The organism is Streptomyces roseolilacinus, assembly GCF_014649335.1.
Lineage (GTDB): Bacteria > Actinomycetota > Actinomycetes > Streptomycetales > Streptomycetaceae > Streptomyces > Streptomyces roseolilacinus.
On sequence record NZ_BMSV01000007.1, the window covers coordinates 331,436 to 388,346 of the forward strand.

The window sequence follows — 56,911 nt, forward strand, 5'->3', positions numbered from 1 at the left end:
CGTCAGCACGCCGACCCCCAGCGGGATCAGGGCCACCGACACCAGGGTGCACACCAGGAGGACGACCGAGGCGGGCAGCGCGGTCAGCGCCACCGCGAACCCCCGTACCGCGGCGAGCAGAGCCGCCCGCGCCGGGCCGGCCGGGGCGCCGCCCCCGCCGCCGTACGCCGCGCCCGCGTCCCCCGCCGTGGTCGTCCCCGCCGCCGTCCCCGCCACCGTCGCCTCCCGCGTCCGTGTCCCGCGGCGCGCCCCGTGTCGCGCCGCCGCCCCAGTCTCCCCGCCGGGCGGAGGGCGGGTCACTGGGCCGGGCCCCCGGCCCGGGGTGTACCTGGCACCACCCCCGCCCTACGGGCCGAGGACCTTCGCCTCCAGTTCGGGGCCGATCCCCACCGGCTCCCGGTCCGGCCGCCGCGGCGCCTCGCCGCCGAGGCCGCGCAGCCACGCCCACGTGTCGGCGACGGTCTCCTCGACGGGGCGGCACCGCAGGCCGGAGGCGAGCGCCTTGCTCACGTCGGCGCCGTGCATCGCGTCGTGCATCTCGCCCGGCGGGACCCACACGGGCAGCCCGGTCCAGGGCTCGACGCCCGCGGCGAGGATCCGGTCGGGCGGGGTCCAGCGCAGTTCGGCGTCCGAGCCGGTCGCCCGGACGCAGGCGTCCAGCAGTTCGCCCATCGTCGCGTGCCCCGGCCGGCTCACCAGGTCGTACGGGCCGGCCAGCCCGCCCTCGGCGGCGTCCAGCAGCCACCCGGCGAGGTCCCGCACGTCGACGTACTGCAGCGGCAGGTCGCGCGGTCCCGGCGCGAGGACGGGGCCGCCGCGCGCGATCCGGTTCAGCCACCACGGCAGCCGGCCCACGTTCTCCCAGGGGCCCAGGATCAGCCCCGCCCGCACCAGCAGCGTCCGCTCCGGGCCGAACGCCCCGACCGCCGCCAGCTCCGCGCCCCGCTTGGCGCGTGCGTACGGCACGTCGTCCCCGTCGTCCGGCGACGCCTCCACGACCGGTTTGTCCTCGCGCAGTTCGGCCACCAGCGGCCACTCGTACACGGAGCAGCTCGACACGTAGAGGTACCGCCCCGCCCGCCCCGCCAGCAGCCGGGCCGCGTCCCGCACGGCCGAGGGCGCGCCCGACCAGGTGTCGACGACCGCGTCCCACGTGCCCTCGCGCAGCGCGGACAGGCCCGCCCCGTCCGGCACCGACCGGTCGCCGCGCAGCACCGCCGCACCGGCGGGCGGTTCGTGCCGCCCCCGGTGGAACACCGTCACCTCCCAGCCACGGGCGAGACCGGCCTCGGCCACGGCGCGCCCCACGAACTCCGTACCACCCAGGATCAGAAGCCTCATGCGCTCGACTCTGCCCCGGTGCCTCCGCCCCGCCCAGCGCTTCCGCTACCGGAGGAACAGCCGGAAGCGGAAACTCCGCCCGAGTGAGAACATGTTCCAGCCATGACCGCATCCCGCCCGCCGCTCCGCGCCCTGCGGGCCGCGCTGTTCGCCGCGGTCTGCGTGCTGCTGTCCGCGACCGGGCACGCCCTCCAGTCCGCGCACCCCGTCCCGGTGCGCTCCCTGGTGGTGGCGTTCGGTCTGACCTGGGCACTCGCCTGGGTGGCGGCGGGCCGCCCGCGGGGCGCCCCGTCGATCGGAAGCGGGCTGGCCGCCGTGCAGGCGGTCATGCACCTGATGTTCGCGACCGCTCAGGGCTCGCCGGGCCACCCGGTCCACCCGGAACATTTCGGCCATCACGCCGACGCGGTCACCCTGCTGCCCTCGGGTGGCATGCTCATGGCCCACCTCGGTGCCGCGGCCGTCTGCGGCGTGTGGCTCGCGCGCGGCGAGAGGGCCTTCCTCCGCCTCGCCCGCACGGCGTTCGCCCCGCTGCGGCCGCCGCTCACCGCCGTACGCCTCCCGGCCGCGCCGCGCCCGCCGCGCCGCCGCCCGCCCCGGGCCTGCCGCCGGGGCGCCGGGGCCGTCCTCGCGCACACCCTGTCCCGGCGCGGCCCGCCCCGCGCCGCCGCACCCCGCGCCACGGCCCCCGCGCACCACTGACGCCGGGGGCCGCTCCCCCCTGTCGTCGGCGCCGCGGACACGCGTGCGCCCGTACCGAGGACACCCATGCGTACGAAAGCCCACGAAGCGGGACAGGATCCCGCTCCTCCCGCCGCATCCGACCCGGCCGACCCGCCCGCCGCACCCGACCCGTCCGCCGCACCCGACCCGTCCGCCGCGTCCGGCCCGGCCGCCCCACCCGCCGCCCCCGCCCCGGCGCGGCGCGGCACCTGGAGCGCCCTGCGCCCGCTGGTGCTGCGCCTGCACTTCCACGCGGGCCTGCTCGTCGCCCCCTTCCTGCTCGTCGCCGCCGTCAGCGGCCTGCTGTACGCCCTCTCCTTCCAGGCCGAGGAGATCGTGTACCGGCACGAACTGGAGGTCCCCGCCGGCGACCGCGTCCTGCCGCTGTCCGAGCAGGTCGCCGCCGCCCGCCGCGCCCACCCGGACGCCACCGTCACGGCCGTGTGGCCCGCGCCCGAGGAGGGCGCCACCACCCGGGTCCTCATGGCGGGCCCGGACGTCGAGGAGGGCACCTCCCTCGCGGTGTTCGTCGACCCGTACACCGCCGCGGTGCGCGGCGCGCTGCCCAGCTACGGCAGCTCCGGCGCCCTGCCGCTGCGCACCTGGCTGGACGGACTCCACCGCGACCTGCACCTGGGCGAACCCGGCCGCCTCTACAGCGAACTGGCCGCCGCCTGGCTGGCGGTCGTCACGCTCGGCGGGGTCCTGCTCTGGCTGGGCCGCCGCCGCACCTCGCGGCGCTCCCTGCTCCTGCCGGAGCGCGGCCCCCGCTCCCGCCGCCGCACCCTGTCGTGGCACGGCGCGGTCGGCCTGTGGGCGTCGGCGGGACTGCTCGCCCTGTCGGCGACGGGCCTGACCTGGTCGACGTACGCCGGCGAGAACATCGCCTCCGTGCGGGAGCGGCTCGGCGGGGCCACGCCCACCGTCTCCGCCGCCCTCGGCGGGGCCGCGGCGGGCGGCGGCGCGCACGAGGGCCACGGCGCCCACCACCGGCCGGACGCGCCCGCCACCGGGGCCGACGTCGGGATCGACCGGGCGGTGGAGGCGGCCGGACGCGTCGGCGTCGACGGGCGGATCGCCGTCATCCCGCCCGCCGACGGCAACGGGTACGTGGTCAAGGAGACCGACACCCAGTACCCCGTCCACCTGGACCAGGCCGCGGTCGACCCGGCGACCGGCGACGTCATGGACGTCCTGCGCTTCGCGGACCACCCCCTGCTCGCGAAGCTCACCCGCTTCGGGATCGACGCGCACACGGGCGTCCTCCTGGGCCTGGCCAACCAGCTCGCCCTCGCCGCGCTCGCCGCCGCCCTGGTCCTGCTGATCCTGTGGGGCTACCGCATGTGGTGGCTGCGCCGGCCCGGCCGCCCGGTGGCGCTCGGCGCGTGGCGGCGCGTTCCCGCGACGGCGCTGCTGCCGCTGGCCGCGGGCACCGCCCTGGTCGGCTGGTTCGTCCCGCTGCTGGGGCTGAGCCTGCTGGGGTTCCTGGCCGTCGACGCCGCCCTCGCGGTCCTCTCCCGCCGCCGCGCCCGCCGCGCGGCGTAGCGCCCGCGCGGCAGGGCGCCCCCGGCCGGACGGTTCCGGCCGGGGGCGCCCCCTCGCGCACGGGCGGGATCAGACCTGGCCGGCCTTCTCCAGCGCCTCGCAGCAGGTGTCCACCATCAGGCGGGTCACCACGTACGGGTCGACGTTGGCGTTCGGACGGCGGTCCTCGATGTAGCCCTTGCCGTCCTTCTCGACCTGCCACGGGATGCGGACCGACGCGCCGCGGTCGGAGACGCCGTAGCTGTACTGGTCCCACGGGGCCGTCTCGTGCAGGCCGGTCAGGCGCTCGTCGACGCCGGCGCCGTAGTTCTTGACGTGGTCGAGCGGCTTGGAGCCCTCACCGAGCGCCTCGCACGCGGTGATGATCGCGTCGTAGCCCTCGCGCATCGCCTTCGTGGAGAAGTTGGTGTGCGCGCCCGCGCCGTTCCAGTCGCCCTTCACCGGCTTGGGGTGCAGCGTCGCGGAGACCTCGAAGTCCTCGGCCGTGCGGTAGAGCAGCCAGCGGGCGATCCACAGCTGGTCGGCGACAGTGACCGGGTCGAGCGGGCCGACCTGGAACTCCCACTGCCCCGGCATGACCTCGGCGTTGATGCCGGAGATGCCCAGACCCGCGGCGAGGCAGTGGTCGAGGTGCGTCTCGACGATGTCGCGGCCGTGGATCTCGTCCGCGCCGACCCCGCAGTAGTAGCCGCCCTGCGGGGCGGGGAAGCCGCCCTCGGGGAAGCCGAGCGGGCGGTGGCCCTTGAAGAAGGTGTACTCCTGCTCGATGCCGAAGATCGGCTCCTGGGCGGCGTACTTCTCCGCGACCTCGACCAGCTGCGCCCGGGTGTTCGTGGAGTGCGGCGTCATGTCCGTGTTCAGGACCTCGCACAGCACCAGGACGTGCTCGCCGCCGCGGATCGGGTCCGGGCAGGAGCGGACCGGCTTCAGCACGCAGTCCGAGGAGCGGCCCTCGGCCTGGTTGGTGCTGGACCCGTCGAAGCCCCAGACCGGCAGCTCGGCGACGTCCGCGACCGCGGTGGCCAGGATCCTCGTCTTCGAGCGCAGCTTGGCGGTCGGCTCGGTGCCGTCGATCCAGATGTACTCAGCCTTGATGGTCACGGGGCCTCATCCTCTTGCGGGTGCAGCGGTATGCCGCGCAGCCTGGCAACAGGGGGTTTCCCGACCGTTGCCCGGGTGTGAACCCCGTGTTACTCAGCCTTCCCGCAGGGCGCGCGCCCGCCGTGCGACCGCGTGCGCGTCGAGCAGCGCCCCGAAACCGGCCCGCCGGACCCGGGCGACCAGCTCCTCGTACCCCGTCCCGAGCGCCTCCGCGGTACGGGCCACGTCCCAGTCGCAGTCCGCCAGCCGCCGCAGCACCCAGCCGCGCCGGACCTGGTTCTCCGACAGCCGGAACGTCTTCAGGTAGGCCGTCCGCCCCTTCCGGTCGGTGATCACCTCGCCGATGTGCCGGCCGCCCCGGTCGGCCTGGAACGTCGGCAGGAAGCGGTACAGCGCGAACGGCCCCGCCCGGTGCACCCGCTCCCACGCGTACGGCGACTCCAGCAGGTCGCGCGCCATCAGCCCGTCGTGCGCCGCCGTCCACGCGAGCTCCTCGGCGCGCGCGGCGGCCCGCAGGTCCGCGAGGGTCCGCACGCGGCCCGCCGCGTCGTCGATCCGCGCGGCGAACGCGGGCACCGGCCGCCCGTACAGCGCGTACTGGTGCACCAGCTCGCCGTACAGGTCCCGCACCAGCGACGGGTGCAGGGCCCGGTAGTCGTCCGGGTGCGGCACGACGAACGCCGCGGCGAGGGCGTCCGCCGCGTACACCACCACCCCGCACTGCCCCGGGTGGATCTCGAAGACCCGCAGCGCCTCGGCGAGCCCCCGCACCGAGGACCCCGCGTACGCGTCCTCCTCCCGCGGCGACAGCCCCCGGCGCACCGCCTGCCGGGACCACTCCTCCCACACCACCGACGGCCCGCCGAAGTGCAGCGCCAGGTACCCCTCCAGCGCCAGGTGCAGCGGCAGGAACCGCAGCCGCCTCCCGTCGCCGCCCCCGACCCGCCGGGCCGTCCGGTGGTGCGTCCGCAGCGGCACGCACTCCGGCGCGGCGGTGTCCAGCTGCGTCCCGTACGCCGCGCCCCACCGCGGGCCGCCCCCGGCGCCGCCCCCGCCGGACCAGTCGGCGACGAAGCCGTGCGGGATGTACGACGTGTACGTGTGCCCCCCGCCGAGCACGACCCGGCCGTACTCGTCGCCGTACAGCTCCTCGTGCAGCCGCAGCCCCTCGACCGGCCGCTCCCGCAGCAGCGGCACCAGCCGGACGCCGCCCCACACCTGCGAGGGCCCGGCCGTCAGCCCGGCCAGGTCGATCCGGCTCACGCGTCCCCCAGGAAGAGCGCCACCCGACGGTCCAGGTACGCCCGCAGCTCCGCGAGGCCGGTGCGCCCCTCCGCGAACTGGGCGATCTCCACCAGCGACGGCAGGTCCTCCGCGTCCCGCACCCCGGCGGTCGGCACGCACGGCGCCAGCCGCCGCACGTCGAAGCCGTCCGCGTCGTACACCGGGTTCAGGTGCACCACGCTCGTCCGCCGCTCCGGATCCAGCCGGGTCCGCCACACGCGCAGCACCTCTCCGGCGAGCCCGGGCGGCGCGTTGTCCCAGCCGTCCGACACGATCAGCAGCCGCTGCGGACCGGTCTCCAGCGCGTCCAGGATCCGGGCGCCCAGCGGCGTCGGACCCCAGGGCCGCGCCATCAGCGGGTCGGTGGAGCCCGACGTCCACAGCGGCGCGTACCCGCCCGGCCGGGCCAGCGCCTCCAGCAGGAAGTGGCAGCCCAGCGCCACCGCCAGCGGCCGGCGCCGCTTCACGCCCGACCCGTACGACGAGTAGCTGTCGTCCAGCACCGCCGCGACCCGTCCCCACGTCCCCGCGTGCGGACCCGCCGCCCGGCGGGCCGCCGCCCGCAGCGCGCCCGTCAGCTCCGCCCGCCGCGCCGCCCGCTCCTCGAACCCGAGCGACAGCGCGTACAGCGCGAGCCGGGTCAGCGGCATCGCCGCCAGGCCGGCCGCGGGCACCCCCGCCCGGCCCTGCGCGCGCAGCCGCTCCAGGCGGGTCATGCGGGGTGCCATCCGCTCCAGGAACACCGCGCGCGGCACGCCGTGCCGGGCGGCGAACCCCTCGGCGACGGTGAACGGCAGCTCGTACAGCGCGGCCTGCTCGTGGCGGGCGCGGCGGCGCGCGTCGAGGCGCGGGTCGTCGTAGCGGGCGCGGCGGCGCGGAGCGAACAGGAAGTCGCCCAGCTCCGTGCCGCCGGGCAGCAGGTGCGCGTGCCGGACGGCGTGCTTCAGCCCGGCCCGGTACTTCACCGCGTCGTGCGCGAGGTCGGGCCGGGACGCCAGCCAGTCGCGCATCACCGCCCGCGTGCGCCGGTTGTTGACCCGGGCGGCGCGCAGGGCGTCGAACAGCCGGTACACGCGGGGCGGGGGCAGCGTGGCGAGCCGGGCCGCGACGAGCCGCCCCTCCAGCCGCTTCTCCTGCGGGCCCGCCTCGTCCGCGTGGCGCAGCAGCCGCTCGACGACGAGGGCGGCGTTGTGGTCGTTGATGTCGAGGGCGAGCGACGCGGCGTACAGGGGGCGGTAGTTGACCCGTACGTACGCGTGGAGGAAGTCCAGCGACAGCCGCTGCTCGTCGGCCGTCGACCGGAACTCGCGCTGGCCGGACGCGGTGACGGCGGCGTTGACGAAGAGGAGCACGTCCTCGGCGGCGACGAGGTCGGAGAACGTCTCGGCCATGGTCCCCCCGATCGGCCGGCGGTGCGTGTGCGGTGGTGTGCGCCGGCCGGGGAATGAGGGCGTGAACAGCGAAGGCGTTGCTTACAGGGCAGGTCTCGGAAGTCACGCCGGAGTCCCGCGGCCGGCCCGGGAAAGGTAGCACCGGAGGCGCCCGGACCGGCATGGTTTTCGAGCGGCGGGCAGACTTGCGGACATGACGAAGGCGATACGCATCGGACTCCTCGGCACGGGCCCCTGGGCCACCCGCACGCACGCCCCCGCGCTGGCGGCGCACCCGGACGTGGACTTCAGCGGGGTGTGGGGGAGGCGGCCGGACGCGGCCGCCGGGATCGCCGCGGAGTTCGGCACGCGCGCGTACGAGGACGTCGACGCCCTGTTCGCGGCGAGCGACGCCGTGGCCCTCGCGCTGCCGCCCGACGTGCAGGCGCCGCTCGCCGCGCGGGCCGCGGCGGCCGGGTGCCACCTGCTGCTGGACAAGCCGGTCGCGACGAGCGTGGCGGGCGCGCGGGAGGTGGCGCTGGCGGCGGAGAAGGCCGGGGTGGCGTCCGTGGTGTTCTGCACGCTGCGGTTCGCGGCGGCCACCGCGCCGTGGATCGAGGAGCAGGCGGCGGCGGGCGGCTGGTACCTGGCGCGGGCCCACTGGCTGGGCGCGCTGTTCTCGCCGGGTTCGGCCAGCGCGTACGCCGCGTCGCCGTGGCGCCGGGAGAAGGGCGCCCTGTGGGACGTGGGCCCGCACGTCCTGTCGGTGCTGCTGCCGGTGCTGGGCGACGTGACGGAGGTGGTGGCCGCGGCGGGCCCGGACGACACCCGGCAGCTGGCGCTGCGGCACGCGGGCGGCGCGGCCGCCTCGGCGGTCCTCTCGCTCAGCGCGCCGGTCGCGGCGGCGAGCGCGGGCATCACGCTGCACGGCGACCGGGGGCAGGTGGACATGCCGCGCTGGGACGACGCGGTCGGGTCGTTCGCGGCGGCGGTGGACGCGCTGCTGGAGGCGGCGCGGACGGGCGTGCCGCACGGGTGCGACGCCTGGTTCGGGCTGCGGATGACGGAGATCCTGGCCGAGGCGGAGGGGCGGCCGGCGGCCTGAGGCCCGTACGGGTCCGGGGCCCGTACGGGCCCCGGACCGCGGGCGGTGCGGGAGCGGGCGGGGAGGCCCGCACCGGCGCGGACGCCCCGGACGAAAGACCCCCACCCAGCGCCGCCCCGCACCTCGGCACCGGGACAACGCCTCAAAACCGGGTCGGCGCCTCAGGACCGGGACAGCGCCTCCCGGACGGCCTCCTCCGAGCGGCCGACCACCGCCGTGCCGTCGTCGGCGGTGATGAGGGGCCGCTGGATGAGCTTCGGGTGCGCGGCCAGCGCCTCGATCCACCGCCCGCGGGACGCCTCGTCGCGTGGCCAGTCCTTCACCCCCAGCTCCTTCGCCTCGGCCTCCTGGGTGCGGGTGATGTCCCACGGCTCCAGCCCGAGCCGGTCCAGGACGTCGCGGATCTCGTCGGCGGACGGCACGTCCTCCAGGTACCGGCGGACCGTGTACCGGGCGCCCTCCGCGTCGAGCAGGTCCAACGCGCCACGGCACTTGGAACAGGCGGGATTGATCCAGATCTCCATGCCGCCACCGTACCCCCGGAAAGGCCCCCGGACCCCGTCTGGCCAGGGCCGTTTGTCAGTGCCCGCCGGTAGAATCGAAGCAGTCAGTGAGGGTCCGGGGGAGGGCCCTCACACCCCGCACCAGGAGGTCGCCGATGGCCGTCGCCACCGTCACGCCGCTGCCGCTCGAACCCTGGAAGCCCCTGCGGAAGAAGCCGCTCCCGGCCGGACAGCCGCGCGAGTGGTACGTCTCCCACAACCGCCGCCTCAAGGCCATGCGCCTCGCGATAGCCCTGCTCGACTCGGGCGTGTACATCGCCTCCAAGGCCGACGACAAGAGGATCCGCGCCACGGCCCAGGACCTCGGCATCCACCCGCCGTCCGACACGACCTGCCGCATGGTCCGCTCGCTGATCCGCTCCACCCACTGACCGACCGCCGACCGACCGGCCCGCGGCGGGCGGGGCAGGGCCCCGGCCGCCGCGGGCACCCCACGCCCCGCCGCCCCACCGCACGCCGCGCCGGGCCCCCTCGACGGCCCGGTGCCCCGCCCCCGCGAAGCGGCGAGGGCCGCCACCCCAGGGGGTGGCGGCCCTCGAAGGCTGCCCGGCGCGGGAACGGACCCGCGGCCTACAGGTCGAAGTACAGCTCGAACTCGTGCGGGTGCGGACGGAGCTGGATCGGGGCGATCTCGTTCGTGCGCTTGTAGTCGATCCACGTCTCGATCAGGTCGGACGTGAAGACGCCGCCCGCCTGGAGGTACTCGTTGTCCTCCTCCAGCGCGTCGAGGACGGCGGGGAGGGAGGTCGGGACCTGGGCGACGCCCGCGTGCTCCTCGGGGGCCAGCTCGTAGAGGTCCTTGTCGATCGGCTCCGCCGGCTCGATCTTGTTCTTGATGCCGTCCAGGCCCGCGAGGAGGAGGGCCGAGAAGGCCAGGTACGGGTTGGAGGACGGGTCCGGGGCGCGGAACTCGACGCGCTTGGCCTTCGGGTTCGAGCCGGTGATCGGGATGCGCATCGCGGCCGAGCGGTTGCGCTGCGAGTACACCAGGTTCACCGGCGCCTCGAAGCCCGGCACCAGGCGGTGGTACGAGTTGACCGTCGGGTTGGTGAAGGCCAGCAGCGACGGGGCGTGCTTCAGGATGCCGCCGATGTAGTAGCGGGCCATGTCCGACAGCCCGGCGTAGCCCTGCTCGTCGTAGAACAGCGGCTCGCCGCCGGACCACAGGGACTGGTGGACGTGCATGCCCGAGCCGTTGTCACCGAAGATCGGCTTCGGCATGAAGGTCGCGGTCTTGCCGTTGCGCCACGCGACGTTCTTCACGATGTACTTGAAGAGCATCAGGTCGTCGGCGGCGGCCAGCAGCGTGTTGAACTTGTAGTTGATCTCCGCCTGGCCGGCGGTGCCCACCTCGTGGTGCTGGCGCTCGACCTGCAGGCCGGACTTCTCCAGCTCCAGGGAGATCTCCGCGCGCAGGTCGGCGAAGTGGTCGACCGGCGGGGCGGGGAAGTAGCCGCCCTTGTAGCGGACCTTGTAACCGCGGTTGTCCTCGACCGCACCGGTGTTCCAGGCGCCCGCCTCGGAGTCGATGTGGTAGAAGCCCTCGTTCGCGGAGGTGTTGAAGCGGACGGAGTCGAAGACGTAGAACTCCGCCTCCGGGCCGAAGAAGGCCGTGTCGGCGATGCCGGTGGAGGTGAGGTACGCCTCCGCCTTCTTCGCGATGTTGCGCGGGTCGCGGCTGTACTGCTCACCCGTGATCGGGTCGTGGATGAAGAAGTTGATGTTCAGCGTCTTGTCCCGGCGGAACGGGTCGAGACGCGCCGTCGACAGGTCCGCGCGCAGCGCCATGTCGGACTCGTGGATGGCCTGGAAACCGCGGATCGACGAGCCGTCGAAGGCCAGCTCCTCGGACGGGTCGAACGCCGTCGCCGGGATGGTGAAGTGCTGCATCACACCCGGGAGGTCACAGAACCGGACGTCGACCATCTTGACGTCGTTGTCCTTGATGAACTTCTTGGCCTCGTCGGCGTTCTGGAACATCCAACTCCTCCTACTCCCACCCGGGGGAGGGCGGGGTTGCAGCTCGTTCGTGCGGCCAGTGCGGTGACCCACGCTGGACCCGACCATAGGTACCCGGGATTTCTCAAGCATGACCCATTTGTTTCGCACAAGTTAACCGGTGCGGCCCTCCGTGCCCGGTGGACGGCGGTGGCGCGCGGCCCGCGGGCGGCCCGGCCCGCAGTGATCAAAAGGGGTCGCAGTACCGTGTACGGGTGGACAACAGGCGAGTAATCGGATCGTGGCTCTCCGGGCCGCGCGCGGCGGCCGAGGAGATGGGCGCCGACTTCGGCTACCGGGGTGAACGGCTCGGTCTGCCGGAGACGGGACCCGGCTCCGTGGCCCCCCTCGGACGGCGCTTCGGCGCCCTCTTCATCGACTGGTCCCTCTGCATGCTCATCGCATACGGACTGATCACCGGAGGTGACGGGAACGCGGCGGGCAACTGGGCCCTCGGCGTGCTGTTCGTCCTCGGCGTCCTCACCGTCGGCACCATCGGCTGCACCCCCGGCAAGCGGCTCCTCGGCCTGCGCGTCATCGCCGAGGACGGGCAGCGGCTCGGCTTCGGCCGCGCCGTCGTCCGCACCGCGCTGCTCTGCCTCGCCATCCCCGCCCTGATCTGGGACCGCGACGGCCGCGGGCTGCACGACCGGCTCGCCCGCGCCGTGCAGGTGCGGATGATGTAGCCCGGCTGCGGCGGGAGCGGAGAACGGGGGAGGGCGGCCGCGATGCGGCCGCCCTCCCCCGTTCTCGGTTCGTGCGTGTCAGCGGAGCCTTCCGCCGCGCGGCATGCGCGCGCCCTTCGGCATGGGGCCCTTGGGCAGCGGCATGTTGCTCATCAGGTCGCCCATGGCCCGCAGCCGGTCGTTCGCCACCGTCACCTGCGCCGCGGTCAGCACGCGCGGCATCTTCAGCATCGTCGTGCGGACCTTCTTCAGCGGCACCTGGCCCTCGCCGTCGCCGACGATGATGTCGTGCACCGGCACGTCCACCACGATGCGGGCCATCCGCTTCTTCTCGGCCGCCAGCAGGCTCTTGAGCCGGTTGGGGTTGCCCTCGGCGACCAGGACGATGCCGGGACGGCCGACCGCGCGGTGGATCACGTCCTGGCTGCGGTTCATCGCCACCGCCGGCGTGGTCGTCCAGCCGCGGCCCACGTTCTGCAGGACGGCCGCGGCCGCACCCGGCTGGCCCTCCATCTGCCCGAAGGCCGCCCGCTCGGCACGCCGCCCGAAGACGATCGCCATCGCGAGGAAGGCCAGCAGGAAGCCCAGGATGCCCAGGTAGACCGGGTGCCCGATCAGGAAGCCGATCGCGAGGAGGGCGCCGAACACGACGATCCCCACGCCCGCGATGACAAGCCCGACCTTCGGATCGGACCGCCGGGTCATCTTGTACGTCAGGGCGATCTGCTTCAGCCGCCCGGGGTTCGCAGCGGCGTCACCGCTGTCTGAATGTGACTTCCTCGCCATGCTCAGAAGTTTACGTGTCCGACGGCGCCCGGCTCGCCGCGGCCTCCAGTACGTGCTGCGCCTCGACCCGGGCGCGGGCCCTGCGGCGGTCCTCCAGCACGGACGTCCAGGCGTTGCGGCGGGCCGTCCGCTGGCCGCCGCGCAGCAGCAGCGACTCGACGGCGCGCAGGGCGCCGGTGACGGACGGGAGGGCGTGGGCGTGTACCTGCTGACTCGGGGCCTGCATGTCGGTGTCCCCCTGGAGCGGGTGGGCGGATGTGGACGGGGCCGGGCCGGCACACCGGGCCGGCGCCCGCGGGGCGCCGCCGGGGGTCCGGACGGCACACCCACCGGGGCGGGTGCCCGCACGGTGCGTACGACCATCGTCACTCACCGGTGTTACCAGCGCGTGTCCGGCCGGTCAAACGACGGCGACGGCCCGGCGCCGTCCGCACGCCCCCGCGCAGGCGTCCACCTGCGCGGGAACGTACGGCCGGGCGCCGGGCCGTGCCGGACGTCACACCGCCCGCGCGGCCTCCGCGGCCGCGCCGCGGGCCTCCATCGCCTGCTGGAACAGCCGGCCCGCGCGGTACGAGGAGCGGACCAGCGGGCCCGACATGACCCCGGAGAAGCCGATCTCCTCGGCCTCCTCCTTCAGCTCCACGAACTCCTGCGGCTTCACCCAGCGCTCCACCGGGTGGTGGCGCACGGAGGGCCGCAGGTACTGGGTGATGGTGATCAGCTCGCAGCCGGCCTCGTGCAGGTCCCGCAGCGCCTCGCTGACCTCCTCGCGGGTCTCGCCCATGCCGAGGATCAGGTTCGACTTCGTCACCAGGCCGGCCTCGCGGGCCCGCGTGACGACCTCCAGCGACCGCTCGTACCGGAACGCGGGGCGGATCCGCTTGAAGATCCGGGGGACCGTCTCGACGTTGTGCGCCAGCACCTCGGGGCGGGACGAGAAGACCTCGGCCAGCTGCTCCGGGACGGCGTTGAAGTCGGGGATCAGCAGCTCGACCTTGGTGTGGCCGCCCTCGCGGTCCGCGGTCATCGCGTGGATCTGGCGGACCGTCTCCGCGTACAGCCAGGCGCCGCCGTCCTCCAGGTCGTCGCGCGCGACGCCGGTGATCGTGGCGTAGTTCAGGTCCATCGTCACGACGGACTCGCCGACGCGGCGCGGCTCGTCGAGGTCGAGGTCCTGCGGCTTGCCCGTGTCGATCTGGCAGAAGTCGCAGCGCCGCGTGCACTGGTCGCCGCCGATGAGGAAGGTCGCCTCGCGGTCCTCCCAGCACTCGAAGATGTTCGGACAGCCCGCCTCCTGGCAGACCGTGTGCAGCCCCTCGCTCTTGACGAGCTTCTGGAGCTGGTTGTACTCGGGGCCCATCTTCGCCCGAGTCTTGATCCACTCGGGCTTGCGCTCGATGGGGGTCTGGCTGTTCCGGACCTCCAGGCGCAGCATCTTGCGTCCGTCGGGTGCGACTGCGGACACGGCTGGCTCCTACGGCTTCGATTCTTCGGCGAACACCAGGGTACGCCCGTCAAAAGTGCGGCCTCGCCTCTGGCCAACCTCCGGCCAGAGGGACGCATTCCCCCCCAGGTCCGGGGCGGTCAGGCGGTCGCCGCCCCCTCCGGCGCCCCCACGGGCTCCGGCGTCCGGTCGATCACGCGCGGCCGCGGCTCGGCGTCCTCCAGCACGGCCCGCAGGTGGCGCTCCGCCACCGGCAGGACCTCGGCGATCGTCACCTCGCGGCCCAGCTCGTTCGCCAGCGACGTCACCCCCGCGTCGCGGATGCCGCACGGGACGATGCGGTCGAACCAGGTGTTGTCCGGGTTCACGTTCAGCGCGAAGCCGTGCATGGTGACGCCCTTGGCGACGCGGATGCCGATCGCCGCGAGCTTGCGGTCCTCGCGGCGCTGGCCCGCGTTGGACGGGGCGTACTCGGGGCCGCTCAGGCGCGGGTCGAACTCCTCGTCGGCCAGCCGCGGGTCGAGGTCCAGCGACAGCCCGCCGAACGCGGGCCGCTCCTCGACCGGGTCGCCCAGCACCCACACGCCGCTGCGGCCCTCGACGCGGGTCGTCTCCAGCCCGAACTCCGCCGCCGTGCGGATCAGCGCCTCCTCCAGGCGCCGCACGTGCGCGACGACGTCCACCGGGCGGGGCAGCTTCAGGATCGGGTAGCCCACCAGCTGGCCGGGGCCGTGCCAGGTGATCTTCCCGCCGCGGTCCACGTCCACGACCGGGGTGCCGTCCAGCGGGCGCTCGCCGTCCGCGGTGCGCCGCCCCGCCGTGTACACGGGGGGGTGCTCCAGCAGCAGGCAGGTGTCGGGCACCTCGTCCGCGAAGCGGGCGGCGTGGACCTCGCGCTGCCTCTCCCATGCCTCCAGGTAGTCCACGGCGTCCTCACCGAACCCCAGATGGACGAATCGCAGCTCGCTCACGGCACCGTCTCCCTAGAAATGCGCGTCCCGCGCCCCTGCCACTGTACGGCGGCCGCGGCGCAGCGGACCGGGCGGGCCCGGACGGGGCCCCGGGGGGGCGCGGGACGGGAGGAGCGCCCGGGGCGGGACGGGCGCCGGAGGCGGTCCGCGGGCGTCACTGCCGGATCCGAACCTCACACGATCGGATGAATGCAGGGCGAAGGCGGCGGTATCGGCGCCCGCGACGGTTAAATTCGCGCCGTTCCAAGGGGGCTGACCCCGGCCCGGAAGGCAGGAGACCGCACAGCTGATGACGGATCGACCCCCGCAGCGCAACCCCAACCGCCAGCTCGCCGCACTGATCGCGGAAGCAGGGTTCTCCAACGCAGGTCTTGCCAGACGGGTGGATCAGCTCGGCCTCGAGCACGGACTCGACCTCCGCTACGACAAGACCTCCGTCACCCGCTGGCTGCGCGGGCAGCAGCCACGCGGCACCACCCCCGCGCTGATCGCCGAGGTGTTCACCCGGCGCCTCGGCCGGCGCCTGTCCGCCCAGGACCTCGGCCTCGACGCCTGCGCGCCGGTGTACGCGGGCCTGGAGTTCGCCGCCACCCCCGAGGAGGCCGTCGACATCGTCAGCGGGCTGTGGCGCAAGGACTCCGGCAGCCACGCCGAGCTGCGGAAGATCGCCTTCACCCCGGCGGGGCTGGTCGTCCCCAGCCGCGACTGGCTGATCGGCCGCACCGACGAGCACGTCGGCCACGACGAGCCCCCGCACGCCGCCCCCGGCCCGGCCGCCGCCCCGCCGCCGGGCGGGCGCGTACCGGCGCAGGGGCGTCCGCACGGTCACGGCGCCCCCGGCACGGCGCCGCTCGGCCTGGCCGGGGCCCGCCCCGGCCAGGGCGGCCCCGGCCCCGGCACCGCCCGTACGGCCGGCCCGCTCCGCGGGGCCCCGCCGCGCCCGGCCGGCGCGCCCGGACCGGCGGGCGCCCCCGCCCGGCCGGTGCCCCCGCCCGGCCGGTGCCCGCCGCCAGGACCGGCCCGGCGGGACCCGCCGGCGCGTCCGCCCCGGCCGACGCCGCCCTCCCCCCGCTGCGCCGGCGCGGCACCGAGGCCGGGGCGGGGCAGCGGGTGACCGCCGGGGACGTCGCGGCGCTCCGCTCGGTCGGCGAGCTGTTCCGCACGGTGGACCACGCGTACGGCGGAGGCCACGCCCGGCAGGCCCTCGTCCGGTACCTGGAGCACGAGGCCGAGCCCATGCTGCGCGGCAGCTACGGCGAGTCCACCGGGCGGCGGCTGTTCGCCGCGGCCGCCGACCTGACCCGGCTGGCCGGCTGGACGTCGTACGACATCGCCGCGCACGGGCTGGCCCAGCGGTACTTCGTGCAGGCCCTGCGGCTGTCCCAGGCGGCGGGGGACCGGGTGTACGGCTCGTACGTCCTGGTCACGATGAGCCGCCAGGCCGTCTACCTGGGCCACGGGCGGGAGGCCGTGCAGCTGGCGCGCGTCGCCCAGCAGGGCGTCGGCTCGTCGGCGCCGCCCGTCGTCCAGTCGATGCTGCACGCGGTGGAGGCGCGGGGGCACGCCGTGCTGGGGGAGGTGCGGGCCTGCACCGCGTCGCTGGTGCGCGCCGAACGGGTGCTGGAGGGCGCCCGCCCCGGGGAGGAGGTGCCGCCCTGGGCGCGCGCCTTCGACGAGGCGCAGCTGGCGGACGAGTTCGCGCACTGCCACCGGGACCTCCAGCAGTACCGGGCCGCCGCGCAGTACGCGGAGCGCGCGCTCCAGCTCTACGCGCCGGGGTACGCGCGCAGCCGTACGTTCTGCCGCGTCGTCCTGGCCTCGGCACGCCTCGCCCTCGGCGAACTGGAGCAGGCGTGCGCCCTGGGCGCGGAGGCGGCGCGGCAGGCCGCCGAGATGCGCTCGGCCCGCGCGGTGGAGTACGTCCGCGACTTCGAACGCCGTCTGGACCCCCACCGCGACGCCCTGCCGGTGCGCGCCTACCGGGAGCGGACGGCGGCACTGGACTGAACGCGCCGGCGGCGTGACCCCGGCCGCCGGCCCCCGGCCCCCGCGAGCGCGGGGGCCGGGGGCCGGGTCGGGGCGCCCGGGACGCGGTCGCGTTCCCGGGCGGCCCGGCGCGCCCGCGCCGCCCGGGAGGCCCCGCGGACGGCCCCGTGCGGGCAGGCCCCGGTCTACGCCGCCTCCTCCTCGCGGAGGGACGGGTCGGCCGGCGGGAGGCCCAGGTCCCGGAGGATCGCCTGGGCCGCGCGGCGGCCCGAGTGGAGCGCGCCCTGCGGGGAGCTCACGTCCCGGTGGTCGCCGCACACGTACAGCCCCGCCAGCAGCCGCACCGGGCGCCGCAGGTCGTGCGGGGCCGGCATGGCCGGCACCGCCTCCGGGTCGTGCCGCACCCCCAGGAGCTCCCAGTCCGCCGTCCCCGTGCCGTACAGCGCCGCCAGGTGCCGCCGCACCCGGGCGTCCAGGTCGTCCGGGGGCGTGCCGAGCACCGTGGAAGTGATCAGCACCCGGCCGTGCGGCGCCCTCGTCGGGTCCACCTCGCTCATCACCGCCGTGTGCGACACCGGGCCCGCCCGGTCCGCGTCCAGCACCAGCGCCGGAGCCGTCAGCGGCGCGGCGGGCGCGGTGTGGTGCAGGACCGTCACCGCGTGGAACCCCGGCACCCGCAGCCCCGGCAGCAGCTCCGCGGCGGCCCGCGCCCCCGTCGCCACCACCAGCGACCGGCAGGTGAACTCCCCGTGCTCCGCGGTGACCACCCGGCTGATCGACGCGTCCTTGACCCGCACCCCGGTGCGGACCGACCCGGCCGGCAGCGCCGCCGCCATCCGCTCCGGCAGCCGGGACGCCCCGCCCGCCGGGACGCACAGCCGCCCCCGCGCGAACCCGCGCAGCGCCAGGTCGGCGCACCGGCTGGAGGTGGTCAGGTCCGGGTCGCCGAGCAGGGCGCTCAGCAGTGGCCGCAGGAACGTCTCCACCGTCCGCGGCGGCAGGCCGCGGGCCGCCAGGGCCTCCGCGGCGGGGCGCTCCCGGCGGGCCAGCAACCGCTCCGTGGGGGTGCCGGCGAGCCGGGCCAGCGACGCGCCGAGGCGGGCCTGGTCCAGCGGGCGCGGACCGCTCGCCAGCGCCCTCGCCCGGGTGAGCGCGGACCGCGGGCCGCCCCGGACCTCGCCGGTGCGGTGCAGCCGGCCCGCGCTGTGCACCAGCACCCCCGGCTGGAACCGCCGCAGGGCCCCGGCGTCCACCCCGGCGACGCGGTGCAGCTCCGGGTACGACGTGTTGAGCAGCTGCCCGGCCCGGTCGAGGCGGAACCCGTCGACGTGGTCGGTGGCCATCCGCCCGCCGACCCGTGGAGCGGCCTCCAGGACCCGTACGACCAGTCCGGCGCTGGTCAGCTGGTGAGCCGCGGCCAGCCCCGCGAGCCCGGCTCCGACGACGACGACGTCCGCGTGATCTGCGGTACTGAGCACGTGATCCTCCCCGGATGACGGTTCGGTGCGTGGGTGGCTCATGCCCTGGACGGGCCCCCGGAATGCCGGAGTACGGGTCCGGGCGCCCCGAGCGGCACCAGAGCGTAGGCCGACCGGCCGGTACGGGGGAGTCGCGCGTGCGGGGGGTCACCGAAGCACGGAGGTCGCACACGCGTGCTGCCGCGGCCTCCCGCGCCGCACGTGCCCGGGCGCCGCGCGGCGCGCGCCGCACGGCCCTCCCGTACGAGCGCACGGCCTCCTCCCGTACGACCGCACGGCCTTCCGTACACCCGCCTCCCGAGGCGGACCGCCTTCCCCCGCGACCGGGCCCGTGCGACCGGACCCCGCGTGGCCGGGCCCGTACCGTCCGGCCCCGGGCGGCCGGGCGCCCCGCCCGCCGGCCGGTGCGGGTCAGGCCGCCGCGCGGATCGCCGAGTCCACCGTCGGGAAGGCGAAGCGGAAGCCCGAGTCCAGGAGACGGCGCGGCAGCACCCGCTGGCTGCCCAGGACGTCGTGGGCGAAGTCGCCCAGGGCCAGGCGGAGGGCCGGCGCCGGGACGTGGAGGACCGCCGGGCGGCGCAGGACGCGGCTCATCGCGGCCGTCACCTCCCGGTTGGTGACCGGCTCCGGGGCCGTCAGGTTCACCGGCCCCGACAGCTCCGGGGTGTCGACGAGGTGCCGCAGCGCCGCCACCTCGTCGTGCAGGGCGATGAAGCTCCAGTACTGCCGCCCGTCCCCCAGCCGCCCGCCCAGCCCCGCGCGGAACAGCGGGAACAACCGCCCCCACGCCCCGCCCCGCGCGGCCACCACCAGGCCCGTGCGGGCGTACGCGACGCGGATGCCGGCCTCCTCGGCCGCCGCGGCCGCCTCCTCCCACTCCACGCACACCGACGGCAGGAACCCCTCGCCCGCCGGGGCCGACTCGTCCACCGCGCGCGTGCCGGTGTCGCCGTAGTACCCGAGGGCCGTCCCGCACACCAGCACCCGCGGGGGCACGTCCAGCGACGCCACCGCCTCCGCGATCGCGGCCGTGCCCAGCACGCGGCTGTCGCGGATCTCCCTCTTGTACGCCTCCGACCAGCGCCGGTCGCCCACCCCGGCGCCCGCCAGGTGCACCACCGCGTCGCAGCCGGCGAGCCCCGCCACGTCCACGCGCTGCCGCTTCGGGTCCCACTCCACCTCGTCCGCGCCGCGCGCCGGCCGCCGCACCAGCCGGACGACCTCGTGCCCGTCCGCCCGCAGCGAGCGCACCAGGGCGGAGCCGATCAACCCGCCGGCACCGGTCACGGCGACCCGCCGGCGCGGGGACGGGGAGGAGGAGGCGGAGGGCGACGAGGAACCCGGGGAAGGAGACATGACCCCATCCTGCCCCCGTGGCACAGTGACGGCCATGACCTCCTCCCCCATACGCCCCGCGCGACCCGACGACGCCGAGGCCCTCAGCCTGATCGACTACACCACCTGGTCGACGCTGCACGCCGTGGTGCCGCGCCCGCAGCCGCCGTTCGACCCGTTCTTCGACGCCGACCACCGCCCGGAGAACTACCTCGTCGCGGACCTCGGCGACGGCCCCGTGGGCTACGTCCGCCTCGGTCTCCCCACCCGCCTCGCCTGCAACGGCCACGTGCGCCAGATCCAGGGCCTCGCCGTCGCCGAGTCCGCCCGGGGCCGGGGCGTCGCCCGCGCCCTGCTGCGCGCCGCCTGCGCGGAGGCCCGCCGCCAGGGCGCCACCCGCGTCACCCTGCGCGTCCTCGGCCACAACGCGCCCGCCCGCGCCCTGTACGCGTCGGAGGGCTTCGCCGTCGAGGGCGTCCTGCCGGGGGAGTTCCTGCTGGACGGGGCGTACGTCGACGACGTGTTCATGGGCCGGCCCCTCACCGGCTGACGGCCCCGGCCGCTCCCTGACCGCTCCCCGGCCACTCCCCGCCGCGTCCTAGCCGCCGAAGCGGTCCCACAGCCGGGGCAGCCGCTCCGCCAGCGCCGCGTCGTCGTCCACGTCCAGCGGTGTGCCCTCCGGTCCGGACGGCTGCGGGGCGAGCCCCAGGTCCGGCGCGTCCACGCCGGTGAGCTGCTCGTACGCCTCGTCCGCCGCGTACCCCAGCTCCTCGCCGTCCCCGTCGACCGCCGGATCGAAGTCCTCCAGCAGCTCCGCGAGCGTCTCCGCGTCGTGCACCGCGCCCTCGAACACCTCCCGGCCCCGGCCGATCAGCCAGCACCGGAAGCCGTCGAACGCGTCCTCCCCGGCCCCGCCCAGCAGCACCGCGGCCGCCGCCCACAGATCCCAGGTGTACGCGCGGTTGTACCGCGCCTCGAAGTGGCGGGCGAAGTCGAGGACGGAGTCGGGGTCCAGCCGCACCAGCCGTTCCACGAGCAGCTCGGCGTGGTCCTCGGGGTCGCCCTCGGCGGCCTCGCGGGTCGAGTCGACGATCTCCCAGAACTCCGTCTCGTCCATCACGGGACCAGCATCCGGTGTGACGGGAGGTACCGCACGGGGAACGGCGCGGGCGGAGCACCCGGACGAAACCCGCCGGAAAACCCGACAGGAGGTGTCGCCTTTGGGTGGGACGGTCACCTCATGACGAACCACAGCACCGAACACCGCGACCGGCCCCTCGCCGGCACCGTCGCCCTCGTCGCCGGCGCCACCCGGGGCGCGGGCCGCGCCATCGCCGTCGAGCTCGGCGCCGCCGGCGCCACCGTCTACGCCACCGGGCGCACCACCCGCGAGCACGTCAGCGAGGTCGGCCGGTCCACGGAGACGATCGAGGAGACCGCCGAGCTGGTCACCGCGGCCGGCGGCCGGGGCGTCGCCGTCCCCACCGACCACCTGGTACCGGACCAGGTGCGCGCCCTCGTCGCCCGGATCGACGCCGAGCAGGGCCGTCTCGACGTCCTCGTCAACAGCTGCTGGGGCGGCGACCACCTGCTCCTGTCCACCTGGAACGCCAAGATGTGGGACATCGACCTCGACCAGGGTCTGCGCATGCTGGACCTCGGGGTCCGCAGCCACGCCATCACCAGCAGCGTCGCCCTGCCGCTGCTGGTGCGCCGCCCCGGCGGCCTGGTCGTCGAGATGACGGACGGCAACGCCGAGTACAACCGGCGCTTCCGCGAGCAGTTCTACTTCGACCTCGCCAAGACCGCCCCGATCCGCATGGCGTTCGCCCTCTCCCACGACCTGAAGGACGTGGGCGGCACCGCCGTCGCGCTCACCCCCGGGTTCCTGCGCTCCGAGGCGATGCTCGACCACTTCGGCGTACGGGAGGAGAACTGGCGCGACGCCTGCGCCCGCGAACCGCACTTCGCCGTCGCCGAGTCGCCCGTGTACGTCGGCCGGGCCGTCGCCGCCCTCGCCGCCGACCCGGACCGCGGCCGCTGGAACGGCCGGTCCCTGGACAGCGGAACGCTCGCCAAGGAGTACGGCTTCACCGACGCCGACGGGTCGCGGCCGGACGCCTGGGGGTACTTCCGCGACGTCGTCGACGGCGGCAAGGACGCGTCCGCGGACGACTACCGCTGATCCCGCCCGTACAGCTGCGCCATCCGCGCCGCCGCCCCCGCGAACCGCTCCCGGAGCGAGGGCGGCTCCAGCACCTCGGCCTCCGGGCCCAGCGCCAGCAGCTGCCCGAACACCACCTCCTCGGACTCCGCCGGCAGGGTGACCGTCACCCGGCCGGCGGGGTCGGGGGGCCCGGCCGCCTCCAGCGCCTCCCGCGCCGCCGAGCGGTCCGTCACGTACGGCAGGGCGCGCGCCCCCGCCTCCGAGAGCCGCACCACGACCGCCGTGCGCAGCAGGGACCGCGCGAACTGGGCGGCCCGCTCCTCCCAGAACCCCGGCAGGTCGAACGACTCGTCCCGGTCGAACCCCTCCTCGCGCAGGGCGACCCGGGTGAACCGGTCCACGCGGTAGACCCGCACCGCGTCGCCGCACCGCGCGCACAGGTACCAGACCCCCGCCTTCAGCACGAGCCCGTACGGCGCGAGCTCCCGCTCCACCTCGCGCTCGCCCCGCAGGTACCGGGCGTCGACGAGTCGGTCGCCCCACACCGCCTCCGCGAGCACCGGCAGCAGCCCCGGCGTCTCCGGCTCCTGGTACCAGCCCGGCGCGTCCAGGTGGAACCGCTGCGCCGCCGTCCGGGGGGCGTCCCGCAGCGACGGCAGCAACGCCGCCGACACCTTCAGGCGGGCCGCCGACGCCGCGTCCTCCAGCCCCATCTCGCGCAGCGCGCCCGGCACCCCCGACAGGAACAGCGCCTCCGCCTCGCCGCGGGCGAGGCCGGTCAGCCGGGTCCGGTAGCCGCCCACGAGCCGGTAGCCGCCGCCGCGCCCCCGGTCCGCGTAGACCGGGACTCCCGCCTCGGAGAGGGCCAGCGCGTCCCGGGTCACCGTCCGTTCGGACACCTCCAGCTCCCGGGCCAGTTCGGCGGCGGTCATGGACGGCCGGGACTGGAGCAACAGCACCATCCTGATCAGGCGAGCGGCACGCATCACGCCATCATGCCCGGCGGCGGCCCCCGGGTACGACCGTGCCCCGGCCGCCGTGACGGCGGCCGGGGCACGGGTGCGGGAGGGGCGGGCCTACAGGCCGTACCGCTCCCGGGCGTCCTTCACCGAGGAGGCCGGGACCTCGCCGCGGCGGGCGAGCTGGGCCAGCGCGGCGACGACGATCGACGGGGCGTCCACGCCGAAGTGGCGGCGGGCCGCCTCGCGGGTGTCCGACAGGCCGAAGCCGTCGGCGCCCAGCGACGTGTAGTCCTGCTCGACCCACTGCGCGATCTGGTCGGGGACCTGGCGCATGTAGTCGCTGACGGCCAGCACCGGGCCCGGCGCGTCGGCCAGCGCCTGGCGCACGTACGGCACCCGCTCCTCGCCGCGCAGCAGCGCCGCGTCGGCCTCCAGCGCGTCGCGCCGCAGCTCGGTCCAGGAGGTCGCGGACCACACGTCGGCGGTCACGCCCCACTCCTCGGCCAGCGTCCGCTGGGCGTCCAGCGCCCAGTGGATCGCGGTGCCCGAGGCGAGCAGCTGGAGGCGCGGCGCGCCCTCGGCGCCCGAGCCCTCCTTGAACCGGTACAGGCCCTTGACGATGCCCTCGTCGACGTTCTCCACGGCCGGCTTGGCGGGCTGCGGCATCGGCTCGTTGTAGACCGTCAGGTAGTAGAAGACGTTCGGGTCCTCGCCCGGGGCGCCCTCGCCGTACATCCGGCGCAGGCCGTCCTTGACGATCACCGCGACCTCGTACGCGAACGCCGGGTCGTACGTCAGCGCCGCCGGGTTGGTCGCCGCGATGACGGGGGAGTGGCCGTCGGCGTGCTGGAGGCCCTCGCCGGTCAGCGTCGTGCGGCCGGCGGTGGCGCCGACGAGGAAGCCGCGGCCGAGCTGGTCGCCGAGCTGCCACATCTGGTCGGCGGTGCGCTGCCAGCCGAACATCGAGTAGAAGATGTAGAACGGGATCATCGGCTCGCCGTGCGTGGAGTACGCGGTGGACGCGGCGATGAAGTCGGCCATCGAGCCGGCCTCGGTGATGCCCTCGTTCAGGATCTGGCCGTTGACGGCCTCCTTGTAGTACATCAGCTGGTCGCGGTCGACCGGCTCGTACGTCTGGCCCTTCGGCGAGTAGATGCCGAGCGACGGGAACAGCGACTCCATGCCGAACGTGCGGGCCTCGTCCGGGACGATCGGCACCCAGCGCCTGCCGGTCTCCTTGTCGCGGACCAGGTCCTTGACGAGGCGGACGAACGCCATGGTGGTCGCGACGGACTGCGAGCCGGAGCCCTTGTCGAACGCGGCGAACGCCTTCTCCGCCGGGGCCGGCAGCGGCGCGACCGGGTGGACGCGGCGGGCCGGGGCGGGGCCGCCGAGGGCCGCGCGGCGCTCCTGGAGGTAGCGGACCTCGGGGGAGTCGGCGCCCGGGTGGCCGTAGGGCACCTGGCCGTCCTCGAAGGCGCTGTCCGGGATGGGCAGGCCGAGGAGGTCGCGCATGTCCTTGAACTCGTCCACCGTCAGCTTCTTCATCTGGTGGTTGGCGTTCTTGGACGCGAAGCCCTTGCCGAGGGTGTGGCCCTTCACGGTCTGGGCGAGGATCACCGTCGGCGCGCCCTTGTGGCCCAGCGCGGCCTTGTACGCGGCGAAGACCTTGCGGGCCTCGTGGCCGCCGCGCGAGAAGTGGAAGCACTCGACGATCTTGTCGTCGGACAGCAGCCTCGCCATCTCGACGAGGGCCGGGTCCTTGCCGAAGAAGTCCTCGCGGATGTAGGCGGCGTCGCGGGTCTGGTACGTCTGGACCTGCGCGTCCGGGACCTCGCGGAGGCGGCGGACGAGGGCGCCGGTGGTGTCGAGCCGGAACAGCTCGTCCCAGGCCGTGCCCCACAGGGTCTTCACCACGTTCCAGCCGGCGCCGCGGAACTGGGCCTCCAGCTCCTGCACGATCTTGAAGTTGGCGCGGACCGGGCCGTCGAGGCGCTGCAGGTTGCAGTTGATGACGAAGGTCAGGTTGTCGAGGCCCTCGCGCGCGGCGAGCGCGAGCGCGGCCGTCGACTCGGGCTCGTCCATCTCGCCGTCGCCGAGGAACGCCCACACGTGCGAGGCGGAGACGTCCTTGATGCCGCGGTGGGTGAGGTAGCGGTTGAACCGCGCCTGGTAGATGGCGGAGAGCGGGCCCAGACCCATGGAGACGGTCGGGAACTCCCACAGCCACGGCAGCCGGCGCGGGTGCGGGTAGGAGGGCAGGCCGTTGCCGCCGGCCTCCTGGCGGAAGTTGTCGAGGTGCGCCTCGGTGAGGCGGCCGTCGAGGAAGGCGCGGGCGTAGATGCCGGGGGAGGCGTGGCCCTGGATGAACAGCTGGTCGCCCGAGCCGTCCCGCTCCTTGCCGTGGAAGAAGTGGTTGAAGCCGGTCTCGTAGAGCCAGGCCGCGGAGGCGAAGGTGGCGATGTGGCCGCCGACGCCGTACTTGGAGCCGCGGGTCACCATGGCGGCGGCGTTCCACCGGTTCCAGGCGGTGATCCGGGTCTCCAGCTCCTCGTCGCCCTCGAAGCCGTAGCCGGCCTCGGCGGCGGTCGGGATGGTGTTGACGTAGTCCGTCTCGAGCAGCTTCGGCAGCGCCAGACCGGAGTCCTGGGCCCGCTCCAGGGTGCGGCGCATCAGGTACGCGGCACGGTGCGGCCCCGCCGCGGCGGTCACGGCGTCCAGGGACGCCTGCCACTCGGCGGTCTCCTCGGGGTCGCGGTCCGGGAGCTGGTCGAGCTCGCTCGGCTGGATGCGGGTGGGGTCGGTCATAATCGCCGCCTTCCTGAGTCGAAGGGGTGTGGAGCCCTTGGTCTTGGCAGGACAGGGCGAGGGGGACCTCTGTTGAAGTCCGCCGACGACTGTACGACCGTGATCGATGATCGATCAAAGGGAGAACGGCAAAATCTTATGTCAACGGGCAAAGTCGGCATCGGGTGCCATGATTCTGGGCACGCGGTGCCGTGTTTTCTTAGGGAAAGGTGAACGTGTGAGCGCGCTCACCTCAGGATGAGCACACCGCGCGCGGGAGGCGGCGGCCCGGCTCCGGGCGCGCGGGAGGGCCGCCCGCCGCCCCGTGCCCGGGGCGTGCGGGACGGCGGCGGGGGCGGGCCGGCGCCGCCGCTACGCGCGCGGGGCGCAGCCCAGGACGTGGGCCTTGACGAGCGCGCCGATCCCCGGGTCCCGGCGGCGGAACGCCGCCAGCAGGTCCTGGTGCTCCTGGGCGTACTCCTTCTGGACCGTGCCGAGCCAGCGGATCGACAGGGCCGTGAAGACCTCGATGCCCAGGCCCTCCCAGGTGTGCAGGAGCACCGCGTTGTGCGCGGCGCGTACCAGCTCGCGGTGGAAGGCGACCGTGTGCCGCACCTGGGCCGTCCCGTCGCCGTGCGCGTCCGCCTCGTACAGCGCCGCCACGTGCGGCTCCAGCGCCGAGCAGTCCGCCGCCAGGCGCTCCGCCGCCAGCTCCGCGGCGATCTGCTCCAGGCCCGCCCGGACCGGGTACGACTCCTCCAGGTCCGCGGCGGTCAGGTTCCGCACCCGGACGCCCTTGTTCGGGGCCGACTCGATGAGCCGCAGGCTCTCCAGCTCCCGCAGCGCCTCCCGCACGGGCGTCTGGCTCACCTGGAGCTCCGTCGCGATGCGACGCTCCACGATCCGCTCACCCGGCTTCCAGCGGCCACTGACGATCCCCTCCACGATGTGCTCGCGGATCTGTTCCCGCAGCGAGTGCACGACGGGGGGCGGGGTGGTCATGGAGGGGGCTCCTTCGCTGCCGCGGCGGTCGACACCATCGCGGCCATTATTCCGCCCGGGCACGGGCCGGACGGCGACGGCGCCCCCGCACCGGGCGACTGCCGGTGCGGGGGCGCCGTGTCGGGCCTAACGGCCGTCGGGCGGGCTCACAGGCCGAGGTCGACCTCGAACTCGCCGGCCTCCAGGATCGCCTTGACGGCGCTCAGGTAGCGGGCGGCGTCCGCGCCGTCGACCAGGCGGTGGTCGTACGACAGCGTCAGGTACGTCATGTGGCGCACGGCGATCGTCTCGCCGAGCTCCGGGTGGTCCACGACGACCGGACGCTTCACCGTGGCGCCGATGCCCAGGATGGCGACCTGGTTCGGAGGGACGATGATCGTGTCGAACAGCGCACCGCGCGAGCCGGTGTTGCTGATGGTGAACGTCGCGCCGGCCAGCTCGTCCGGGGTGATCTTGCTGGCCCGGACCTTGGCGGCCAGGTCGGCCGTGGCCTTGGCGATGCCGGCGATGTTCAGGTCGCCCGCGCCCTTGATGACCGGCGTCATCAGACCCTTCTCGGAGTCCACGGCGATGCCGATGTTCTCCGAGTCGAAGTACGTGATGGTGCCCTCGTCGTCGTTGATCCGGGCGTTGATGACCGGGTGGGCCTTCAGCGCCTGGGCCGCCGCCTTGACGAAGAACGGCATCGGGGAGAGCTTGACGCCCTCGCGGGCGGCGAAGGCGTCCTTCGCCCGGCCGCGCAGCCGCATCAGCTTGGTGATGTCGACCTCGACGACCGAGGACAGCTGGGCCTGGCCGTGCAGCGCCTTCATCATGTTGTCGCCGATGACCTTGCGCATGCGGGTCATCTTGACCGTCTGGCCGCGCAGCGGGGACGCCTCCGGGGCCTTGGCGGCCGGAGCCGGGGCCTCGGCGGGGGCCGGGGCGGCCGGGGCCTTGGCGGCCTCGGCGGTGGCGAGGACGTCCTGCTTGCGGATGCGGCCGCCGACGCCGGTGCCCTTGACGGACGCCAGGTCGACGCCGTGCTCGGCGGCGAGCTTGCGCACCAGCGGGGTCACGTACGCACCCTCGTCCGTCGCCTGGGCGGCGGCGGGCGCGGCCGGGGCGGCCGGAGCCGGCTGCGCCGGGGCGGCCTGGGCCTGGGCCGGAGCCGGGGCGGCCTGCGCCGGAGCGGGCTGCGCCGGAGCGGCCGGAGCCGGGGCGGCCTGCGCCGGAGCGGGCTGCGCCGGGGCGGCGGGGGCCGGAGCGGCCTGGGCCGGAGCCGGAGCCGGGGCCGGCTGCGCCGGGGCGGCCTGGGCCGGGGCCTCGGGAGCGGCCGGGGCCGGGGCCTCGGCGGGGGCCGGGGCGGCCGGAGCCGGGGCGGCGGCCGGAGCGGCACCGGGGGCACCGATGACGCCCAGCTTGGCGCCGACCTCGGCGGTCTCGTCCTCGTTGACGACGATCTCCAGCAGCACACCGGAGGTCGGGGCGGGGATCTCGGTGTCGACCTTGTCGGTGGAGACCTCGAGCAGCGGCTCGTCGGCCTCGACGGAATCGCCGACCTGCTTCAGCCAGCGCGTGACGGTGCCCTCGGTCACCGACTCGCCCAGCGCGGGCAGGACGACGTCGGTGCCCTCGGCCGAGCCGCCGCCGGCGGCGGCCTCGGCGGTCGGGGCGGGGGCCGGGGTCTCGGCCTCGGTCGACGGGACGGCCTGCGGGGCCTCCTGCGCCGGAGCCTCGGCGGCGGCCGGGGCGGGGGTCTCCTGCGCCGGGGCGGGCGCCGGGGCGGGCGCCGGGGCCTCGGCGGCGGCCGGGGCGGGGGCCTCGGCGGGGGCGCCCGTGCCGTCGTCGATGACGGCCAGCTCGGCGCCGACCTCGACGGTCTCGTCCTCGGCGACCTTGATGGAGGACAGGACGCCGGAGGCGGGAGCGGGGATCTCGGTGTCGACCTTGTCGGTCGAGACCTCGAGCAGCGGCTCGTCGGCCTCGACGCGCTCGCCCTCCGCCTTCAGCCAGCGGGTGACGGTGCCCTCGGTGACGCTCTCGCCGAGCGCCGGCAGGGTTACGGAAACCGGCATGGTTTCACTTGCTCCTAACGAACTTGTGCGGTAAGTGGTCGCGCCCGGTGACCGGTGCGTCAGTCGTGGGAGTGGAGGGGCTTGCCCGCGAGGGCCAGGTGGGCCTCGCCGAGCGCCTCGTTCTGCGTCGGGTGGGCGTGGATGAGCTGGGCCACCTCGGCCGGCAGCGCCTCCCAGTTGTAGATCAGCTGGGCCTCGCCGACCTGCTCGCCCATGCGGTCACCGACCATGTGGACGCCGACCACGGCACCGTCCTTGACCTGGACGAGCTTGATCTCGCCCGCGGTCTTGAGGATCTTGCTCTTGCCGTTGCCCGCGAGGTTGTACTTCAGCGCGACGACCTTGTCCGCGCCGTAGACCTCCTTGGCCTTCGCCTCGGTGATGCCCACGGAGGCGACCTCGGGGTGGCAGTACGTCACCCGCGGCACGCCGTCGTAGTCGATCGGGACCGGCTTCAGGCCGGCCAGCCGCTCCGCGACCAGGATGCCCTCGGCGAAGCCGACGTGCGCGAGCTGGAGGGTCGGGACGAGGTCGCCCACGGCCGAGATCGTCGGCACGTTGGTCCGCATGTACTCGTCGACCAGGACGTAGCCGCGGTCCATGGCGACGCCCTGCTCCTCGTACCCCAGGCCCTGGGAGACCGGGCCGCGCCCGATCGCGACCAGCAGCACCTCGGCCTCGAAGGTCTTGCCGTCCGCCAGGGTGACCCTGACGCCGTTCTCGGTGTACTCGGCGCTCTGGAAGAACGTGCCGAGGTTGAACTTGATCCCGCGCTTGCGGAAGGCGCGCTCCAGGAGCTTCGAGCTGTTCTCGTCCTCGACCGGGACCAGGTGCTTCAGGCCCTCGATGATCGTGACGTCCGTGCCGAAGGACTTCCACGCGGAGGCGAACTCGACGCCGATGACACCGCCGCCGAGGATGATCGCGGACTCCGGGACGCGGTCCAGGGTCAGCGCGTGGTCCGAGGACAGGACGCGGTTGCCGTCGATCTCCAGGCCGGGCAGCGACTTCGGCACGGAACCCGTGGCGAGCAGGACGTGGCGGCCCTCGACGCGCTGGCCGTTCACGTCGACGGAGGTCGGGGAGGAGAGGCGGCCCTCGCCCTCGATGTACGTCACCTTGCGGGAGGCGACCAGACCCTGCAGGCCCTTGTACAGGCCCGCGATCACGTCGTCCTTGTACTTGTGGACGCCCTTGATGTCGATGCCCTCGAAGGAGGTCTTGACGCCGAACTGGTCCGCCTCGCGGGCCTGGTCGGCGATCTCACCGGCGTGGAGCAGGGCCTTGGTGGGGATGCAGCCGTTGTGCAGGCAGGTGCCGCCGAGCTTGTTCTTCTCGATCAGTGCGACGTCCAGGCCCAGCTGCGCACCTCGCAGGGCCGCGGCGTAACCGCCACTGCCACCGCCGAGGATCACTAGGTCGAAAACGGTGCTGGCGTCGTTCGCCACGTCACGTCCTCCATGCATGTGCGCCGGCCGCCGGTCCTCGATGACTGGCGGCGGCTGGGGTTCGGCCGCTGTCTCTTCGGCCCTGTGGTGGGGGCCCTGTCCTGCCGGGAACCCATCTTCGCACTTGTCGCGGGAGTGCGGGACGCGGGGCCGGTTCCTGAGACCTGCCGACGGGACGCGAACGGCCCCGGACGGGTGACGTCCGGGGCCGTTCGCCGGGGCCGCCCGGGGGCGGCCGTACCGTGCGGTCCCTTCGCTGCCGGCCCTCCCCTGGGCCGGCAGCCCTCCCCGGGACCGGACCGGGTCAGCCCAGGTCGCCCTCGGCGACGCGCTCCGCCAGCCGCACCAGGGTGCGCACCGCCGAGCCGGTGCCGCCCTTCGGGGTGTAGCCGTACGGGCCGGACTCATTGAAGGCCGGGCCGGCGATGTCCAGGTGGGCCCAGGTGATGCCCTCGCCGACGAACTCCTTCAGGAACAGGCCGGCCACCAGGCCGCCGCCCATGCGCTCGCCCATGTTGGCGATGTCGGCGGTGGGGGAGTCCATGCCCTTGCGCAGCTCCGCCGGGAGCGGCATCGGCCAGGACTGCTCGCCGACCTCCTCGGCGATCTCGTGGATCGCGGTGCGGAACGCGTCGTCGTTCGCCATGATGCCGAACGTGCGGTTGCCGAGCGCGAGGACCATCGCGCCGGTCAGGGTCGCCACGTCGACGATCGCGTCCGGGTTCTCCTCCGAGGCGCGGGTGAGCGCGTCGGCCAGCACCAGGCGGCCCTCGGCGTCGGTGTTGAGCACCTCGACGGTCTTGCCGCTGTACATGCGCAGCACGTCACCGGGGCGGGTGGCCGAGCCGGACGGCATGTTCTCGGCGAGCGCCAGCCAGCCGGTGACGTTGACCGGCAGGCCGAGCCGGGCCACGGCCACGACCGCGGCGAACACGGCGGCGGCGCCGCTCATGTCGCACTTCATGGTCTCGTTGTGGCCGGCCGGCTTCAGGGAGATGCCGCCCGAGTCGTACGTGATGCCCTTGCCGATCAGGGCGAGGCTCTTCTTCGCGTCCGGGTGGGTGTAGGCGAGCCTCACCAGGCGCGGCGGGTTCTGCGAGCCGGCGCCGACGCCGAGGATGCCGCCGTAACCGCCCTTGGCGAGCGCCTTCTCGTCGAGGACCTGGACCTTGAGGCCGTTCTCCTTGCCGGCCGCGGTGGCGACGGCGGCGAACGCCTCGGGGGTCAGGTCGTTCGGCGGGGTGTTGATCAGGTCGCGGGCGCGGTTGAGCTCCTCGGTCACCGCGAGCGCGCGCTCCGCGGCCGCCTTGGCCGCCTTGTCGCGCGGCTTGGCGCCGAGCAGGACGACCTCGGCGAGCGGGCCCTTGGCGTCCTTGCCCTGCTCCTGGTAGGCGGTGAAGGCGTACGCGCCGAGCAGCGCGCCCTCCGCGACGGCCGCCACGTCCTCCGTCGCCTCGACGGGCAGGGCGAAGCCGGCCTTCTTCACGCCGGTCAGGGCGCGGGCGGCCGAGCCGGCGGCGCGGCGCAGGACCTCGGTGTCGTACGTCTCGTCCTTCCCGGGCGTCCGGCCGAGGCCGACGGCGAGGACGAGCGGTGCCTTCAGGCCGCCGGGCGACGGGGCCTTGGTCACCTCGCCCTCGGCGCCCGACGCGCCGAGGGTCTCCAGGACGGCGGCGAGCTTCCCGTCGAACGCCGAGTCCACGGCCTCGGCGCCCGGAGCGACGACGAGCCCCTTGCCGCCGTCCGCCGCCTTGGCGACACCGACCACGAGGGCGTCGGCGCGCAGGGACGCGGCACCGGCGGTGCTGAGAGTGAGAGCAGTCACGGTGGTGAAATCTCGCTTCCGTTGAGTTCTTTGGCGGTCGAGGGGTGGGCCGACCGTGCCCGCCGCATGGTAAGTCGGCCCGTTGGCGCGGCGGGCACGAGCCTACGCGCGCGCGGTGGCGCCGCTCACGAGGGCGTCCGTTCGCCCGTGCGAGGCCCCCGGTCACGCTCCCGGCGATCGCGGGGCCGACCGCGTACCCGTTTGCGTCATCTCCACGGATCCTCCCGGCGCGGGCACGTCGCGCGGGAGTACCCGCCGAGGGGGAAAGTCCCTGCGCCGCCCCGCAGTCCGGGCCCGCGGAACGGCCGGCGCCCTGCTCGCCGCGTCGCTGCTCGCCGCCCTCCGGCCCGCCTCGGCCGCGGGCGCCGCCACCGCCGCCGCGGCCCGCGTCGACCTGGCCGTCCCCGTCGTCGACGACGGGGGCGGCGCCGTCGCGGCCCTCACATCCGAACTCCGCGCCTCCGGTGTGCCGTACCGCGGAGTCGTGCTCTCCGACCCCGACCGGCCCGTCGTCGACGCCGGGTTGCCCGCCGGGGCCCACGACGCGGCGACCGGCCGGCCCCGCGCCGGGTACCAGGGCGTGATCCTGCCCGGCGAGGCGTCCGGCGGCCTCGGGGAGGACGAGCGGGCCGCGCTCGCCGCGTACGAGCGCGCCCTCGCCGCCGGCGGGGTCACCGCGTACCGCGTCGGCGACACCGTCACCGTCCAGGAGCCGCCCGGCGCCTCCGTCCCCCTCACCGCGTACCGCGTCGGCGACACCGTCACCGTCCAGGAGCCGCCCGGCGCCTCCGTCCCCCTCACCGCCCCCGAGGGCACCCGCGGGACGGGCCTGCTCGAGACCGGCCCCTTCGGCCCCCCCTACGCGGGCGCCCGCTCCGCCTGGGAGACTCCGGGGAAGCTCCGGAGCACGACCACCCCGGTGCCGCCGACGACCACCCGACCACCTCGGCCCCGCCCTTCCGCGCCGGCCCGACCGCCCACACCGGGGGAACCCCATGCCCAGCAGTGGCCGCCACGCCGGCCTGCTCACCGGAGGCACCCACCCGCACGTCCACGGAGGCGTGAGCACCCGGTGCGACCGGTTCGTCCGCGGCACGCCCGACGTCGGCTCCCGGGTCCCCGCCCTCACCGGCAGCGGCCGCGAACCGGCCGTCCGGGAGCTGCCGCCCCACGTCCGCCGGCACACGTCGTTCCCCCGTGGGGACCGGTCCCCGGCCGCTCCCGGCACCCCGTCGGACGCGCGGGTCACCGCGCCCGTCCGGTGCGCGGTGCCCGGCGGCGGGGCGCACCCCCGGGGGACCCTTCCGCACGCACTGGAGCACCGCCCGTGAGACACCCCTCCCGCCTCCTCCTCGTCGTCGGAGCCGTCCTCGCGCTGCTGGCGGCGGGCTGCGCCGCCGGCCCCGGCGACCGGGAGCGCCCGGCGCCCGGCACCGGCCCCACCGCCGGCGGTCCCCCCTCCGGCACCCCGAGGGCCCCCTGGCGGCCCGCGCCGGGCACGGCGTGGCAGTGGCAGCTCAGCGGCCGGCTCGACCCGGCGGTGGACGTCCCGGTGTACGACATCGACGGCTTCGACCACCCCGCGTCCGCCGTCGCCGACCTGCACCGGCGCGGCCGCAGGGTGATCTGCTACCTGTCGACGGGCGCCTGGGAGGACTTCCGCCCCGACGCGGCGCGGTTCCCCGCGTCGGTGCTGGGCAAGGGCAACGGCTGGGAGGGCGAGCGCTGGCTCGACATCCGCCGCACCGACGTGCTCGAACCGCTGATGGCGGCCCGCCTCGACATGTGCCGCGCCAAGGGCTTCGACGCCGTCGAACCGGACAACATGGACGGCTACGCCAACGACACCGGCTTCCCCCTGACCGCCGGCGACCAGCTCCGCTACAACCGGCTCGTCGCCCGCCTCGCCCACGCGCGCGGCATGTCCGTGGCCCTGAAGAACGACCTGGACCAGATCCCGGAACTGGTCGGGGACTTCGACTTCGCCGTCAACGAGCAGTGCGCCCAGTACGACGAGTGCGACGCGCTGCGGCCGTTCCTCGACGCCGGGAAGGCGGTCCTCCACGTCGAGTACGAGCTGCCCACGCGCGAGTTCTGCCCCTCGGCGCGCCGCACGGGGATGAGCTCGATGCTCAAGGAGTACGACCTGGGGGTCTGGCGCAGGCCCTGCTGAGCGCCCGTCAGCCCAGGGCCGACACGACCAGCGCGGCGGTCGCCGCCGTCTCCGCGACCGCCCCGAACACGTCGCCCGTCACCCCGCCGAACCGGCGCACGCACCGGCGCAGCAGCACCTCCGCCGCGCCCAGCGCCACCAGGGCGCCCACCGCGTGGCACAGCGCGCCGTACGCCTCCGGGGCCGCCCCGGACAGGGCCCCGGCGCCCGCGCACGCGCCCACCACCAGGGCGCCCGTCAGCAGCGCGGCGCGCGGCGGCACGGTGCCCGCGACCACCGCGCCCAGCCCCTCGGGCCGGGCCGCCGGGACGCCGGTGCGGGAGGCGAGGGTGAGCGCGAGCCGGGCGACGGTACCGGCGAGGACCGCCGCGACGGCGCCGCGCGCCCACCCCTCGTCGTACAGCCGGTGGAGCGCCGCCACCTGCGCGAGCAGCACGAGGAGCAGCGTGACGACGCCGAACGGCCCGATGTCCGACCGCTTCATGATCCGCAGTGCGTCCTCGGCGGGCCTGCCGCTGCCGAGCCCGTCGGCGGTGTCGGCCAGCCCGTCCAGGTGGAGGCCGCGGGTGAGCACGGCGGGCACGGCCGTCGAGGCGACGGCGGCGAGCAGCGGCCCGGCGCCGAGCAGCAGGAGCAGCGCGCCGGCCGCCGCCGCGCAGAGGCCGACGACCAGCCCGGCGACGGGGGCGCACAGCATCCCGGAGCGGGCCGCGTCCCGGTCCCAGCGCGCGATCCGCGCGGGAAGGACGGTGAGCGTGCCGAAGGCGAAACGCAGGCCGTGGAGGCGCGGGAGCGCGTCGGGGGTCGTCACCGCGCGCACACTAGTCGCTGCCGGACGCGCCCCAGCCGGGTAAATTGCGCATGACGCCTGATTCCGGACGGGGTGGCATGGATCACTGGTTCACCCGCAACATCGTCGAGCCGGGCAAGCTGCCGCTGCTCCTCGCGCTGTCCTCCTTCGTGCTGACGTTCCTCGCCACCCGGACCGTCACCCGGCTCATCCGCGCCGGGCGGGGCCCCTTCCGCGACGTCACCACCGGCGGCGTCCACATCCACCACGTGGTCCCCGGCGTCGTCCTCACCCTGGTCGGCGGCTTCGGCTCGATCGGCGCGCGGGGGCAGGTGGCCGCCGCCGTCTGCGCGCTGCTGTTCGGGATCGGCGCCGGGCTGGTCCTCGACGAGTTCGCCCTGATCCTCCACCTCGCCGACGTGTACTGGACCGAGCAGGGCCGCAAGAGCGTGGAGGCGGTCGTCCTCACCACCGCGCTCGTCGCCCTGGTCCTGGGCGGCTCCTCACCGCTCGGCGTGGACTCCCTGACGCCGGAGGAGCGGAGGGACCGGGCGAACGTCCTCCTCACGGTCGGGACGAACCTGCTCTTCGTGGTCGTCGCCCTGCTGAAGGGCAAGTTCCGCACGGCCGTCATCGGGGCGCTCGTGCCGTTCGTCGCCCTCGTCGGCGCCCTGCGGCTGGCCCGCCCCGACTCGCCCTGGGCGCGGCGCGCCTACCGCCGCCGCCCGCGCGCCCGGGCCAGGGCGGGGCTGCGGGCCTACCGCCACGACCGGCGCTGGGCGGGCCTCACCCGCCGCTTCCAGGGGGTGGTCGGCGGTTTCCCCGACCACGCACCGGCCCCGGACGGCCGCGTACCGCCCCCGTCCGGCGGGGACGGCGGTCCGTCCGGCGGGAAGGGCGATCCGTCCGGCGGGAAGGGCGATCCGTCCGGCGGGGACGGCTCCCCGCCCTGACGCGGGCGCGGGCGCCGCCGCCGGCGCCGGGCCGCCACCCCGTACGCCACCACGGCCGCCGCCAGGGCCGCCAGGTGCTCCTTGCCCGCCAGGTTCGGCTTGACGACCACCTCGACGACCATGGCGACGATCACCAGCCACCCCGTCAGCCACGCCCGGTACCGCCAGCACACGAACACCGCCAGCCCCACCACGGCCGCCGACGGGCCCGTGTCCACCACCCGGGCGTCCGAGGCGGGCAGCCCCAGCGGGGTGTCCGGGCCCAGCGCGACACCGAGCCGCGCGTACGTCGTCCCGGCCAGCGTCGCCGTGTACGCCACGGCCAGCGTCCGCGCCCGGCCCAGACAGGTCTCCGCGATCCCGAACACCACCAGGACCTGCGCGAGCGCCCCCCACACCGGCAGGTCGAGCGCCGGGACGAACAGCGACAGCGGCGTCCGCAGCAGCACCTGCCACACCGGGTCCTCGGCCCGCACCGACCCGATCGCCTGCACCGGGCCGTACCCCCACGGCTGGTTCTGCACCAGCTGGAACAGCGCCGTCAGGCACACCGCGCCCAGCGTCAGCGGTACGGCCCGCCACCCGCGTCCGGCCAGCGCCGCCCGGACGGTCCCGAACAGCGGCCCCCACTCGCGGCGCGCGTACCCCCGCGCCGCCGGGCTCATCCGGCGGCCCCGGGCCGCGACGGCGGCGCGGGGCGCGCGGCGGCGCGCCCCGACCGGGCTGATGCTTCGGCGGTCAACCGGATCTCCCCACGCAACGCGATCGACCGGGGCATCGCGTGCCATGGCGGACGCCGGGTGCGGCCCCGCGGGGCGGGGCCGCACCCGGGACGTCAGTCCGAGCCGTCCTCCCCGCGCGCGTCCCGCGGCTCCGGCTGGTCGGGCCGTTCCGGCAGCTCCGCCGCGAGTGCCGCGGCGGCCTGGACGAGGGGGAGGGCGAGCAGTGCCCCGGTTCCTTCGCCCACAGTGACGCCGTGGTCGAGCAGCGGGTTGAGCGCCATCCGGTCCAGCGCCTTCGCCTGCGCCGGCTCCCCGCTCACCTGCCCCGCCAGCCACCAGTCGGGCGCCCGGAACGCGGCCCGCTGCCCGACCAGCGCGCACGCCGCCGACACGACGCCGTCCAGGATCACCGGCGTCCGCCGCACCGCGGCCTGGAGCAGGAACCCGGTCATCGCCGCGACGTCCGCGCCGCCCACCGCCGCCAGCAGCTCCAGCTGGTCGCCCAGCACCGGCCGCGCCCGGCGCAGCGCGTCGCGGACCGCCGCGCACTTGCGCATCCACGCCAGGTCGTCGATGCCCGCGCCGCCGCGCCCGGTCACCACGGACGCGTCCGTCCCGCAGAGCGCGGCGATCAGGGTGGCGGCCACCGTCGTCCCGCCGACGCTCAGGTCGCCCAGCACCACCAGGTCGGTGCCCGAGTCGGCCTCCTCGTCGGCGATCGCCATGCCGAGCCGCACCGCCCGCTCGGCCTCCTCCGCCGTCAGGGCGTCCTCGACGTCGATGCGCCCGCTGCCGCGCCGCACCCGGTGCCGCACGACCTCCTCGGGCAGCAGCCCCGGGTCGCAGTCCAGGCCCGCGTCCACGACCCGCACGGGCACCCCCGCGCGCCGCGCCAGCACGGCCGCCGGGCCGACCCCGTCCAGCACCGCCCGTACCAGCGTGTGCGCCGTCCCCGCGGGGCGTCCCGACACGCCGAGCGCGGCCACGCCGTGGTCCCCGGCGAACAGCACGGCCTTCGGCCGCTCCACCGGCCGCACGGGCACGGCGCCCTGCGCGGCGGACAGCCACTCGCCGAGCTCGTCCAGACGGCCGAGCGCGCCGGGCGGGACGGCCAGCCGCTCCCGGCGTTCCTCGGCGTCCCGGCGGATGCCGCTGTCCGGGCGCTCGATCAGTTCGGAGAAGTCGTCGAGATTCAGCCTGCTCATTCGCGGAACAGTACCGGGCCCGCGCGGCGGTCAGCCGCGCAGGACGAGGACCTGGCCCGACACCGCGAGCAGCACCTGCTCGCACTCGTCCGCGAAGGCCGCGTTGAGCCGCCCCAGCTCGTCCCGGAAGCGCCGCCCGGCCGCCGTCGCCGGCACGACGCCGGAGCCCACCTCGTTGGTGACGGCGACGACCGTGCGGGGCGTGGCGCGGACGGCGGCGACCAGTTCGGCGACCCGCTCCCGCAGCGCCTTCTCCCCCGTACGGGCCCATGTCTCGTCGTCCCACGCGCCGACCCGGTCCATGGCGTCGGTCAGCCACAGCGACAGGCAGTCGACCAGCAGGGGAGGCCCGTCCGCCGCCAGCAGCCCGGCCACCTCGCAGGTCTCCTCGGTGTGCCAGGAACCGGGCCGCCGCTCCCGGTGCGCGCCCACCCGGGCCGCCCACTCCGCGTCGCCGTCCCGGCCGCCGCCCGTCGCCACGTACACGACGTCCGGGTACGCCTCCAGGCGCCGCTCGGCCTCCAGCGACTTCCCCGAGCGGGCGCCTCCGGTGACCAGCGTGCGGCGGGGCGGCGACGGGGCCTCCCGGTACGCGCCGACCGTGAGGGCCGTCCCGTCCGGCACGGCCCTGGCGCCGGCCGCGGCGAGCCGCCGGTCCAGCTCCGGGCCGGGCGGCACGTCGTGGTCCAGGTGCACGGCCAGCACGTCGGTCTCCCGGCCCACCGCGCCGGCCGCCCGCAGCCGGGCCAGCGCGTCCGGCCGCCCGGTCACGTCGAGGGCGACCAGGTCGTACGGGCGCCGCCGCGCGGCCGCCCCGGCGGGGGAGGCGCCCGGCGGCAGGTACAGCAGCCGCACCCCCTCCGGGGACGTCACCTCGTAGCCGGTGCCGGGCGCGTCCATCGGCACCGCCCGGACGCGGTGCCCGCTGATCAGCGTCAGCTCCCGCCCGTCGGGGACGCGGCCCGCGGACGGCAGCCCGGCGGGCAGCTCCACGGGCGGCCCGTCGTGCGGGTGTGTCAGCAGCACCTGCCGCACGCCCGTGAGGGTGTGCCCCGCGCGGGCGGCGGCCAGGGCGGCGCCCGGGGTGAGGTCGAGCAGCAGCGCGCCGTCCACGAGCAGCGAGGTCGCGGAGCGCGCGTACGGGCCGCGGGCGGTGGCGCACGCGGCGCAGGGGCAGCCGGGTCGGGGCAGTCCGGCCGGGGCTCCGGTGCCGAGCAGAGTCAGTTCCACGTACCCGATCCTCCCGCGAGCCCCGCGCGACTGCGCGCCCGGCTACGCTGCGGGCAGGAACCAGCACAGGTGCAGGACCCGGGAGGCGCACATGGCGTGGACGTGGCGGTTCGAGAAGTCCGACGGCACGGAGGTGGAGCCGGCGGTGAGGCCGGAGGAGTTCACCACGCAGGGGGACGCGGAGTCCTGGATCGGCGAGACGTGGCGCGACCTGCTGGAGGGGGGCGCGGACCAGGTGACGCTCTTCGAGGACGGCGCGAAGATCTACGGCCCCATGCCCCTGGACGCCGAGTCCTGACCCCCGCCGGACCGGACCGCCGCGGGCGGCCGGTCCGCCGGGCCCGGTGAGGGCGGGAGCCCCCGGGCCGGACGGGGCCGAGACCCCGGGGGAGGGGGCGCGGCGGACCGGCCGGACGCCCCCTCCCGGGCCCCGCGCATCGCGCGGCCGCCCGCGCGGGGCGCCCCGCAGTGGGCGCGGGGGTCACATCTCGCCCAGGGTCACCCGCGCCGTCCGCGCGCGCCCCCCGCGCACGTACCGCACGTCCACCTTCTGCTCCGGCTTCAGCGAGGCCAGCGCCTCCAGCAGCGACGTGATCGTCGTGATCTCCGCATCCCCCACCCGGGTGATGATGTCGCCCACCCGCATCCCGGCCTCCTGGGCCGCCCCGCCCTCCAGGACGCGCTCCACCGCGACCCCCGCCGGGCGGTAGGCGTCGTCCAGGACCGTGCGCCCGGAGATGCCCAGCGCCGCCCGCCCCGAGTCCCGTACGCTGCCGAACCGCACGATCTGGTCGGCGACCGTCCGCACCATCGACACGGGGATGGCGAAGCCGATCCCGGGCGCCGCGCCCCCGCCCGTCTCGGGGTCGACCGCCGCGAGCGTCGGGATGCCGATGACCTCGCTGTTCAGGTTGACCAGCGCGCCCCCGCTGTTGCCGGGGTTGATCGGCGCGGACGTCTGCACCATGTTGCCGATCGTCGCGCCCGTCCCCCCGCCGGCGCGGCCCTCGCTGACGGTGCGGCCGATCGCGGAGACGATGCCCTGCGTGACGCTGCCGGTCAGCCCCAGCGGCGAGCCCATGGCGAGGACGATCTGCCCGACCTCCACCTTCGCCGAGTTGCCGAACCGGGCCGGGCGCACCCCCTCGGGCGGGGGGCCGTCCAGTTTGATGACGGCGAGGTCCTGGTCCGGGTAGCTGGAGATGAGCCGCGCCGCGAGGGGCTGCTCCCGGGTGGCGACCGTGACGCGGAAGCTGCGGGCGGAGCCGACGACGTGGGCGTTGGTCACGATGTGGCCCTGGTCGTCGTAGACGACCCCCGAGCCCAGGCTCTCGCCCGCCTCGATGGTGACGACCGACGGCAGCACGGCCTTGATCACGGCCTGGTACTCGCTCTGCAGGTCGCCCGCCTGCCGCGGCGCCTGCGCCCGTGCGGTGCCCGTCACCCGCGGCCCGGCCGCCGCGGGCCCGGCGGGCGGCAGGGCGGTGGTGCAGCCGCCCAGCAGGGCGACCGCGCCCACTCCGGCGACGAGGGGCAGCGACAGCGCACGCACACGCGACAGTAGGGCGTCCATGTCCGGAGTATCCCTTTCATCCCTCCGTCCCTGCCCGTGCAGCGCACCCGATCAGGGGGGCCCGCCCCCGTCCCCGGCCCGGCTACCCCCGCGTCGCCAGGAACTGCGTCGCGGCCAGCTCCGCGTACAGCGGATCACCGGCCACCAGCTCCGCGTGCGTGCCCACCGCCCGGACCCGGCCCGCGTCCATCACCACGATCCGGTCCGCCAGCGTCACCGTCGACAGCCGGTGCGCCACCACCAGCACGGTCACCTCCCGCGCCACCTCCGCCACGACGTCCCGCAGCGCCAGCTCGTTGACCGCGTCCAGCTGCGACGTCGCCTCGTCGAGCAGCAGCAGCCGCGGCTTGCGCAGCAGCGCCCGGGCGACGGCGACGCGCTGCCGCTCCCCACCGGACAGCTTCGAGCCGCGGTGCCCCACGACCGTCTCCAGCCCGTCCGGCAGCCGCTCCACCAGCGCGTCCAGCCGCGTCCGCACGAGCACCTCCCGGATCTCCTCCTCGGTCGCGCCGGGCGCGGCGAACACGAGGTTCTCGCGGAGCGTCCCCGCCAGGACCGGGGCGTCCTGCTCGACGTACCCGATGGCCTCCCGCAGCGCGGCGACCGGCCAGTCCCGCACGTCCCGGCCGTCGACGAGGACCCGGCCGCCGGTCGCCTCGTAGAACCGCTCGACCAGCCCGAACACCGTCGTCTTGCCCGCGCCGGACGGTCCGACGAAGGCGGTCATGCCGGGCCCGGGCACCTCGAACGACACCCCGTGGTGCACGTACGGCAGGTCGTCCCGGTACCGGAAGGCGACGTCCTCGAAGACGACCGACGCCGGCCCGCCCCCGCCCACCGCGACGGCCCCCGTCCCCCGCTCCGGGTCCTCGGCGGCCAGCCGCTCCGCCTCCTCGATCCGGGCGATCGCCGCGGACCCCACCTGGTACTGCGTCACCGCCTCGACCAGCGCCGACACCGGCTCGATCAGGTAGAAGAGGTACAGCAGGAACGCGATCAGCTCCGCGACGCCGATCGCCCCCGAGGCGACCCGCGCCCCGCCGATGCCCAGCACGGCCAGGAACGACACCTGCACCGCGAGCCCCACCGACGACCCGGCCAGCGCCTGCCACTTCGCGGCCCCCACCCCGTGCCGCCACGCCTCGTGCGCCGCCGCCTCCACGACGGCCGTCTCCCGCGCCTCGGCGCCCGACGCCTTCACCGTGCGGAACGCCCCGAACGCCCGCTCCAGACGGCTGGATATCTCCCCGACCGCCGCCTGCGAGCGCCGCGTCGCCTCCGCGATCCTCGGCATGACCAGCGCGAACGCCCCGCCGATCAGCACGATCACGCCCAGCGTCACGCCGAGCAGCACGGCGTCCATCAGCAGCATCATCGCGAGCGTGGCGAGGAACCCGATGCCCCCGGTCACCGCCGAGACGACCGACCGCGTCGTCACGGCCCGCAGCAGCGTCGTGTCCGAGGTGATCCGCGACATCAGGTCGCCGGGCTGGGTCCGCTCCACCTCCGCCAGCCGCAGCCGCAGCAGCCGCCCGATGAGGGAGCGGCGGGCGGCCAGCACCACCGACTCGGCGGTGCGCTCCAGGACGTACGACCCGACCGCCTGGACCGCCGTCCCGGCGACCACCAGCACGGTCAGGCCCAGCAGGACGCCCGTGATCGGCTCCTCCCGGCCCAGCCGCTCCACCAGGGCCTTCGCGGCCAGCGGCTGCGCCAGCCCGGTCACCGTGCCGACCAGCGCCAGCAGGGTGCCGAGGGCGATGACCGCGCGGTGCGGCCGGAAGTGCCGGTACAGGGCCCGCCACGTCTCGCGTGCGGGCAGTCGGGGCGTCTGCGCCCCGGCGTCGATTGCGCCTTCACCAGTGCTCACACCGACAAGGACGCGAGGATCGCGCGCCCGCCTGTCCGGGGGACCCGGCCGATCCGCCGGGTCCCCCGGACAGGCGGGCGCGCGGGGGCGGGGTCAGCCGCGGACGCCGCACAGGTGCAGCAGCGACGCCACCCGGCGGTACGGGTCGGTGCGGCCCGCCCGGTCCTCGGCGGCCAGCAGCCGCTCCAGCTCCTGCGCCGCGGGCAGGCCCTCGTCCCGGGGCACCGTGTCGGTGAAGACCCGCACGCCGTACCAGGTGTGCAGCGGCGCCGCGATCCCGGCCAGCGTGGCCGTCAGCGTCTCCAGGCGGTCGGCGCGCGTCGGCACCCCGAGGTCGCTCATGCAGGTGTCCGAGTCGAACGCGGCCAGGGCGGCCGGCCAGTCCCCGCTCAGCCCCGGCCGCATGGCCAGCGCGTCCGCGTTCCGTACGACCAGGGACAGCAGGCCGCCGGGCGCCAGCATCCGGGCCAGCCCGGCCAGCATGGCGTCGGGCTCGTCCACGTACATCAGGACGCCGTGGCACAGCACGACGTCGAAGCTGCCCGGCAGGAAGTGCACGCCGGTCTCCCGGCCGTCGCCCTCGATCAGCCGGAACCGCTCGCGGATGCCGGCCGGCTCGGAGGCCAGCGCCTCCCGGGCGACCCTCAGCATCTCGGGGTCCGACTCCAGCCCGGTCACCGTGTGCCCGGCCCGGGCCAGCCGCAGGGCCTGCGTGCCCTGGCCCATGCCGACGTCGAGTATCCGCAGCCGCTGCCCCACCGGGTAGCGGCCGCCTATCTGCTCGTCCAGCTGACGCGCGACGAGCTCCTGGCGGACGGTGTCACGCAGTCCGCCGAGCCCCCCCAGCCACTCCGCCGCCGTGCCTCCGCATCCGGAGACCGCGGTACTCAGGGCCGCTCTCCCCGTTTGACCTGCGGCTTGGGCAGCCGCAGCCGGCGCATCTGGAGCGAGCGCATCAGGGCGTACGCCACGGCGCCGCGCTTCGGCTCGTTCGGGAAGCGCTGCTTCAGCTGCTTCTTCAGGCGGATCGACAGGCCGATCGAGTCGACGACGATCAGCACGATCACGCCCAGCCACAGCATCGTGGCGATCGTCTGCATCTGGCCGACCTGGATCACCGACAGGACGAGGATGACCACCGCCAGCGGCAGGAACATCTCCGCGACGAAGAACCGCGAGTCGACGAAGTCCCGCACGAAGCGGCGGACCGGCCCGCGGTCGCGGGCGGGCAGGAAGCGCTCGTCACCCGTCGCCAGCGCCTCGCGCTGGCGGGCCAGGTCTGCGCGGCGGGCCTCGCGCTGGCGGCGCATCGCCTCCTTGCGGTCGAGCGTCGGCGTCACCGCGCGGCGGCGCTGGGACTGGGCCTCGCTCCGCTTCGGCGTCGGGCGGCCCTTGGGGGCCTGCGGGTTGCGGGGCTGCGTGGAGAGGTCCGCCGTCACCTTGCCGGTGGGGGCCTTCTCATCCTTCGAACGGCTACGGAACACAAATCCCAAGGGTACGGGGTGCCGCGCATGGACCCCACCCCGGCGGGGAACGATCCGGCAACAGCCTGCGTCCCCGTCGTCGGGGCCCCGGACGGACCCCCGACGATCATCTACTCCCTGCGCCGGAGGGAAGCCGCCGGCAGTCGTCCTTGGGGAGGAGCGCAACAGCGCTCGAACAGTGCGGTAATGGAGGCAGGGCCCGTACTGTGGGTTCTGTCGGAGTGCTGCAGCCGAAGTCGGTCAGAAGGGGGCGCGCGAAGCCCATGAGCGGTGTCATGAAGCGTATGGGGATGATCTTCCGCGCGAAGGCGAACAAGGCCCTGGACCGGGCCGAGGACCCGCGCGAGACCCTCGATTACTCCTACCAGAAGCAGCTGGAGCTGCTCCAGAAGGTGCGCCGCGGCGTGGCGGACGTGGCCACCTCCCGCAAGCGCCTCGAACTCCAGCTGAACCAGCTGCAGAACCAGTCCGCCAAGCTGGAGGACCAGGGCCGCAAGGCGCTGGCGCTCGGCCGCGAGGACCTCGCCCGCGAGGCGCTGTCCCGGCGCGCGGCGCTGCAGCAGCAGGTGACCGACCTGGAGACGCAGCACCAGACCCTCCAGGGCGAGGAGGAGAAGCTGACGCTCGCCGCGCAGCGGCTGCAGGCCAAGGTCGACGCCTTCCGCACGAAGAAGGAGACCATCAAGGCCACGTACACGGCGGCGCAGGCCCAGACCCGCATCGCCGAGTCCTTCTCCGGCATCTCGGAGGAGATGAGCGACGTCGGCGTCGCCATCCAGCGCGCCGAGGACAAGACCGCGCAGCTCCAGGCCCGTGCCGGCGCCATCGACGAGCTCCTCGCCTCCGGCGCCCTGGACGACCACTCGGGCCTCGCGAAGGACGACATCCAGGCCGAGCTGGACCGCCTGTCGGGCGGGACGGACGTGGAGCTGGAGCTCCAGCGCATGAAGGCCGAGCTGGCGGGCGGCACGACCCCGCAGCAGGCCATCGAGGGCGCCGACGAGCGGCAGCAGGGCCAGGGCCAGGGCCAGCAGGCGCGGCCGAGGTTCGACAAGCAGTGAGGACGGGCGCGTCATGATCGTGAGGATCATGGGGGAGGGCCAGGTGCGACTGGCCGAGGGCCACCTCGCCGAGCTGGACGGGCTCGACGACGAACTGCTCGCCGAGATGGAGACCGGTGACGCCACCGGTTTCCGCCGGACCCTGCACGCGCTCCTGGACCGCGTCCGCGAGCTGGGCGACCCGCTCCCGGACGACTCCCTGGAGCCCTCCGAGCTCATCCTCCCGTCCCCGGACGCCACCCTGGAGGAAGTCCGCTCCCTCCTCTCCGACGACGGCCTGATCCCCCCGCTGTAGCGGCCGTGGGCGGCGGGCCCGGCCCGCCGCCCGCCCGCCGCCCGCCCCGGCGGGCCGGGGCTACCCTCTCGGTGTGCCGGCACAAGGAAACGCCCTCGCCCGCTGCCGCGACCGGCTGCGCGCGCACCCCCTCGCCTTCGACGCCCTCCTGGCCGCGGCCGTCCTGGGGGCCATGGTCCTGGGCTCCTTCGCCGACCCGCACGGCGACGGCGCGGGCCCCACCTTCACCCGCACCCCGCGCCCCACCAGCGTCCTGCTGATGGCCGCCGGCGCCGCCGCCCTCGCGGCGAGGCGCCGCGCGCCCCTGCGGGTCCTCGCGGTCACCGGCGCGATCACGGTCGCGGAGTTCGTCGCCGGCGACCCGCCGGCCCCGGTCTCGATGAGCGCCGTCGTCGCCCTGTACACCGTCGCGTCCCGCACCGACCGCCCCACCACCTGGCGGGTGGGCCTGGCGACGATGACGGTCCTGACGGCCGCCGCCATGTTCTTCGGCTCCTCCCCCTGGTACACCCAGCAGAACCTGGGCGTCTTCGCCTGGACGGGCATGGCCGCCGCCGCGGGCGACGCGGTCCGCAGCCGCCGCGCGTTCGTCGACGCGATCCGGGAGCGCGCCGAGCGCGCCGAGCGCACCCGGGAGGAGGAGGCCCGCCGCCGCGTCGCCGAGGAGCGCCTCCGCATCGCCCGCGACCTCCACGACGTGGTCGCCCACCACATCGCCCTGGTCAACGTCCAGGCGGGCGTCGCCGCGCACGTCATGGACCGGCGCCCCGACCAGGCCAAGGAGGCCCTGGCGCACGTACGGGAGGCCAGCCGCTCCGCGCTGGACGAGCTGCGCGCCACGGTCGGCCTGCTCCGCCAGTCCGGCGACCCGAAGGCCCCCACCGAGCCCGCGCCCGGCCTGGCCGTCCTCGACGACCTGCTGGACACGTTCCGCCACGCCGGCCTGCCCGTACGGGTGGCCCGCACCGACCACGGCACGCACCTGCCCGCCGCCGTCGACCTCGCCGCGTACCGGATCATCCAGGAGGCGCTCACCAACGTCCGCAAGCACGCGGGCACGGACGTCACCGCCGAGGTGAGCGTCCTGCGCGTCGGCCGGACCGTCGAGGTCACCGTCCTCGACGACGGCGGCGGCCCCGCCCCCGCGCCGGCGGACACGGCCGGCGGGCACGGCCTGGTCGGCATGCGGGAGCGGGTCACCGCCCTCGGCGGCGCCCTCACCACGGGCCCCCGGTACGGGGGCGGCTTCCGGGTGCAGGCGATACTGCCCCTCACCACACGCTCCGGGGAGGACCTGGTCCCATGACGACGACCGAGCCGATCAGGGTGCTGCTCGCCGACGACCAGGCCCTGCTCCGCAGCGCGTTCCGGGTGCTGGTCGAGTCGGAGCCGGACATGCGGGTCGTGGGGGAGGCCTCGGACGGCGCCGAGGCGGTCGCCCTGACCCGCGCGGCCTCGCCGGACGTGGTCCTGATGGACATCCGCATGCCCGGTACCGACGGCCTCGCCGCCACCCGCGAGATCACCGCCGACCCGGCTCTCGGCCACGTCCACGTGGTGATGCTGACGACGTTCGAGGTCGACGAGTACGTCGTGCAGTCGCTGCGCGCCGGCGCCTGCGGCTTCCTGGGCAAGGGCGCCGAGCCGGAGGAGCTGCTGAGCGCCATCCGGATCGCCGCCGCCGGGGACGCCCTGCTGTCGCCCGCCGCGACCAAGGGCCTGATCGCCACGTTCCTCGCCCAGAGCGGGAACGGCGGCCCCGCGGCGGACTCCGGCGGCCCCGGCGCGCACGCCGAGCGGCTGTCCGGGCTGACGGGCCGTGAGCGGGAGGTCCTCGTCCACGTCGCCGCCGGACTCTCCAACGACGAGATCGCCGAGCGCCTGCGGGTCAGCCCGCTCACCGTCAAGACCCACGTGAACCGGGCCATGGCGAAGCTCGGCGCCCGCGACCGCGCCCAGCTGGTCGTCATCGCCTACGAGTCGGGGCTGGTACGTCCGAGGGTGGACTGAGACGCCGCCCCGCGTACTCCGTACGCGGTACGCGCCGCGCCAGGAATGGACCTGGGGGCGAGGGAACACCCCTCCCCGATGGCGGATGGTGTGGGGGACCGCTCCACCACGCCGAGCCACTCCGCGGAAGAGAGACCCGAGACGCCATGTCCTGGCTGTCCAGACTCAGCCTCACCCAGCGGGCCCTGACGGGCCTGATGTCGATCATCGCGATCGTCTTCGGCACGATCGCGATACCCCAGCTCAAGCAGCAGCTCCTGCCGTCCATCGAACTCCCCATGGTCTCGGTCGTCGCGCCGTACCAGGGGGCCTCGCCCGACGTGGTCGAGAAGCAGGTCGTCGAACCCGTCGAGAGCGCCCTCGACGCCGTCGACGGCATCAAGGGCGTCACCTCCACGGCCAGCGAGGGCAACGCCCTGATCATGGCCACCTTCGACTACGGCGACGAGTCCACCAAGCAGCTCGTCGCCGACGTCCAGCAGGCCGTGAACCGGGCCCGCGCCCTGCTGCCCGAAGGCGTCGACCCGCAGGTGGTCGCCGGTTCGACGGACGACATCCCGACCGTCGTCCTCGCCGCCTCGTCCTCCGGCAAGGACCAGCAGGCCCTCGCCGACCTGCTGGAGCGGACGGTCGTCCCGGCCCTGGAGGGCATCGACGGCGTCGGCCAGGTCTCCGTCAGCGGCGTCCAGGACGTCCAGGTCTCCGTCACCCCCGACGACCGCAAGCTCGCCGCGGCCGGCCTGACGACCCCGCAGCTCGCGGACGCGCTCAGGTCGGGCGGCGCGACCGTCCCGGCGGGCTCGTTCGCGGAGGCCGGCAAGAGCCGCACCGTGCAGGTCGGCGGCGGCTTCACCTCGCTGCGGCAGATCGAGGAGCTGCGCATCCCGCCGGCCGCCCCCGGCAAGGGCAGGGCGGTCCGCCTCGGCGACGTCGCCACGGTCGAGCAGGAGGAGGCCGCCCGGACCTCCCTGACCCGGACGAACGGCCGGCCGAGCCTCGCCGTGATGGCGACCATGGACCAGGACGGCAGCGCCGTGGCCATCTCCGAGGCCGTCGCGGAGAAGCTGCCGGAGCTGCGGCGCGACCTGGGCGCGGGCGCCGAGCTGACGGTCGTCTCCGACCAGGGACCGGCGGTCGCGAAGTCGATCTCCGGCCTCACCACGGAGGGCGCGCTCGGCCTGGTCTTCGCGGTCCTCGTCATCCTGGTGTTCCTGGCGTCGATCCGGTCGACGCTGGTGACGGCGGTGTCCATCCCGCTGTCCGTCGTCCTCGCGCTGCTCGTGCTGTGGACCCGCGACCTGTCGCTGAACATGCTGACGCTGGGCGCGCTGACCATCGCCATCGGCCGCGTCGTCGACGACTCGATCGTCGTCCTGGAGAACATCAAGCGGCACCTGGGGTACGGCGAGGAGCGGCAGGCGGCGATCCTCACCGCGGTGCGCGAGGTGGCGGGCGCCGTCACGTCCTCGACGCTCACCACCGTCGCCGTGTTCCTGCCGATCGGGCTGGTCGGCGGCATGGTGGGCGAGCTGTTCGGGTCGTTCTCGCTGACCGTCACCGCGGCCCTGCTGGCGTCGCTGCTGGTGTCGCTGACCGTGGTGCCGGTCCTGTCGTACTGGTTCCTGCGCGCCCCCAGGGGCACGTCGGCCGACCCCGGGGAGGCGCGCCGCGCCGCCGAGGAGAAGGAGGCCCGCAGCCGCCTGCAGCGGATGTACGTGCCGGTGCTGCGGTTCGCGACCCGGCGCCGCCTCACCAGCCTGGCCATCGCGGTCGTCGTCCTGCTCGGCACGTTCGGCATGGCGCCCCTGCTGAAGACGAACTTCTTCGACCAGGGCGAGCAGACCGTGCTGTCGGTGAAGCAGAAGCTGCCGCCGGGCACCAGCCTGGACGCGATGGACGCGGCGGCGAGGAAGGTCGAGAAGGTCCTGGCGGCGGCCGACGGGGTCGAGGACTACCAGGTGACGGTCGGCTCGTCCGGCTTCATGGCCGCCTTCGGCGGCGGCACGGGCGCCAACCAGGCGTCGTACCAGGTGAAGCTGGCGGAGTCGGCGTCGTCCGAGGAGGTTCGCGACCGGATCGACGAGGAGCTGGGCAGGCTCGACGGCGTCGGCGACACGACCATCGCCGCCGGCGACGGCTTCGCCAACCAGGACCTGAGCGTCGTCGTCAAGGCGTCCGACGCGAAGACCCTGCGCGAGGCGGCGGAGACCGTGCGCGCGGAGGTGGCCGAGCTGGACGACGTCACCGACGTCCAGAGCGACCTGGCCCAGTCGGTGCCGCGGATCTCGGTCCGGGCCACCGCGAAGGCGGCGGACGCCGGGTTCGGCGACGCGGCGCTCGGCATGGCCGTCGCCCAGGCGGTCCGCGGCACCCCGGCCGGCACGGCGGTCCTGGACGACACCGAGCGGGACGTGGTGATCACCTCCGCCGACCCGGCCCGTACCCTCGACGAGCTGCGGCGGCTGCCGCTCGGCCCGGTCAGGCTGGGTGACGTCGCCGACGTACGGCTGGTCCCCGGCCCGGTCTCGATGACCCGGATCGACGGCTCGCGGGCCGCGACGATCACGGCGAAGCCGACCGGCGACAACACGGGCGCGGTGAGCGCCGAACTCCGGACGAGGATCGGCGCCCTGGACCTGCCGGACGGCGCGACCGCTTCCGTCGGCGGCGTCTCGGAGGACCAGGAGGAGGCGTTCGCCAACCTGGGCCTGGCCATGCTCGCGGCCATCGCGATCGTGTTCCTGCTGCTGGTGGCGACGTTCCGCAGCCTGGTCCAGCCGCTGATCCTGCTGGTCTCCGTCCCGTTCGCGGCGACCGGCGCGATCGGCCTGCTGATCGCCACGGACACGGCGATGGGCGTCCCGGCGATGATCGGCCTGCTGATGCTGATCGGCATCGTGGTGACGAACGCGATCGTGCTGATCGACCTGGTCAACCAGTACCGGGCACAGGGCCTCGGCGTGGTCGAGGCGGTCGTCGAGGGCGGCCGCCACCGCCTGCGCCCGATCCTGATGACGGCGCTGGCCACGATCTGCGCCCTGGTCCCGATGGCCCTCGGCATCACGGGCGAGGGCGGCTTCATCGCCCAGCCCCTGGCGGTCGTGGTGATCGGCGGCCTGATCACCTCGACGCTCCTGACGCTGCTCCTGGTGCCCACGCTGTACGCGATGGTGGAGCTGCGCAAGGAGCGCCGGGCCGCGAAGCGCGCGGCGAGGAGGGCGGCCGCCGACGGCTCCCCGGCCGCCGAGCCGGAGACGGCCGGGGCGAAGTAGCCCCGCGGCGAGCGGCACGGGCACGAGAGGGGCGCCCCCCGGTCGACGGGGGGCGCCCCTCGGGCGTGTGCGCCGCGCGGGTTACGGCAGGGCCAGCATCCGCTCGAGCGCCAGCTTGGCGAAGCTCTCCGTCTCGCGGTCGACCTGGATCCGGTTGACCAGGTTGCCCTCCGCGAGCGACTCCAGCGCCCACACCAGGTGCGGCAGGTCGATCCGGTTCATGGTGGAGCAGAAGCAGACGGTCCGGTCGAGGAAGACGATCTCCTTGCCCTCGTCCGCGAACCGGTTCGCGAGCCGCCGCACCAGGTTCAGCTCCGTGCCGATGGCCCACTTCGACCCGGCGGGCGCCGCCTCCAGGGTCTTGATGATGTACTCGGTCGAGCCCACGTGGTCGGCGGCGGCGACGACCTCGTGCCGGCACTCCGGGTGCACCAGCACGTTGACGCCCGGGATGCGCTCGCGGACCTCGTTGACCGAGTCCAGCGAGAACCGGCCGTGCACGGAGCAGTGGCCGCGCCACAGGATCATCTTCGCGTCGCGCAGCTGCTCGGCGGTCAGCCCGCCGTTCGGCTTGTGCGGGTTGTAGACGACGCAGTCGTCGAGGGACATGCCCATGTCGCGGACGGCGGTGTTGCGGCCGAGGTGCTGGTCGGGCAGGAAGAGGACCTTCTCGCCCTGCTCGAAGGCCCAGTTCAGGGCGCGCTCGGCGTTGGACGAGGTGCAGATCGTGCCGCCGTGCTTGCCGGTGAACGCCTTGATGTCGGCGGAGGAGTTCATGTACGAGACCGGCACGGTCACGTCCGCGACGCCCGCCTCCGTCAGCACGTCCCAGCACTCGGCGACCTGCTCGGCGGTGGCCATGTCGGCCATGGAGCAGCCCGCGGCCAGGTCCGGCAGCACGACCTTCTGGTCGTCGCCGGTCAGGATGTCCGCCGACTCCGCCATGAAGTGCACGCCGCAGAAGACGATGTACTCCGCCTCGGGCCGGGCGGCAGCGTCCCGGGCGAGCTTGAAGGAGTCGCCCGTGACGTCCGCGAACTGGATGACCTCGTCGCGCTGGTAGTGGTGGCCGAGGACGAAGACCTTGTCCCCGAGCTTCGCCTTGGCGGCGCGGGCGCGCTCCACCAGGTCCGGGTCGGACGGCGAGGGGAGGTCGCCGGGGCACTCGACGCCCCGCTCGCTCTTGGGGTCGGCCTCGCGGCCGAGCAACAGCAGGGCGAGCGGCGTCGGCTGGACATCCAGGGGCTGGGCGGTGGTCACGTCACGCACCCTTTCTACTGAGCCTTTTCGTCTAATTGACGCTATCTATCATAACTGGTTCACGTCACTTTGACGATGTCCATAGTGTCGATGTGACGAATTCGCTCTCCACAGGCCGGTGCTTGCGCGGACGGCGGTGTGCGAGCATGAAAGGGAAGGACCGGGCGCGGCCCGGAATGAATCGGCGACCCCGCCGGTTGCAACCGTCGGCAAGCAGTCTCCGAACAACCCGGGAGAGAAGCAGATGTCCGTATCGGACGAGAAGACCACTGTCAGTGACGGCATCATCCTGTCGGACGCCGCCGCGGCCAAGGTCAAGGCCCTGCTCGACCAGGAAGGCCGCGACGACCTGGCGCTCCGCGTCGCCGTTCAGCCGGGTGGCTGCTCCGGTCTGCGCTACCAGCTCTTCTTCGACGAGCGCTCGCTCGACGGCGATGTCGTCAAGGACTTCGGTGGCGTGAAGGTCGTCACCGACCGCATGAGCGCCCCGTACCTCGGCGGCGCCTCCATCGACTTCGTCGACACGATCGAGAAGCAGGGCTTCACGATCGACAACCCGAACGCCACGGGTTCCTGCGCCTGCGGCGACTCCTTCAGCTGATCCGCTGACGGCTCTCCCGTCCGCGACGAAGGCGGCGGCCCCCGGACCCGAAGGTCCGGGGGCCGCCGCCTTCCCGCGTCACCCCGCGGCGCGGCCCCGGGGCACCTGCCTGCCGGTCACGGCGTCCACCACGGCCCGGTCGCCGACCGGTTCCGCCAGGGTGACCGTTGCGTCCACCGGCAGCGCGATCGCGGGGCACATCACCCTCGGCCCGCCGGGGATCTCGAACAGCCGCAGCCGCACCTGCGTGGCGGTCTCCTGCACCCGCACCAGGTACGGGTTGCACGCCCCGCCGGTGAACGAAACCCGCAGCCGCAGGTCCCGCGGCGTGTACGGCTCGACGTGCAGCTGCGAGGACCCCGCCTCCGGGAAGAGCCGCTCCAGCGGCACCGCCGGATAGCTGAACCGGTGGGCCCGCCCGTCGCGCTCGCCCTCGAACAGCCAGGACGGGACCAGCGCCGCCCCGGTCCGCCCCGCCGACGCCGACAGCCCCAGCACGGCCGTGCGGATGGTGGTCACCGGCTCCTTCGCGGGCTTGGGCAGGTCCGTGCGCGGCTCGCACGGCCCGCTCGGGTCCGCCCCGGTCCGGTCGGTCGTCTGCGCGCCGGCCCCGTCCAGCGGGACGGGCGACGCGCAGCCGCCGGTGCCGCCCCTCGGCCAGTCCGCCCGGACGGTCGCGTTCAGCTCCCGCACCGCCTGCTCGGCGCTGATCACCGGGTACGCGTCGCCCCGCACGAGGGTGGCCAGCCGCCCCTCCGCGACGGCCACGCCCCCGCCGGCGTCCACGGTGAACACCGTCTCCCACAGCCGGGTCGGCAGCCCGCCGACCCGCGGGTCGGCGGTCACCAGGCGCAGCGGGCCCTGGGTGCTCGTGGTCACCTCGGCGCCCGTGAGGCCGAGCGCCTCCACCAGCGGCGCGGCGGCCCGCCGCGCGGCCTCGTCGCTCACCGGCCGGTCGGTCGGCTCCGCCTCGCACCGCTTGCCCTTGGGGCAGTCGTCGGTGGTCAGGCCCCGCGCCTCGTACCGCCAGTCACCCGTCTCGTACACGGTGAGCGTGGGCCCCGAACCGTCCTGCTGGGGGCCGACGCGCCACCCGATGGGGCCCTTCACCGGCGTGCCCGCGAAGCCCAGCGCCTTCGCCAGCCGGGCCGCGTCCGCCGCCGTGACCTTCCCCTGCTCCCGGTAGGCGTACGCCGTCCCCGGCGCCTTCGGCAGTGCGCCCGCCACGCGGTACCGCTCGCCGCCGCTCGGGTCCGGCTCGCCCGGCGCGATGCCCGGGGCCGTACCGCCGGGGGAGGGCGACAGGGCGGGGCCCCCGCCGCGCCCGTCCGCCGGTACCCCGGTGCGGGACGCCGTGTCCACGCCCCCGCCGCCCGGCTGGGCCACCGCCAGGTAGGTGCCGCCCCCGGCCGCCAGCACCGCGGCCGCCACCAGGGCGACGGCGAGCGGCGGGCGCCGCCGGCCGGGCTTCTCGTTCGTGCTGGTCTCCGTCTCGCTCACCGCAACGCTCCTTCGTCGGTCCACGTCACCAGTCGTATCCCCGCCTGACGGGAGACACGGGTGGGACGGGCCGGACGGGCGAGCGGTTCCCTACGCCGTACGGGTGTCAGGCGCCGTATTCGGCGGTGGCGGCGATCAGCCGGACGGACGCGGGCTCCACCACCACCCCGTGGATCAGCGACGGCGGCACGGGCGCGGCCGCGGCCGCCGCGGGGACCGACCAGTGCGGCGCCATCCGCGCGGAGGCCCCGCGCAGCTCCGCCAGGGTGAACTCGGACTCCGGCCGCTCACGCGGCGTGATGTGGTTGGCCATACCGGCACCGTACGCACACCGTCCTCGACCGAGAAGACCTACTATCGGGTAGTTTTCCCTCTTCGCCACCCTCCCGTGACCCGGTAGCGTGAACCGTCCATGCTGTCTCCCCCGCAGGAGCACCCCGCCGTGCGTATCGCAGTCACCGGCTCCATCGCCACCGACCACCTCATGACCTTCCCCGGCCGATTCGCCGACCAACTCGTCGCCGATCAGCTGCACACGGTCTCCCTCTCCTTCCTCGTCGACAACCTCGACGTCCGCCGGGGAGGCGTCGGCGCGAACATCTGCTTCGGCATGGGGCAGCTGGGCACCCGCCCGATCCTCGTCGGCGCCGCCGGCTCCGACTTCCACGAGTACCGCGCCTGGCTCGACCGGCACGGCGTGGACACCGACTCCGTACGGATCTCCGAGGTCCTCCACACCGCCCGCTTCGTCTGCACCACCGACGCCGACCACAACCAGATCGGCTCGTTCTACACGGGCGCCATGAGCGAGGCCCGGCTCATCGAGCTCAAGGCCGTCGCCGACCGCGTCGGCGGCCTCGACCTGGTCCTCATCGGCGCCGACGACCCCGAGGCGATGCTCCGCCACACCGAGGAGTGCCGGACGCGCGGCATCCCCTTCGCCGCCGACTTCTCCCAGCAGATCGCCCGGATGGACGGCGAGGAGATCCGCACCCTCCTCGACGGGGCCACCTACCTCTTCTCCAACGAGTACGAGAAGGGCCTCATCGAGAACAAGACCGGCTGGACCGACGAGGAGATCCTCGGCCGCGTCGGCCACCGCGTCACCACCCTCGGAGCCCGCGGCGTGCGCATCGAGCGCGTCGGCGAACCCGCCGTCGAGGTGGCCTGCCCCGAGGAGGAGGCCAAGGTCGACCCGACCGGCGTCGGCGACGCCTTCCGCGCCGGCTTCCTGTCCGGCCTCTCCTGGGACGTCGGCCTGGAGCGCGCCGCCCAGGTCGGCTGCATGCTCGCCACGCTGGTCATCGAGACCCTCGGCACGCAGGAGTACACCCTGCGCCGCGCCCACTTCATGGAGCGCTTCGCCAAGACGTACGGCGACGAGGCCGCCGCCGAGGTCCGGTCCCGCATCGGGTGACCGGGCGCCTCACACGAGCCGGCGGACCACATGGGCCGCGCCCCGCTCCGCCGGCTCCTCGCCCACGTACTCCTGGCCCCGCATCCCGCACCACGCCGGGATGTCCAGCCGCGCGGCCGCGTCGTCCGCGAGCACCCGCACCGTCCCGCCGACCGGCACGTCGCCGATCACCTTCGCCAGTTCGATGACCGGCACCGGGCACCGCTTGCCCAGCGCGTCCACGACCGGCTCCCCGCCCCCGCCGGACGCCCCCGCCGCCCCGGCCACCGGCGCCCCGAGCCGCTCCCGCACCCCCGCCACCACCCCCGGCAGCACCTCCAGGAACCGCTCCACGTCCGCCTCCGCCACCCCCAGCGGGAGCGAGACCCGCACGTTCCCCTCCGACAGCACCCCCATCGCGTGCAGGACGTGGCTGGGCGTCAGCGTCGAACTCGTGCACGACGAGCCGGACGAGACCGAGAAACCGGACCGGTCCAGCTCGTGCAGCAGCGCCTCCCCGTCCACGTACAGGCAGGAGAACGTCACCAGGTGGGGCAGGCGCCGCACCGGGTCGCCCACCACCTCCACCTCCGGCACCGACTCCGCCACCCGCGTCCGGATCCGCCCCACCAGCCCCCGCAGCCGCTCCGCCTCCGCCGCCGCCTCGTCGCGCACGGCCCGCAGCGACGCCGCCGCCGCCACGATCGCCGGCAGGTTCGGGAACCCGGCCGACCGCCCCGACTCCCGCTCGTCCGCCGGCCCCCGCGCCGCGAACCGCACCCCCTTGCGCACCGCCAGCAGCCCGACCCCCGCCGGACCGCCCCACTTGTGGGCGCTCGCCGCCAGCAGCGACCAGTCCCCGTCCACCGGCCCCCACGCCAGCGACTGCGCCGCGTCCACCAGCAGCGGCACCCCCGCCGCCCGGCACGCCGCCGCCACCTCCGCCACCGGCTGCACCGTCCCCACCTCGTGGTTGGCGGACTGCAGGCACGCCAGCGCCGTGTCGTCGCGCAACGCCCCCGCGTACGCCTCCGGGTCCACCGCCCCGGACCGTTCCACCGGCACCCGCTCCACCGCCCCGCCCGCCGCCTCGTGCGCGTCCGCCGCGTGCAGCACCGACGAGTGCTCCACCGCCGACACCACCAGGTGCCGGCCCGCCCGGTGCCGCCCCGCGAGGGCGCCGGCGATGCCGGAGTGGACCGCGTGCGTCCCCGAAGGGGTGAAAGTCAGCTCGTCCGGGCGGCACCCCACGGCCTCCGCCGCGGCCTCCCGCGAGGCGTCCAGCAGCAGGCGGGCGCGCCGCCCCTCCCGGTACAGGCGCGCGGGATCGGCCCACCCCTCGTCGAGGGACGCCTGGAGCGCCTGACGGGCGACGGGGTGGAGGGGAGCGGAGGAAGCGACGTCGAAGTAGGCCACGTGGCAACGCTAACTCCGCGCCCCCGCGGGGCGGGGCGATGGGCCCGCGACCTGCGCCCACGACCCGAAAGAGGGGCCCGGCGGCGCGTTGGGCACCCTCCCCGCGCGACCCCGGATGGCGTCCAGTAGGGTTTGG

49 protein-coding genes and 1 pseudogene (1 of these 50 only partly in view) are annotated in these 56,911 nt (G+C 75.2%); 19 read left to right on the top strand and 31 right to left on the bottom strand.

The annotated features are described in order from the left end of the window. Window positions 1-120, bottom strand: the 5' end (the start) of a protein-coding gene (locus IE106_RS19225) for a sensor histidine kinase (RefSeq protein ID WP_189535930.1). 1,131 nt of this gene lie to the left of the window's left edge; only the first 120 of its 1,251 coding nucleotides appear in the window; it begins with the start codon at window positions 118-120; the stop codon falls past the left edge of the window. 225 nt (window positions 121-345) lie between these two features. Continuing rightward, window positions 346-1,341 carry an NAD-dependent epimerase/dehydratase family protein gene (locus IE106_RS19230; RefSeq protein WP_189535638.1) on the bottom strand — a complete coding sequence of 332 codons (996 nt, stop codon included), beginning with the start codon at window positions 1,339-1,341 and terminating at the stop codon, window positions 346-348. Window positions 1,342-1,443: 102 nt separating this feature from the next. On the opposite strand from IE106_RS19230, the gene IE106_RS19235 reads away from it, so the two are divergent. Both IE106_RS19235 and IE106_RS19240 read left to right on the top strand, forming a co-directional pair. Beyond that, window positions 1,444-2,043, top strand: a complete 600-nt coding sequence (locus tag IE106_RS19235) for a hypothetical protein (protein ID WP_189535640.1) — start codon at window positions 1,444-1,446, stop codon at window positions 2,041-2,043. A gap of 66 nt (window positions 2,044-2,109) precedes the next feature. Next, a complete protein-coding gene (locus IE106_RS19240) occupies window positions 2,110-3,609 on the top strand; it encodes a PepSY-associated TM helix domain-containing protein (protein WP_189535642.1) in 1,500 nt (499 codons plus the stop codon). 69 nt (window positions 3,610-3,678) lie between these two features. On the opposite strand, the gene glnII is transcribed toward IE106_RS19240, so the two are convergent. From glnII to IE106_RS19255, 3 genes are all read right to left on the bottom strand, one after another. Then, window positions 3,679-4,710 carry a glutamine synthetase gene (glnII, locus tag IE106_RS19245; RefSeq protein ID WP_189535644.1) on the bottom strand — a complete coding sequence of 344 codons (1,032 nt, stop codon included), beginning with the start codon at window positions 4,708-4,710 and terminating at the stop codon, window positions 3,679-3,681. 93 nt (window positions 4,711-4,803) lie between these two features. Then, window positions 4,804-5,973: an ARPP-2 domain-containing protein gene (locus tag IE106_RS19250; protein WP_189535647.1), complete on the bottom strand. Its 1,170-nt coding sequence runs from the start codon at window positions 5,971-5,973 to the stop codon at window positions 4,804-4,806. Then, window positions 5,970-7,385 (bottom strand): hypothetical protein, encoded by a 1,416-nt coding sequence (locus tag IE106_RS19255; RefSeq protein ID WP_189535649.1) that lies wholly within the window; start codon window positions 7,383-7,385, stop codon window positions 5,970-5,972. The genes IE106_RS19250 and IE106_RS19255 overlap by 4 nt, the downstream gene beginning before the upstream one ends. Window positions 7,386-7,578: 193 nt before the next feature. Between IE106_RS19255 and IE106_RS19260 the strand changes: the two genes are divergently transcribed. Continuing rightward, window positions 7,579-8,469 carry a Gfo/Idh/MocA family protein gene (locus IE106_RS19260; RefSeq protein WP_189535651.1) on the top strand — a complete coding sequence of 297 codons (891 nt, stop codon included), beginning with the start codon at window positions 7,579-7,581 and terminating at the stop codon, window positions 8,467-8,469. A 161-nt stretch (window positions 8,470-8,630) separates the two neighbouring features. Here IE106_RS19260 and IE106_RS19265 read toward each other — a convergent pair whose 3' ends face one another. Continuing rightward, window positions 8,631-8,993 carry an arsenate reductase family protein gene (locus IE106_RS19265; protein WP_189535653.1) on the bottom strand — a complete coding sequence of 121 codons (363 nt, stop codon included), beginning with the start codon at window positions 8,991-8,993 and terminating at the stop codon, window positions 8,631-8,633. Between the two features lie 134 nt (window positions 8,994-9,127). On the opposite strand from IE106_RS19265, the gene IE106_RS19270 reads away from it, so the two are divergent. Then, entirely contained in the window at window positions 9,128-9,403 is a 276-nt protein-coding gene (locus IE106_RS19270; protein ID WP_189535655.1) for a hypothetical protein, read from the top strand. A 199-nt stretch (window positions 9,404-9,602) separates the two neighbouring features. Here IE106_RS19270 and glnA read toward each other — a convergent pair whose 3' ends face one another. Next, on the bottom strand, window positions 9,603-11,012 hold the full coding sequence (gene glnA / locus IE106_RS19275; RefSeq protein WP_189535657.1) for a type I glutamate--ammonia ligase: 1,410 nt from the start codon (window positions 11,010-11,012) through the stop codon (window positions 9,603-9,605). A gap of 233 nt (window positions 11,013-11,245) precedes the next feature. Here glnA and IE106_RS19280 point away from each other — a divergent pair, with 233 nt between their 5' ends. Beyond that, window positions 11,246-11,716: an RDD family protein gene (locus IE106_RS19280; RefSeq protein WP_189535659.1), complete on the top strand. Its 471-nt coding sequence runs from the start codon at window positions 11,246-11,248 to the stop codon at window positions 11,714-11,716. Between the two features lie 78 nt (window positions 11,717-11,794). On the opposite strand, the gene IE106_RS19285 is transcribed toward IE106_RS19280, so the two are convergent. The 4 genes from IE106_RS19285 to lipB all read right to left on the bottom strand — a co-directional run bounded on the left by IE106_RS19285 (window position 11,795) and on the right by lipB (window position 14,917). Then, on the bottom strand, window positions 11,795-12,502 hold the full coding sequence (locus IE106_RS19285) for a DUF4191 domain-containing protein (protein WP_189535660.1): 708 nt from the start codon (window positions 12,500-12,502) through the stop codon (window positions 11,795-11,797). A 10-nt stretch (window positions 12,503-12,512) separates the two neighbouring features. Next, entirely contained in the window at window positions 12,513-12,728 is a 216-nt protein-coding gene (locus IE106_RS19290; protein WP_189535662.1) for an SCO2195 family GlnR-regulated protein, read from the bottom strand. Between the two features lie 270 nt (window positions 12,729-12,998). Further along, window positions 12,999-13,967: a lipoyl synthase gene (gene lipA / locus IE106_RS19295; RefSeq protein WP_189535664.1), complete on the bottom strand. Its 969-nt coding sequence runs from the start codon at window positions 13,965-13,967 to the stop codon at window positions 12,999-13,001. 119 nt (window positions 13,968-14,086) lie between these two features. Continuing rightward, window positions 14,087-14,917, bottom strand: coding sequence for a lipoyl(octanoyl) transferase LipB (lipB, locus tag IE106_RS19300; RefSeq protein ID WP_189535666.1), 831 nt, complete (start codon window positions 14,915-14,917; stop codon window positions 14,087-14,089). 289 nt (window positions 14,918-15,206) lie between these two features. On the opposite strand from lipB, the pseudogene IE106_RS19305 reads away from it, so the two are divergent. After that, window positions 15,207-16,924 (top strand): annotated as a pseudogene (locus tag IE106_RS19305) (NsdA family TPR-like regulatory protein). A gap of 164 nt (window positions 16,925-17,088) precedes the next feature. Here IE106_RS19305 and IE106_RS19310 read toward each other — a convergent pair. Further along, the gene (locus tag IE106_RS19310) at window positions 17,089-18,381 is read right to left on the bottom strand and encodes an NAD(P)/FAD-dependent oxidoreductase (RefSeq protein WP_189535668.1); all 1,293 of its coding nucleotides are present in this window, start codon (window positions 18,379-18,381) and stop codon (window positions 17,089-17,091) included. Window positions 18,382-18,792: 411 nt separating this feature from the next. Continuing rightward, on the bottom strand, window positions 18,793-19,737 hold the full coding sequence (locus IE106_RS19315; RefSeq protein ID WP_189535670.1) for a TIGR01777 family oxidoreductase: 945 nt from the start codon (window positions 19,735-19,737) through the stop codon (window positions 18,793-18,795). A 34-nt stretch (window positions 19,738-19,771) separates the two neighbouring features. Here IE106_RS19315 and IE106_RS19320 point away from each other — a divergent pair, with 34 nt between their 5' ends. Then, window positions 19,772-20,266, top strand: a complete 495-nt coding sequence (locus tag IE106_RS19320; RefSeq protein ID WP_189535672.1) for a GNAT family N-acetyltransferase — start codon at window positions 19,772-19,774, stop codon at window positions 20,264-20,266. Between the two features lie 48 nt (window positions 20,267-20,314). On the opposite strand, the gene IE106_RS19325 is transcribed toward IE106_RS19320, so the two are convergent. Then, window positions 20,315-20,833, bottom strand: coding sequence for a DUF4240 domain-containing protein (locus IE106_RS19325; protein ID WP_189535932.1), 519 nt, complete (start codon window positions 20,831-20,833; stop codon window positions 20,315-20,317). 123 nt (window positions 20,834-20,956) lie between these two features. Here IE106_RS19325 and IE106_RS19330 point away from each other — a divergent pair, with 123 nt between their 5' ends. Next, window positions 20,957-21,901, top strand: a complete 945-nt coding sequence (locus IE106_RS19330; RefSeq protein WP_189535674.1) for an SDR family oxidoreductase — start codon at window positions 20,957-20,959, stop codon at window positions 21,899-21,901. On the opposite strand, the gene IE106_RS19335 is transcribed toward IE106_RS19330, so the two are convergent. From IE106_RS19335 to IE106_RS19360, 6 genes are all read right to left on the bottom strand, one after another. Further along, the gene (locus tag IE106_RS19335; RefSeq protein ID WP_189535676.1) at window positions 21,892-22,869 is read right to left on the bottom strand and encodes a helix-turn-helix transcriptional regulator; all 978 of its coding nucleotides are present in this window, start codon (window positions 22,867-22,869) and stop codon (window positions 21,892-21,894) included. The genes IE106_RS19330 and IE106_RS19335 overlap by 10 nt on opposite strands. Window positions 22,870-22,959: 90 nt before the next feature. After that, window positions 22,960-25,653 (bottom strand): pyruvate dehydrogenase (acetyl-transferring), homodimeric type, encoded by a 2,694-nt coding sequence (gene aceE, locus IE106_RS19340; RefSeq protein ID WP_189535678.1) that lies wholly within the window; start codon window positions 25,651-25,653, stop codon window positions 22,960-22,962. A 351-nt stretch (window positions 25,654-26,004) separates the two neighbouring features. After that, complete coding sequence (locus tag IE106_RS19345) at window positions 26,005-26,634, bottom strand: GntR family transcriptional regulator (protein WP_189535680.1); 630 nt, start codon at window positions 26,632-26,634, stop codon at window positions 26,005-26,007. A 146-nt stretch (window positions 26,635-26,780) separates the two neighbouring features. Next, window positions 26,781-28,691 carry a 2-oxoglutarate dehydrogenase, E2 component, dihydrolipoamide succinyltransferase gene (gene sucB, locus IE106_RS19350; RefSeq protein WP_189535682.1) on the bottom strand — a complete coding sequence of 637 codons (1,911 nt, stop codon included), beginning with the start codon at window positions 28,689-28,691 and terminating at the stop codon, window positions 26,781-26,783. Between the two features lie 59 nt (window positions 28,692-28,750). Next, window positions 28,751-30,139: a dihydrolipoyl dehydrogenase gene (lpdA, locus tag IE106_RS19355; protein ID WP_189535685.1), complete on the bottom strand. Its 1,389-nt coding sequence runs from the start codon at window positions 30,137-30,139 to the stop codon at window positions 28,751-28,753. Window positions 30,140-30,443: 304 nt separating this feature from the next. Next, complete coding sequence (locus IE106_RS19360; RefSeq protein WP_189535687.1) at window positions 30,444-31,964, bottom strand: leucyl aminopeptidase; 1,521 nt, start codon at window positions 31,962-31,964, stop codon at window positions 30,444-30,446. Window positions 31,965-32,959: 995 nt separating this feature from the next. Between IE106_RS19360 and IE106_RS19365 the strand changes: the two genes are divergently transcribed. Both IE106_RS19365 and IE106_RS19370 read left to right on the top strand, forming a co-directional pair. Beyond that, on the top strand, window positions 32,960-33,295 hold the full coding sequence (locus IE106_RS19365; protein WP_189535689.1) for a DUF3492 domain-containing protein: 336 nt from the start codon (window positions 32,960-32,962) through the stop codon (window positions 33,293-33,295). Beyond that, the gene (locus IE106_RS19370; protein WP_189535691.1) at window positions 33,292-34,137 is read left to right on the top strand and encodes an endo alpha-1,4 polygalactosaminidase; all 846 of its coding nucleotides are present in this window, start codon (window positions 33,292-33,294) and stop codon (window positions 34,135-34,137) included. The genes IE106_RS19365 and IE106_RS19370 overlap by 4 nt, the downstream gene beginning before the upstream one ends. Window positions 34,138-34,144: 7 nt before the next feature. Here IE106_RS19370 and IE106_RS19375 read toward each other — a convergent pair whose 3' ends face one another. Further along, the gene (locus IE106_RS19375; protein ID WP_189535693.1) at window positions 34,145-34,957 is read right to left on the bottom strand and encodes an adenosylcobinamide-GDP ribazoletransferase; all 813 of its coding nucleotides are present in this window, start codon (window positions 34,955-34,957) and stop codon (window positions 34,145-34,147) included. Between the two features lie 68 nt (window positions 34,958-35,025). Here IE106_RS19375 and IE106_RS19380 point away from each other — a divergent pair, with 68 nt between their 5' ends. Next, a complete protein-coding gene (locus tag IE106_RS19380) occupies window positions 35,026-35,880 on the top strand; it encodes a hypothetical protein (protein ID WP_308427884.1) in 855 nt (284 codons plus the stop codon). An 835-nt stretch (window positions 35,881-36,715) separates the two neighbouring features. Here IE106_RS19380 and cobT read toward each other — a convergent pair. Continuing rightward, window positions 36,716-37,807 (bottom strand): nicotinate-nucleotide--dimethylbenzimidazole phosphoribosyltransferase, encoded by a 1,092-nt coding sequence (cobT, locus tag IE106_RS19390; RefSeq protein WP_189535695.1) that lies wholly within the window; start codon window positions 37,805-37,807, stop codon window positions 36,716-36,718. A gap of 30 nt (window positions 37,808-37,837) precedes the next feature. Further along, window positions 37,838-39,037, bottom strand: a complete 1,200-nt coding sequence (locus tag IE106_RS19395) for a bifunctional adenosylcobinamide kinase/adenosylcobinamide-phosphate guanylyltransferase (protein WP_189535697.1) — start codon at window positions 39,035-39,037, stop codon at window positions 37,838-37,840. Between the two features lie 91 nt (window positions 39,038-39,128). Between IE106_RS19395 and IE106_RS19400 the strand changes: the two genes are divergently transcribed. Next, a complete protein-coding gene (locus IE106_RS19400; protein ID WP_189535699.1) occupies window positions 39,129-39,335 on the top strand; it encodes a hypothetical protein in 207 nt (68 codons plus the stop codon). A gap of 183 nt (window positions 39,336-39,518) precedes the next feature. Here the strand turns inward: IE106_RS19400 and IE106_RS19405 are convergent, their stop codons facing one another. From IE106_RS19405 to IE106_RS19420, 4 genes are all read right to left on the bottom strand, one after another. Next, window positions 39,519-40,610 (bottom strand): S1C family serine protease, encoded by a 1,092-nt coding sequence (locus IE106_RS19405; RefSeq protein ID WP_189535701.1) that lies wholly within the window; start codon window positions 40,608-40,610, stop codon window positions 39,519-39,521. An 82-nt stretch (window positions 40,611-40,692) separates the two neighbouring features. Next, a complete protein-coding gene (locus IE106_RS19410) occupies window positions 40,693-42,480 on the bottom strand; it encodes an ABC transporter ATP-binding protein (protein ID WP_229840594.1) in 1,788 nt (595 codons plus the stop codon). A 93-nt stretch (window positions 42,481-42,573) separates the two neighbouring features. Further along, window positions 42,574-43,308, bottom strand: coding sequence for a class I SAM-dependent methyltransferase (locus IE106_RS19415; protein WP_189535936.1), 735 nt, complete (start codon window positions 43,306-43,308; stop codon window positions 42,574-42,576). Between the two features lie 59 nt (window positions 43,309-43,367). Next, window positions 43,368-43,964, bottom strand: a complete 597-nt coding sequence (locus IE106_RS19420; protein WP_189535703.1) for a DUF3043 domain-containing protein — start codon at window positions 43,962-43,964, stop codon at window positions 43,368-43,370. A gap of 263 nt (window positions 43,965-44,227) precedes the next feature. On the opposite strand from IE106_RS19420, the gene IE106_RS19425 reads away from it, so the two are divergent. From IE106_RS19425 to IE106_RS19445, 5 genes are all read left to right on the top strand, one after another. After that, window positions 44,228-45,025, top strand: a complete 798-nt coding sequence (locus tag IE106_RS19425) for a PspA/IM30 family protein (protein WP_189535704.1) — start codon at window positions 44,228-44,230, stop codon at window positions 45,023-45,025. Window positions 45,026-45,038: 13 nt separating this feature from the next. Continuing rightward, complete coding sequence (gene pspAA / locus IE106_RS19430; RefSeq protein WP_189535705.1) at window positions 45,039-45,320, top strand: PspA-associated protein PspAA; 282 nt, start codon at window positions 45,039-45,041, stop codon at window positions 45,318-45,320. A 73-nt stretch (window positions 45,321-45,393) separates the two neighbouring features. Next, entirely contained in the window at window positions 45,394-46,626 is a 1,233-nt protein-coding gene (locus IE106_RS19435; RefSeq protein ID WP_189535706.1) for a sensor histidine kinase, read from the top strand. Next, window positions 46,623-47,330: a response regulator gene (locus IE106_RS19440; protein WP_189535707.1), complete on the top strand. Its 708-nt coding sequence runs from the start codon at window positions 46,623-46,625 to the stop codon at window positions 47,328-47,330. Before IE106_RS19435 ends, IE106_RS19440 begins: the two co-directional genes overlap by 4 nt. Window positions 47,331-47,476: 146 nt before the next feature. Then, entirely contained in the window at window positions 47,477-50,602 is a 3,126-nt protein-coding gene (locus tag IE106_RS19445; protein WP_189535709.1) for an efflux RND transporter permease subunit, read from the top strand. Window positions 50,603-50,683: 81 nt separating this feature from the next. Here IE106_RS19445 and nadA read toward each other — a convergent pair whose 3' ends face one another. Then, window positions 50,684-51,862, bottom strand: a complete 1,179-nt coding sequence (nadA, locus tag IE106_RS19450; protein ID WP_189535711.1) for a quinolinate synthase NadA — start codon at window positions 51,860-51,862, stop codon at window positions 50,684-50,686. Between the two features lie 244 nt (window positions 51,863-52,106). Between nadA and IE106_RS19455 the strand changes: the two genes are divergently transcribed. Then, window positions 52,107-52,463: an iron-sulfur cluster assembly accessory protein gene (locus IE106_RS19455; RefSeq protein WP_189535713.1), complete on the top strand. Its 357-nt coding sequence runs from the start codon at window positions 52,107-52,109 to the stop codon at window positions 52,461-52,463. Between the two features lie 78 nt (window positions 52,464-52,541). Here IE106_RS19455 and IE106_RS19460 read toward each other — a convergent pair whose 3' ends face one another. Continuing rightward, window positions 52,542-53,963, bottom strand: a complete 1,422-nt coding sequence (locus tag IE106_RS19460; RefSeq protein ID WP_189535715.1) for a hypothetical protein — start codon at window positions 53,961-53,963, stop codon at window positions 52,542-52,544. 106 nt (window positions 53,964-54,069) lie between these two features. After that, the gene (locus IE106_RS19465; protein WP_189535717.1) at window positions 54,070-54,276 is read right to left on the bottom strand and encodes a hypothetical protein; all 207 of its coding nucleotides are present in this window, start codon (window positions 54,274-54,276) and stop codon (window positions 54,070-54,072) included. 129 nt (window positions 54,277-54,405) lie between these two features. Between IE106_RS19465 and IE106_RS19470 the strand changes: the two genes are divergently transcribed. Next, window positions 54,406-55,380, top strand: a complete 975-nt coding sequence (locus tag IE106_RS19470) for a carbohydrate kinase family protein (RefSeq protein ID WP_189535718.1) — start codon at window positions 54,406-54,408, stop codon at window positions 55,378-55,380. Window positions 55,381-55,389: 9 nt separating this feature from the next. Here IE106_RS19470 and IE106_RS19475 read toward each other — a convergent pair whose 3' ends face one another. Further along, window positions 55,390-56,775 (bottom strand): cysteine desulfurase/sulfurtransferase TusA family protein, encoded by a 1,386-nt coding sequence (locus IE106_RS19475; RefSeq protein WP_189535720.1) that lies wholly within the window; start codon window positions 56,773-56,775, stop codon window positions 55,390-55,392. Window positions 56,776-56,911: the final 136 nt, after the last annotated feature.

Coding starts and splice junctions, on each gene's coding strand:
- IE106_RS19405 (WP_189535701.1), bottom strand. CDS start 40,610: ATGGACGCCCTACTGTCGCGTGTGCGTGCGCTGTCGCTGCCCCTCGTC.
- IE106_RS19345 (WP_189535680.1), bottom strand. CDS start 26,634: ATGACCACCCCGCCCCCCGTCGTGCACTCGCTGCGGGAACAGATCCGC.
- IE106_RS19270 (WP_189535655.1), top strand. CDS start 9,128: ATGGCCGTCGCCACCGTCACGCCGCTGCCGCTCGAACCCTGGAAGCCC.
- IE106_RS19380 (WP_308427884.1), top strand. CDS start 35,026: ATGGATCACTGGTTCACCCGCAACATCGTCGAGCCGGGCAAGCTGCCG.
- IE106_RS19240 (WP_189535642.1), top strand. CDS start 2,110: ATGCGTACGAAAGCCCACGAAGCGGGACAGGATCCCGCTCCTCCCGCC.
- IE106_RS19425 (WP_189535704.1), top strand. CDS start 44,228: ATGAGCGGTGTCATGAAGCGTATGGGGATGATCTTCCGCGCGAAGGCG.
- aceE (WP_189535678.1), bottom strand. CDS start 25,653: ATGACCGACCCCACCCGCATCCAGCCGAGCGAGCTCGACCAGCTCCCG.
- IE106_RS19455 (WP_189535713.1), top strand. CDS start 52,107: ATGTCCGTATCGGACGAGAAGACCACTGTCAGTGACGGCATCATCCTG.
- IE106_RS19465 (WP_189535717.1), bottom strand. CDS start 54,276: ATGGCCAACCACATCACGCCGCGTGAGCGGCCGGAGTCCGAGTTCACC.
- IE106_RS19315 (WP_189535670.1), bottom strand. CDS start 19,737: ATGTCTCCTTCCCCGGGTTCCTCGTCGCCCTCCGCCTCCTCCTCCCCG.
- IE106_RS19265 (WP_189535653.1), bottom strand. CDS start 8,993: ATGGAGATCTGGATCAATCCCGCCTGTTCCAAGTGCCGTGGCGCGTTG.
- cobT (WP_189535695.1), bottom strand. CDS start 37,807: ATGAGCAGGCTGAATCTCGACGACTTCTCCGAACTGATCGAGCGCCCG.
- IE106_RS19230 (WP_189535638.1), bottom strand. CDS start 1,341: ATGAGGCTTCTGATCCTGGGTGGTACGGAGTTCGTGGGGCGCGCCGTG.
- IE106_RS19445 (WP_189535709.1), top strand. CDS start 47,477: ATGTCCTGGCTGTCCAGACTCAGCCTCACCCAGCGGGCCCTGACGGGC.
- IE106_RS19325 (WP_189535932.1), bottom strand. CDS start 20,833: ATGGACGAGACGGAGTTCTGGGAGATCGTCGACTCGACCCGCGAGGCC.
- IE106_RS19285 (WP_189535660.1), bottom strand. CDS start 12,502: ATGGCGAGGAAGTCACATTCAGACAGCGGTGACGCCGCTGCGAACCCC.
- IE106_RS19255 (WP_189535649.1), bottom strand. CDS start 7,385: ATGGCCGAGACGTTCTCCGACCTCGTCGCCGCCGAGGACGTGCTCCTC.
- IE106_RS19440 (WP_189535707.1), top strand. CDS start 46,623: ATGACGACGACCGAGCCGATCAGGGTGCTGCTCGCCGACGACCAGGCC.
- IE106_RS19330 (WP_189535674.1), top strand. CDS start 20,957: ATGACGAACCACAGCACCGAACACCGCGACCGGCCCCTCGCCGGCACC.
- IE106_RS19400 (WP_189535699.1), top strand. CDS start 39,129: ATGGCGTGGACGTGGCGGTTCGAGAAGTCCGACGGCACGGAGGTGGAG.
- pspAA (WP_189535705.1), top strand. CDS start 45,039: ATGATCGTGAGGATCATGGGGGAGGGCCAGGTGCGACTGGCCGAGGGC.
- IE106_RS19290 (WP_189535662.1), bottom strand. CDS start 12,728: ATGCAGGCCCCGAGTCAGCAGGTACACGCCCACGCCCTCCCGTCCGTC.
- glnA (WP_189535657.1), bottom strand. CDS start 11,012: ATGTTCCAGAACGCCGACGAGGCCAAGAAGTTCATCAAGGACAACGAC.
- IE106_RS19335 (WP_189535676.1), bottom strand. CDS start 22,869: ATGCGTGCCGCTCGCCTGATCAGGATGGTGCTGTTGCTCCAGTCCCGG.
- IE106_RS19235 (WP_189535640.1), top strand. CDS start 1,444: ATGACCGCATCCCGCCCGCCGCTCCGCGCCCTGCGGGCCGCGCTGTTC.
- IE106_RS19260 (WP_189535651.1), top strand. CDS start 7,579: ATGACGAAGGCGATACGCATCGGACTCCTCGGCACGGGCCCCTGGGCC.
- sucB (WP_189535682.1), bottom strand. CDS start 28,691: ATGCCGGTTTCCGTAACCCTGCCGGCGCTCGGCGAGAGCGTCACCGAG.
- IE106_RS19365 (WP_189535689.1), top strand. CDS start 32,960: ATGCCCAGCAGTGGCCGCCACGCCGGCCTGCTCACCGGAGGCACCCAC.
- IE106_RS19320 (WP_189535672.1), top strand. CDS start 19,772: ATGACCTCCTCCCCCATACGCCCCGCGCGACCCGACGACGCCGAGGCC.